This window comes from Pseudonocardia sp. TRM90224 (assembly GCF_021245725.1).
In the GTDB taxonomy this organism is placed as follows: domain Bacteria; phylum Actinomycetota; class Actinomycetes; order Mycobacteriales; family Pseudonocardiaceae; genus Pseudonocardia.
In genome coordinates this window covers 1-56,663 of record NZ_JAJGSX010000035.1, presented here as the reverse complement: position 1 = coordinate 56,663, position 56,663 = coordinate 1, and the positions used below count along the sequence as shown (strand labels likewise).

General features: G+C 72.6%; 54 protein-coding genes (1 of these 54 running past the window's edge). 26 read left to right on the top strand and 28 right to left on the bottom strand.

Going from position 1 to position 56,663, the window contains the following annotated elements; all coding sequences use genetic code 11:
- The 3 genes in view from LL648_RS33500 to LL648_RS33490 are tightly spaced (at most 15 nt apart) and all read left to right on the top strand, a layout consistent with a single transcriptional unit that may run on beyond the window.
- Positions 1-4,738, top strand: the end of a protein-coding gene (locus LL648_RS33500; protein WP_232666823.1) for a type I polyketide synthase. 4,823 nt of this gene lie to the left of the window's left edge; the window shows 4,738 of its 9,561 coding nt (coding positions 4,824-9,561); its start codon lies beyond the left edge, outside the window; the stop codon is at positions 4,736-4,738.
- 3 nt (positions 4,739-4,741) lie between these two features.
- Positions 4,742-9,490: a non-ribosomal peptide synthetase gene (locus tag LL648_RS33495; RefSeq protein ID WP_232666822.1), complete on the top strand. Its 4,749-nt coding sequence runs from the start codon at positions 4,742-4,744 to the stop codon at positions 9,488-9,490.
- A gap of 15 nt (positions 9,491-9,505) precedes the next feature.
- The gene (locus LL648_RS33490; RefSeq protein ID WP_232666821.1) at positions 9,506-9,754 is read left to right on the top strand and encodes a hypothetical protein; all 249 of its coding nucleotides are present in this window, start codon (positions 9,506-9,508) and stop codon (positions 9,752-9,754) included.
- A gap of 207 nt (positions 9,755-9,961) precedes the next feature.
- Here LL648_RS33490 and LL648_RS33485 read toward each other — a convergent pair whose 3' ends face one another.
- Positions 9,962-10,570: a TetR/AcrR family transcriptional regulator gene (locus LL648_RS33485; RefSeq protein WP_232666820.1), complete on the bottom strand. Its 609-nt coding sequence runs from the start codon at positions 10,568-10,570 to the stop codon at positions 9,962-9,964.
- Positions 10,571-10,622: 52 nt separating this feature from the next.
- Here LL648_RS33485 and LL648_RS33480 point away from each other — a divergent pair, with 52 nt between their 5' ends.
- A complete protein-coding gene (locus tag LL648_RS33480; protein WP_232666819.1) occupies positions 10,623-11,864 on the top strand; it encodes a macrolide family glycosyltransferase in 1,242 nt (413 codons plus the stop codon).
- 16 nt (positions 11,865-11,880) lie between these two features.
- A complete protein-coding gene (locus tag LL648_RS33475; protein WP_232666818.1) occupies positions 11,881-12,792 on the top strand; it encodes an aminoglycoside phosphotransferase family protein in 912 nt (303 codons plus the stop codon).
- On the opposite strand, the gene LL648_RS33470 is transcribed toward LL648_RS33475, so the two are convergent.
- Positions 12,793-13,443, bottom strand: a complete 651-nt coding sequence (locus LL648_RS33470; protein ID WP_232666817.1) for a molybdopterin-dependent oxidoreductase — start codon at positions 13,441-13,443, stop codon at positions 12,793-12,795.
- 40 nt (positions 13,444-13,483) lie between these two features.
- On the opposite strand from LL648_RS33470, the gene LL648_RS33465 reads away from it, so the two are divergent.
- A complete protein-coding gene (locus LL648_RS33465) occupies positions 13,484-14,083 on the top strand; it encodes a TetR/AcrR family transcriptional regulator (protein WP_232666816.1) in 600 nt (199 codons plus the stop codon).
- Positions 14,084-14,165: 82 nt separating this feature from the next.
- On the opposite strand, the gene LL648_RS33460 is transcribed toward LL648_RS33465, so the two are convergent.
- The 4 genes from LL648_RS33460 to LL648_RS33445 all read right to left on the bottom strand — a co-directional run bounded on the left by LL648_RS33460 (position 14,166) and on the right by LL648_RS33445 (position 18,460).
- Positions 14,166-14,372, bottom strand: a complete 207-nt coding sequence (locus LL648_RS33460) for a hypothetical protein (RefSeq protein ID WP_232666815.1) — start codon at positions 14,370-14,372, stop codon at positions 14,166-14,168.
- Positions 14,373-14,463: 91 nt separating this feature from the next.
- Positions 14,464-16,875 (bottom strand): ATP-binding protein, encoded by a 2,412-nt coding sequence (locus LL648_RS33455; RefSeq protein WP_232666814.1) that lies wholly within the window; start codon positions 16,873-16,875, stop codon positions 14,464-14,466.
- A gap of 90 nt (positions 16,876-16,965) precedes the next feature.
- A complete protein-coding gene (locus LL648_RS33450; RefSeq protein WP_232666813.1) occupies positions 16,966-17,241 on the bottom strand; it encodes a hypothetical protein in 276 nt (91 codons plus the stop codon).
- A gap of 232 nt (positions 17,242-17,473) precedes the next feature.
- Positions 17,474-18,460, bottom strand: a complete 987-nt coding sequence (locus tag LL648_RS33445) for a hypothetical protein (protein ID WP_232666812.1) — start codon at positions 18,458-18,460, stop codon at positions 17,474-17,476.
- 97 nt (positions 18,461-18,557) lie between these two features.
- Here LL648_RS33445 and LL648_RS33440 point away from each other — a divergent pair, with 97 nt between their 5' ends.
- Together LL648_RS33440 and LL648_RS33435 are read left to right on the top strand one after the other, a co-directional pair.
- On the top strand, positions 18,558-18,941 hold the full coding sequence (locus tag LL648_RS33440; RefSeq protein ID WP_232666811.1) for a hypothetical protein: 384 nt from the start codon (positions 18,558-18,560) through the stop codon (positions 18,939-18,941).
- Positions 18,942-18,973: 32 nt separating this feature from the next.
- A complete protein-coding gene (locus tag LL648_RS33435; RefSeq protein WP_232666810.1) occupies positions 18,974-19,321 on the top strand; it encodes a hypothetical protein in 348 nt (115 codons plus the stop codon).
- Here the strand turns inward: LL648_RS33435 and LL648_RS33430 are convergent.
- Positions 19,290-20,225, bottom strand: a complete 936-nt coding sequence (locus tag LL648_RS33430; protein ID WP_232666809.1) for a LysR family transcriptional regulator — start codon at positions 20,223-20,225, stop codon at positions 19,290-19,292. The two genes, LL648_RS33435 and LL648_RS33430, sit on opposite strands and share 32 nt — an antisense overlap.
- 73 nt (positions 20,226-20,298) lie before the next feature.
- Here LL648_RS33430 and LL648_RS33425 point away from each other — a divergent pair, with 73 nt between their 5' ends.
- Complete coding sequence (locus LL648_RS33425; protein WP_232666808.1) at positions 20,299-21,258, top strand: DMT family transporter; 960 nt, start codon at positions 20,299-20,301, stop codon at positions 21,256-21,258.
- On the opposite strand, the gene LL648_RS33420 is transcribed toward LL648_RS33425, so the two are convergent.
- Positions 21,221-21,955, bottom strand: a complete 735-nt coding sequence (locus LL648_RS33420; protein ID WP_232666807.1) for an SDR family NAD(P)-dependent oxidoreductase — start codon at positions 21,953-21,955, stop codon at positions 21,221-21,223. The genes LL648_RS33425 and LL648_RS33420 overlap by 38 nt on opposite strands.
- 147 nt (positions 21,956-22,102) lie before the next feature.
- Entirely contained in the window at positions 22,103-23,026 is a 924-nt protein-coding gene (locus LL648_RS33415; RefSeq protein WP_232666806.1) for a LysR family transcriptional regulator, read from the bottom strand.
- Positions 23,027-23,098: 72 nt separating this feature from the next.
- Here LL648_RS33415 and ilvE point away from each other — a divergent pair, with 72 nt between their 5' ends.
- Together ilvE and LL648_RS33405 are read left to right on the top strand one after the other, a co-directional pair.
- The gene (gene ilvE / locus LL648_RS33410; RefSeq protein WP_232666805.1) at positions 23,099-24,058 is read left to right on the top strand and encodes a branched-chain-amino-acid transaminase; all 960 of its coding nucleotides are present in this window, start codon (positions 23,099-23,101) and stop codon (positions 24,056-24,058) included.
- Complete coding sequence (locus LL648_RS33405) at positions 24,055-24,453, top strand: cupin domain-containing protein (RefSeq protein WP_232666804.1); 399 nt, start codon at positions 24,055-24,057, stop codon at positions 24,451-24,453. Before ilvE ends, LL648_RS33405 begins: the two co-directional genes overlap by 4 nt.
- 20 nt (positions 24,454-24,473) lie before the next feature.
- Here the strand turns inward: LL648_RS33405 and LL648_RS33400 are convergent, their stop codons facing one another.
- The 3 genes from LL648_RS33400 to LL648_RS33390 are packed head-to-tail and all read right to left on the bottom strand — an operon-like array spanning position 24,474 to position 25,904.
- Entirely contained in the window at positions 24,474-24,860 is a 387-nt protein-coding gene (locus LL648_RS33400; RefSeq protein WP_232666803.1) for a DUF6463 family protein, read from the bottom strand.
- A gap of 19 nt (positions 24,861-24,879) precedes the next feature.
- Positions 24,880-25,425 carry a TetR/AcrR family transcriptional regulator gene (locus LL648_RS33395; protein ID WP_232666802.1) on the bottom strand — a complete coding sequence of 182 codons (546 nt, stop codon included), beginning with the start codon at positions 25,423-25,425 and terminating at the stop codon, positions 24,880-24,882.
- A 32-nt stretch (positions 25,426-25,457) separates the two neighbouring features.
- Positions 25,458-25,904: a DUF3995 domain-containing protein gene (locus LL648_RS33390; protein ID WP_232666801.1), complete on the bottom strand. Its 447-nt coding sequence runs from the start codon at positions 25,902-25,904 to the stop codon at positions 25,458-25,460.
- Positions 25,905-25,948: 44 nt separating this feature from the next.
- Between LL648_RS33390 and LL648_RS33385 the strand changes: the two genes are divergently transcribed.
- The 8 genes from LL648_RS33385 to LL648_RS33350 all read left to right on the top strand — a co-directional run bounded on the left by LL648_RS33385 (position 25,949) and on the right by LL648_RS33350 (position 33,743).
- Entirely contained in the window at positions 25,949-26,782 is an 834-nt protein-coding gene (locus LL648_RS33385; protein ID WP_232666800.1) for an endonuclease/exonuclease/phosphatase family protein, read from the top strand.
- Between the two features lie 118 nt (positions 26,783-26,900).
- Positions 26,901-28,361, top strand: coding sequence for a fumarylacetoacetate hydrolase family protein (locus tag LL648_RS33380; protein WP_374112144.1), 1,461 nt, complete (start codon positions 26,901-26,903; stop codon positions 28,359-28,361).
- On the top strand, positions 28,358-29,017 hold the full coding sequence (locus LL648_RS33375; protein WP_232666798.1) for a GntR family transcriptional regulator: 660 nt from the start codon (positions 28,358-28,360) through the stop codon (positions 29,015-29,017). Before LL648_RS33380 ends, LL648_RS33375 begins: the two co-directional genes overlap by 4 nt.
- Entirely contained in the window at positions 29,014-29,946 is a 933-nt protein-coding gene (gene dapA, locus LL648_RS33370) for a 4-hydroxy-tetrahydrodipicolinate synthase (protein WP_232666797.1), read from the top strand. The genes LL648_RS33375 and dapA overlap by 4 nt, the downstream gene beginning before the upstream one ends.
- Positions 29,943-31,439, top strand: a complete 1,497-nt coding sequence (gene hpaE / locus LL648_RS33365) for a 5-carboxymethyl-2-hydroxymuconate semialdehyde dehydrogenase (RefSeq protein ID WP_232666796.1) — start codon at positions 29,943-29,945, stop codon at positions 31,437-31,439. Before dapA ends, hpaE begins: the two co-directional genes overlap by 4 nt.
- Before the next feature lie 17 nt (positions 31,440-31,456).
- Positions 31,457-32,503, top strand: coding sequence for a 3,4-dihydroxyphenylacetate 2,3-dioxygenase (gene hpaD / locus LL648_RS33360; RefSeq protein ID WP_232666795.1), 1,047 nt, complete (start codon positions 31,457-31,459; stop codon positions 32,501-32,503).
- Positions 32,504-32,547: 44 nt separating this feature from the next.
- Positions 32,548-33,156, top strand: a complete 609-nt coding sequence (locus LL648_RS33355) for a TetR/AcrR family transcriptional regulator (RefSeq protein WP_232666794.1) — start codon at positions 32,548-32,550, stop codon at positions 33,154-33,156.
- On the top strand, positions 33,153-33,743 hold the full coding sequence (locus LL648_RS33350) for a GNAT family N-acetyltransferase (protein WP_232666793.1): 591 nt from the start codon (positions 33,153-33,155) through the stop codon (positions 33,741-33,743). The genes LL648_RS33355 and LL648_RS33350 overlap by 4 nt, the downstream gene beginning before the upstream one ends.
- Positions 33,744-33,778: 35 nt before the next feature.
- Here LL648_RS33350 and LL648_RS33345 read toward each other — a convergent pair whose 3' ends face one another.
- The gene (locus LL648_RS33345; protein WP_232666792.1) at positions 33,779-34,462 is read right to left on the bottom strand and encodes a hypothetical protein; all 684 of its coding nucleotides are present in this window, start codon (positions 34,460-34,462) and stop codon (positions 33,779-33,781) included.
- Between LL648_RS33345 and LL648_RS33340 the strand changes: the two genes are divergently transcribed.
- Positions 34,420-35,775 carry an MFS transporter gene (locus tag LL648_RS33340; RefSeq protein ID WP_374112145.1) on the top strand — a complete coding sequence of 452 codons (1,356 nt, stop codon included), beginning with the start codon at positions 34,420-34,422 and terminating at the stop codon, positions 35,773-35,775. The genes LL648_RS33345 and LL648_RS33340 overlap by 43 nt on opposite strands.
- A 75-nt stretch (positions 35,776-35,850) precedes the next feature.
- On the opposite strand, the gene LL648_RS33335 is transcribed toward LL648_RS33340, so the two are convergent.
- Complete coding sequence (locus LL648_RS33335; RefSeq protein WP_232666790.1) at positions 35,851-36,237, bottom strand: Dabb family protein; 387 nt, start codon at positions 36,235-36,237, stop codon at positions 35,851-35,853.
- Positions 36,238-36,311: 74 nt separating this feature from the next.
- Between LL648_RS33335 and LL648_RS33330 the strand changes: the two genes are divergently transcribed.
- Positions 36,312-36,965: a TetR/AcrR family transcriptional regulator gene (locus tag LL648_RS33330; protein WP_232666789.1), complete on the top strand. Its 654-nt coding sequence runs from the start codon at positions 36,312-36,314 to the stop codon at positions 36,963-36,965.
- Positions 36,962-37,420: a GNAT family N-acetyltransferase gene (locus LL648_RS33325; protein WP_232666788.1), complete on the top strand. Its 459-nt coding sequence runs from the start codon at positions 36,962-36,964 to the stop codon at positions 37,418-37,420. Before LL648_RS33330 ends, LL648_RS33325 begins: the two co-directional genes overlap by 4 nt.
- A 171-nt stretch (positions 37,421-37,591) precedes the next feature.
- Here the strand turns inward: LL648_RS33325 and LL648_RS33320 are convergent, their stop codons facing one another.
- The 3 genes from LL648_RS33320 to LL648_RS33310 are packed head-to-tail and all read right to left on the bottom strand — an operon-like array spanning position 37,592 to position 41,580.
- A complete protein-coding gene (locus LL648_RS33320; protein ID WP_232666787.1) occupies positions 37,592-38,287 on the bottom strand; it encodes a hypothetical protein in 696 nt (231 codons plus the stop codon).
- Between the two features lie 45 nt (positions 38,288-38,332).
- Complete coding sequence (locus LL648_RS33315; protein ID WP_232666786.1) at positions 38,333-39,997, bottom strand: (2,3-dihydroxybenzoyl)adenylate synthase; 1,665 nt, start codon at positions 39,995-39,997, stop codon at positions 38,333-38,335.
- Positions 39,997-41,580, bottom strand: coding sequence for an FAD-dependent monooxygenase (locus tag LL648_RS33310; protein WP_232666785.1), 1,584 nt, complete (start codon positions 41,578-41,580; stop codon positions 39,997-39,999). The genes LL648_RS33315 and LL648_RS33310 overlap by 1 nt, the downstream gene beginning before the upstream one ends.
- A 62-nt stretch (positions 41,581-41,642) precedes the next feature.
- On the opposite strand from LL648_RS33310, the gene LL648_RS33305 reads away from it, so the two are divergent.
- From LL648_RS33305 to LL648_RS33295, 3 genes are all read left to right on the top strand, one after another.
- Positions 41,643-42,329, top strand: coding sequence for an HAD family hydrolase (locus LL648_RS33305; RefSeq protein WP_232666784.1), 687 nt, complete (start codon positions 41,643-41,645; stop codon positions 42,327-42,329).
- Between the two features lie 22 nt (positions 42,330-42,351).
- Positions 42,352-43,140, top strand: coding sequence for a class I SAM-dependent methyltransferase (locus tag LL648_RS33300; protein ID WP_232666783.1), 789 nt, complete (start codon positions 42,352-42,354; stop codon positions 43,138-43,140).
- Positions 43,141-43,203: 63 nt separating this feature from the next.
- Positions 43,204-43,575, top strand: a complete 372-nt coding sequence (locus LL648_RS33295; RefSeq protein ID WP_232666782.1) for a VOC family protein — start codon at positions 43,204-43,206, stop codon at positions 43,573-43,575.
- Between the two features lie 79 nt (positions 43,576-43,654).
- Here LL648_RS33295 and LL648_RS33290 read toward each other — a convergent pair whose 3' ends face one another.
- Genes LL648_RS33290 through LL648_RS33255 form a run of 8 tightly spaced genes read right to left on the bottom strand, consistent with a single transcriptional unit; the run spans position 43,655 to position 52,443 of the window.
- A complete protein-coding gene (locus tag LL648_RS33290) occupies positions 43,655-44,326 on the bottom strand; it encodes a substrate-binding domain-containing protein (RefSeq protein ID WP_232666781.1) in 672 nt (223 codons plus the stop codon).
- Complete coding sequence (otnK, locus tag LL648_RS45500; protein WP_232666780.1) at positions 44,323-45,552, bottom strand: 3-oxo-tetronate kinase; 1,230 nt, start codon at positions 45,550-45,552, stop codon at positions 44,323-44,325. Before otnK ends, LL648_RS33290 begins: the two co-directional genes overlap by 4 nt.
- A complete protein-coding gene (locus LL648_RS33280; RefSeq protein WP_232666779.1) occupies positions 45,549-46,208 on the bottom strand; it encodes an aspartate/glutamate racemase family protein in 660 nt (219 codons plus the stop codon). The genes otnK and LL648_RS33280 overlap by 4 nt, the downstream gene beginning before the upstream one ends.
- A gap of 11 nt (positions 46,209-46,219) precedes the next feature.
- Positions 46,220-47,005, bottom strand: coding sequence for a hydroxypyruvate isomerase family protein (locus LL648_RS33275; protein WP_232666778.1), 786 nt, complete (start codon positions 47,003-47,005; stop codon positions 46,220-46,222).
- Positions 47,002-49,809, bottom strand: a complete 2,808-nt coding sequence (locus tag LL648_RS33270; protein WP_232666777.1) for an FAD-binding and (Fe-S)-binding domain-containing protein — start codon at positions 49,807-49,809, stop codon at positions 47,002-47,004. The genes LL648_RS33275 and LL648_RS33270 overlap by 4 nt, the downstream gene beginning before the upstream one ends.
- Complete coding sequence (locus LL648_RS33265) at positions 49,806-50,816, bottom strand: zinc-binding dehydrogenase (protein WP_232666776.1); 1,011 nt, start codon at positions 50,814-50,816, stop codon at positions 49,806-49,808. Before LL648_RS33265 ends, LL648_RS33270 begins: the two co-directional genes overlap by 4 nt.
- Before the next feature lie 11 nt (positions 50,817-50,827).
- Positions 50,828-51,085: a hypothetical protein gene (locus LL648_RS33260; protein WP_232666775.1), complete on the bottom strand. Its 258-nt coding sequence runs from the start codon at positions 51,083-51,085 to the stop codon at positions 50,828-50,830.
- Positions 51,086-51,096: 11 nt separating this feature from the next.
- The gene (locus tag LL648_RS33255) at positions 51,097-52,443 is read right to left on the bottom strand and encodes a TRAP transporter large permease subunit (protein WP_232666774.1); all 1,347 of its coding nucleotides are present in this window, start codon (positions 52,441-52,443) and stop codon (positions 51,097-51,099) included.
- 160 nt (positions 52,444-52,603) lie between these two features.
- On the opposite strand from LL648_RS33255, the gene LL648_RS33250 reads away from it, so the two are divergent.
- Positions 52,604-53,284, top strand: a complete 681-nt coding sequence (locus LL648_RS33250; protein WP_232666773.1) for a GntR family transcriptional regulator — start codon at positions 52,604-52,606, stop codon at positions 53,282-53,284.
- A gap of 65 nt (positions 53,285-53,349) precedes the next feature.
- Here the strand turns inward: LL648_RS33250 and LL648_RS33245 are convergent, their stop codons facing one another.
- The 3 genes from LL648_RS33245 to LL648_RS33235 all read right to left on the bottom strand — a co-directional run bounded on the left by LL648_RS33245 (position 53,350) and on the right by LL648_RS33235 (position 56,524).
- Positions 53,350-54,480 (bottom strand): MFS transporter, encoded by a 1,131-nt coding sequence (locus tag LL648_RS33245; protein ID WP_232666772.1) that lies wholly within the window; start codon positions 54,478-54,480, stop codon positions 53,350-53,352.
- A gap of 160 nt (positions 54,481-54,640) precedes the next feature.
- Entirely contained in the window at positions 54,641-55,603 is a 963-nt protein-coding gene (locus LL648_RS33240) for an aldo/keto reductase (RefSeq protein ID WP_232666771.1), read from the bottom strand.
- Positions 55,604-55,675: 72 nt separating this feature from the next.
- Entirely contained in the window at positions 55,676-56,524 is an 849-nt protein-coding gene (locus LL648_RS33235; protein ID WP_232666770.1) for an aminodeoxychorismate lyase, read from the bottom strand.
- Positions 56,525-56,663: the final 139 nt, after the last annotated feature.

Sequence of the window (56,663 nt, the reverse complement as noted above, 5' to 3'; positions counted from 1 at the left end):
AAGTGGCTTTCCTGCCCTCCCCGGAGCGCGCCAGTACCCGGACGCGGCCGCGTTGCTCGCCGAGTTGGGGCGGGGTGCGTCGCTGCCGGATGTCGCCGTCGTGCCGTTCGAGAAGGCGGGCGGCTCCGACGTTGCCGCCGCCGCGCACCGGGCCACGGCCGAGGCGCTCGCCCTGCTGCAGGCGTGGCTCGCCGACCCGCGCACGACGTCGTCGCGGCTCGTCCTGCGCACGCGCGGCGCGGTCGCGACCGACGATCCCGATCTCGTGCACGCCCCGATCTGGGGTCTGGTCCGATCCGCCGTGCTCGAACACCCCGACCACCGAGTCACCTTGTGCGACACCGACGGCACCGACGCGCCCCTCGTCGACGCTCCCGAGCAAGCCATCAGGAACGGGCGGGTCCTCGTCCCACGGGTCGTCCGCCTCGACACCGGAGCCGGCATCGCCCGTCCGCTCGACCCGGCCGGGACCGTGCTCGTCACCGGGGGCACCGGGACGCTCGGCGCGTTGTTCGCCCGCCACCTCGTCCGGCGGCACGGCGCCAGGCACCTGCTGCTCATGTCGCGCCAGGGCCCGGCAGCCGACGGGGCCGAGGCGCTGGTGCGCGAGCTGGAGGCGGACGGTGCCGCGGTCACCGTGGCCGCCTGCAACACGGCCGATCGGGCCGCGCTCGCCGCGCTGCTCGCGGACGTCCCGGCCGAGCACCCCCTGACCGCCGTCGTGCACGCCGCCGGAGCGCTCGACGACGGTGTCCTCACCGCGATGGACCCCGACCGCATCCACGCCGTGTTTGCCCCCAAGGTCGACGCCGCGGTGCACCTCCACGAGCTGACCGCCGACCACGACCTCGCGGCGTTCGTCCTCTGCTCCTCCGTCGCGGGCACGCTCGGCAGCCCCGGCCAGAGCAACTACGCCGCCGCCAACGCCTTCCTCGACGCGCTCGCCCGGCACCGCCGGCAGCGTGGGCTGGCCGGCTGCTCGATCGCGTGGGGGTACTGGGCGCCGCGGAGCGGCCTAACCGGCCGCATGTCCGCCGCCGACACGCAACGCATGCGGGCCCGGGGCATCGGGGCGCTGTCCGCCGCCGAGGGCCTCGCGATGTTCGACGCCGCGCTGGGCCGTCCGGAGCCCGTGCTGGTCGCAGCGCGGTTCGAGCGGGTCGAGACCCAACGTGCGGTCGCCAGCAACACCGCGCCCCCGGCCGCACTCGCCCAGCGGCTGGAATCGCTCGCACCGGCAGACCGCGAGCGAACGGTTCGCGAGCTCGTCGATGCCGAGGCCGCGGCGGTGCTCCAGCTGCACTCCCCGGCGGACGTTCCCGCCGAGCGGCCGCTCAAGGAGCTGGGGCTCGACTCGCTCATGGCGGTGGAGCTGCGCAACCGGCTCGCCGCGGCAGCCGGCGTGCCGCTGCCCGCCACCTTCCTGTTCGAGCACCCCACGTCGACGGCGCTCACCCGGTTCCTGCTCGGCGCGCAACAGGACGAGCCGGAGCCGGCCCACCAGCGGATCGTCGCCCAGCAGATCGTCAACGACGACCCGATCGCGATCGTGTCCATGAGCTGCCGCTTCCCTGGCGGGGTGCGCTCGCCGGACGACCTGTGGGAGCTGCTGCTCGCCGGCGAGGACGTGATCACCGGCTTCCCGGAGAACCGCGGCTGGGACCTCGACGCGCTCTACGACCCCGACCCCGCCGCCACCGGCACGAGCTACACCCGCCACGGCGGGTTCCTGCACGACGCCGACCGGTTCGACCCGTCGTTCTTCGGGATCAACCCGACGGAGGCGCTGACGATCGACCCGCAGCAGCGACTGCTGCTGGAGATCACCTGGGAGGCGTTGGAGCGCGGCCGGATCGTGCCCGCCGCGCTCAAGGGCAGCCGGACCGGCGCCTTCGTCGGGGTCATGTACCAGGACTACGGCGCCCGCCTCGCCGGCACGCTCGACCGGCCCGATCTGGAAGCGGCCGTCGGGATCGGCAGCGCGGGCAGCGTCGCGTCGGGCCGGATCGCCTACACGTTCGGGCTGGAGGGGCCGGCCGTCACCGTCGACACCGCGTGCAGCTCGTCGCTCGTCGCGCTGCACCTGGCCTGCCAGTCCCTGCGGCAGGGCGAGTGCTCCCTCGCGCTCGCCGGCGGTGTGACCGTGATGGCCACGCCGGCCACGTTCATCGAGTTCAGCAGGCAGCGCGGCCTCTCGCCGGACGGGCGCTGCCGCAGCTTCTCCGCCGACGCCGACGGCACCGGTTGGTCGGAGGGCGCGGGTCTGGTCGTGCTCGAACGCCTCTCCGACGCCCGCCGAAACGGCCACCCGGTGCTGGCCGTCGTGCGCGGCTCCGCGGTGAACCAGGACGGCCGCAGCCAGGGCCTCACCGCACCGAACGGTCGCGCGCAGGAGCGGGTCATCCGTCAGGCGCTGGCGAGCGCGGGCCTGACGGCCGGCGACGTCGACGCGGTCGAGGCGCACGGCACCGCGACGACACTCGGCGACCCGATCGAGGCGCGGGCGCTGCTCGCCACCTACGGCCGGGCGCACTCGCCGGAGAACCCGCTGAGGCTGGGTGCGTTGAAGTCCGCCATCGGCCACACGCAGGCCGCCGCGGGGATCGCGGGGGTCATCAAGATGGTGCTCGCGATGCGGCACGGGCTGCTGCCCAAGACCCTGCACGCCGAGCACCCCTCCCCGCACGTCGACTGGTCGTCGGGCAGCGTCCGCCTCCTCACCGAGGCGACGGAGTGGGCGCCGGACGGCCACCCGCTCCGCGCCGGGGTGTCGTCGTTCGGGGTCAGCGGGACGAACGCGCACGTCGTCTTGGAGCAGGTCGCCGACACGCAGCCGCCCGAACATCCGCCCGCTCGGCTCGCGCACCTCTTCCCGATCTCGGGCGCCGACGAGAAGGCGCTGCGGGAGCAGGCCGCGGCGCTGCGCGGACACGCCGAGACGTCCGCTGCGGACCTGCCCGACCTCGCCCGCTCGCTCGCGCTGACCAGGACGCACTTCGACCACCGGGCCGCCGTGGTGGCCCGCGACCGCGGCGAGCTGGCCCGCGGGCTCGACGCCGTCGCACGCGGCCGGCTCGCACCGAACGCCGTCGCCGCGACGGCCGCGCCACCCGGCAAGGTCGCCTTCGTCTTCCCCGGCCAGGGCTCGCAGTGGCCCGAGATGGCGCGGGCGCTGCTGGCGAGCTCGGACGTCTTCCGCGAGCAGGTCGAGGCGTGCGACCGCGCGCTGTCGCCCCACCTCGACCGGTCGATGCTGGCGCTGCTCCGGGAGGGCGGCGAGTGGGATCGGGTCGACGTCGTGCAGCCCGCTTTGTTCACGATGATGGTGTCGCTCGCCGCGGTCTGGCGCTCGCTCGGTGTCGAGCCGGACGCCGTGGTCGGCCACAGCCAGGGCGAGATCGCCGCCGCGCACGTCGCGGGCGCGCTGTCGCTGGACGACGCCGCCCGGCTGGTCACGTTGCGCAGCCGCGCGCTGGCCGGCCTGGCCGGCGGGGGCGCGATGATGGCCGCCGAGCTGCCGGTCGGCGAGCTGGAGGGCCGGCTCGCGCGGTTCGGCGGCCGGCTCTGGGTCGCCGGGGTCAACGGCCCGCACTCGTGCCTCGTCGCCGGCGATCCGGCGGCGGTCGACGAGCTGGTCGGCGAACTGGCGGCCGGGTCCGTGTTCGCCCGCACGATCCGCGTCGACTACGCCTCGCACGGGCCTGCCGTCGACGCCGTCCGCGACGAGCTGCTCGCCGGGACGAGCGGGCTCGCACCGCGCGCGGGAACGCTGCCGATCTACTCCACGGTCACCGGGGAGCCGCTCGACGGCAGCTCGCTCGACGGCGGCTACTGGTTCCGCAACCTGCGCAGCCGGGTGCGCTTCGACGAGGCCACCAAGCGGCTGCTCGATGCCGGCCACCGGTTCTTCGTCGAGGTCAGCCCCCATCCGGTGCTCGGGCTCGTCCTCCGGGAAGCCGTCGACACCCGTGGGGTCGCCGGCGCCGTGGTCGGGTCGCTGCACCGCGACGGCGGGGGCATGGAGCGCCTGCTGCTCTCGCTCGGCGAGCTGCACGCGCACGGCCACCCGCTCGACTGGTCGACGGTCACGCCTGGCACGGGCGCCGTCGAGCTGCCCACCTACGCGTTCCAGCGCGAACGGTTCTGGCTCGACCCACCACGCCCTCGCACCGCACCCGCCGAGCGGACCTTCTGGGACGCGGTCGCGAACGCCGACCTCGGCGCGCTCGCCGCGGCGCTCGGCGTCGGCGACGACGAGCGCGAGGCGCTGGCCGGGGTGCTCCCCGCGCTCACCCGCTGGCGCAACGACCAGGCGCCGCGCCCGACCAGCACACAAGCCGACGAGCAGACCAGCACGATCGACGTCGCCGACCCTCAGCCGGCCGCCGAGGAGCTCCGGCCACGACCGCCGCTCGCCACCGCCTACGTCGCGCCCGACACCGACCTCGAACGCGTACTCGCCGACGCATGGCAACAGGTGCTCCGTGTCAACCAGATCGGGGTCCAAGACAACTTCTTCGAGCTGGGCGGCAGCTCGCTGCAGGCCGGCCAGGTGCTGACGCGCCTGAAAGCGCTCTTCCCCGTCGAGATCCGCTTCGACCTCTTCTTCGGCAGCCCGACGATCGCCGGGCTCGCACCGCTCGTCGAGGACCACCTGGTGGCGCACCTCGCGGAGCTGACCGACGACGAGGCGGAGCGGCTGCTCGCCGGCCTGACCGAGCACGAACCCGGGAGTTGACGGATGACAGAGCTGTCGGCGGCGAAGCGCGCCGTGCTGGATCGCTGGAAGCGCGGCCAGGCGAAGCCACCGGCGGCCACGATCACCCGCCGGGAGGAGCGCGGCGAGGCGCCGCTGTCGTCGACGCAGGAGCGCGTCTGGTACCTCGACCAGCTCGTCCCCGGCTCGGCCGCCTACAACTTCTCGGTCGTGTTCCACCTGGACGGCCCGCTCGACGAGCCGGCGCTGCGGCGGGCGCTCACCGAGATCGTCCGGCGCCACGACAGCCTCCGCGCAACCTTCCCGAGCACGGACGGGCGCGCCAGGCAGCTCATCGCCGAGCCGTTCGAGCCCGAGTTCAGCGTCGAGGACCTGACCGGCGAGACGCCGGACCGGGTGCGGGAGCGGATGGCGGCGGAGGCCGGGCGGATCCTCTCCCTGGAGAAGGGTCCGCTGATCGCGGCGCTGCTGCTGCTCGCCCCCGACCGGCACGCCCTGCAGCTCACGCTGCACCACATCGCCTGCGACGGCTGGTCGCTCGGCGTGCTGAACCGCGAGCTGGTGACGCTCTACCGCGCGTACACGAACGGCGAGCCGAGCCCGTTGCCCGAGCTGCCGATCCAGTACGGCGACTTCGCGGCCTGGCAGCAGGAGCAGCGGGCGCAGGGTGCCTTCCGCGCCGATCTCGACTTCTGGACGCGGGAGCTGGCCGAGCTCCCCACGCTCGCGCTCCCGACCGACCACCCGCGTCCCGCCGTCCAGCGCTTCCAGGGCGCGCGCCTCGAACTGGAGCTGCCGCAAGCGGCCGGTGCGGCGATCCGGGACATCTGCAAGGCCGCCGATGTCACGCCGTACATGCTCTTCCTCGGCGCGTTCACGGCGCTGCTCTCGCGCTACAGCGGGCAGGACGACATCGCCGTCGGCTCCCCCATCGCCAACCGGACGCCCGTCGAGACCGAGGCGCTCATCGGCTACTTCTCGAACACGATCGTCCTGCGCACCGACCTGGCGGGCGATCCGTCGTTCCGCGACCTGCTCGGCCGCATCCGGCAGCGCACGCTCGCGGCCTACGCCCACCAGGGGGTGCCGTTCGAGGAGCTCGTGAACGAGCTGGCGCCCGAGCGGGACACCAGCCGCAACCCGCTCTTCCAGGTGATGATGGTCGTGCAGAACGCCCCGCTGGAGCGGGTGCCGTTCGCGGGCCTCGACACCAGGCTCGACGAGGTCCACACCGGCACGTCGAAGTTCGACCTCTGGCTGCAGTTCATGGCGGTCGACGACACCTGGACAGTGACGTTCGAGTACAACACCGACCTCTGGGACGCCCCGACGATCTCGCGCATGGCCGAGCACCTGACCAGGGTGCTCACGGCCGCCACGGCGGATCCCACGCTCGCAGTCTCGGAGATCCCGCTGCTCGGCGACGCCGAGCGCCACCAGGTGCTTGCCGGGTTCAACGACACCGCTGTCGACCTCGGCCCACAGCGCCTCCTGCACGAGCACATCGAGGAGCAGGCCGGGCGCACACCGGACAGCGTTGCGGTGGCCTTCGACGGCGCCGAGCAGACCTACCGCGAGCTGACCTACCGCGAGCTGGACGGGCGGGCCAACGCGCTGGCCCGCGAGCTGATCGAGGCGGGCGTCGGGCCGGACACGCTGGTCGGGGTGCACGCCGAGCGGTCGGCGGAGCTGGTCGTCGCGCTGCTCGCAGTGCTGAAGAGCGGCGGCGCCTACGTCCCGCTGGAGCCGTCCTACCCGGAGGACCGGCTCCGCCACATGATCCGTGACACCGCTCCGCAGGTGCTGCTCACCGATCGGGAGCTGCCGGCCAGGCTGGCCGACCTCGGGCCGCACGTTGTCCGGCTCGGGGGCCCGGCGACCTCGACCGCGGACTCCCCCGCTGTCCCGATGTCGACGGAGCAGCCGGCCTACGTCATCTACACCTCGGGCTCCACGGGGCTGCCGAAGGGCGCGATCAACAGCCACCGCGGCATCGGGAACCGGCTGCTCTGGATGCAGGACGCGTTCGGGTTGACGGCCGCCGACAAGGTGCTGCAGAAGACCCCGTTCAGCTTCGACGTCTCGGTGTGGGAGTTCTTCTGGCCGTTGATGACCGGCGCGACGCTGGTGGTCGCCAGGCCCGACGAGCACAAGGACCCGACCGCGCTGCTCGACACGATCCGGCGCGAGGGGATCACCACCGTCCACTTCGTGCCGTCGATGCTGCGGGTGGTGCTCGACCACCCGGCGCTGAGCGACTGCACGTCGCTCGTGCGGGTCGTCTGCAGCGGCGAGGCGCTGCCGGCGGAGTTCCGCGACCGCTTCTTCGAGCGCCTGCCCGGCGTCGAGCTGCACAACCTGTACGGGCCGACGGAAGCGGCCGTCGACGTGACCGCGTACCGGTGCCGGGAGCAGGACACCTCGCCGGTCGTGCCGATCGGCAAGCCGATCGCGAACACGGAGATCTACATCCTCGACCGCACCGGGCAGCCGGCGCCCATCGGGATCCCGGGCGAGCTGCACATCGGCGGTGTGAACGTCGGGCTCGGGTACCTGCGCCGGCCGGAGCTCGACGCCGAGCGGTTCGTCCCGGATCCGTTCGGCGCTCCCGGAGCGCGCATGTACCGGACGGGCGACCTGGCCCGCTGGCTGCCGAGCGGCGACGTCGAGTTCCTCGGCAGGCTCGACTCCCAGGTGAAGGTCCGCGGCATGCGGATCGAGCTCGGGGAGATCGAGTCGACGCTGCGGGCGCATCCCGGGGTGGCCGATGCCGCTGTGGTCGTGCGCTCCGAGGGCGACGATCGCAAGCAGCTCGTCGCGTACGCGGTGCCGGCCGGGGGCGACGCCGCCGCTGCACCGGCGCAGCCGACGTCCCGCAGGCAGGGGCTCTTCGACGAGTACATGAAGAAGTCGGCCACGGCGGTCGGCGGTCCTGAGCAGCTCACCACGCCGTCGGCGCGGGCGCTGGTCGGCGAGCTGCGCGAGCACCTGCACACGACGCTGCCGGACTTCATGATCCCGCACGCGTTCGTCGTGCTCGCCCGGCTGCCGGTCACGACCAGCGGCAAGCTGGACCGCCGCGCGCTGCCCGCACCCGTCCGGCTCTCCGGAGCCGAGGGCGAGCCGGCGGGCGAGGCTCCGAGCACCCCGACCGAACGGACCCTGGCCGCGATCTGGGCGGACGTCCTCGGGATCGAGCACGTTGCCGTCGACGGCAACTTCTTCGAGCTCGGCGGCGACTCGATCGACAGCATCCAGGTGGTCGCCCGGGCCACCGAGGCGGGCCTGCGGGTGACGCCGGCCGACATCGTGCGGCACCCGTCCGTCCGGCGGCTGGCCACGGCGATCGGCGAGGTGGCCGAGCCGGCCGCGGCGGCGCCATCGTCGAGCCTGCCGAGCGAGATCAACCGGCTCATCGCGCTGGGGCTCGACGTCGATGACGTCCACCCGCTCTCGCGATACCAGACGGAGATGCTGCGCCGGAAGCTGACGGACGGCCCGGCGTCGCTCTACGTGCAGAGCATCGAGACCAGGGTGCGCTCGACGACGGGCCGACCGATCGACCTCGACGCGCTGGAGGCCGCGTGGCGGGCGGTCGCCGACCGGCACTCGGTCCTGCGCAGCTCGTTCCGGTGGGCCGACGTCGACGAGCCGGAGCTGGTCGTCCACCGCTCGGCGGAGATCGTGGTCGAACGCCACGACCTGTCCGCGGTGGCGAAGGACGAGCGCGCGGCCGAGATCCACCGCTGGGTGGAGTCGGTGCGGGCGGGCGGCTTCGCGCTGGACCGCCCCGGGCACCTGCGGGTCGCGCTGTTCCCCGGCGAACGACCCGACGAGATCGGGATGGCCTTCCTCTACAACTACATGTTCTCCGACGGCTGGAGCCTGTCGTTCGTGCTGGCCGACCTGCTGGTGCTGCTCGGCGACCCGGACGCGGAGCTGGCACCCGTTGTGCCCTACCGGCACTACATCGATCACCAGCGCGCGCGGGACGACGGCGCGGTGGCGGCGTTCTGGCGCCGCAGCATGGCGGCGTTCGAGGTGACGCCGCTGGTCGCGACGCTGGGCGGCACGCCGAGAACGCCAGTCGAGGGTGGCCGGTACCTGCGCTCGGACGCGTCGGTCTCGGCCGAGGCCACCGGCGCGCTGCGCGAGCTCGCCCGCGGCGCCGGCCTCACCCTGAGCAACGTCGTGCTCGCCGCGTGGGCGCTGGTACTGGCCCGTTGGACAGGGCGGTCGCGGGTGTCGTTCGGGAACATGATGACGGGCCGCTCGGCCGACGTCGCAGGCTACGAGCGCATGGTCGGGATCTTCACCAGCGTGCTGCCGATGCAGCTCGACGTCCCGCCTTCGCTGACGTTCCTGCAGTGGGTGGAGCAGGCCCAACGGCTCCAGCTCGACCTCGACGCGCACCACCACGTCGCGCTGGAGGAGATCCGCGGCTGGGCGGGCCGGCCCGCAGGCTCCGACCTGTACGAATCGTGCTTCGTCTTCCTGAACTTCCCGTTCAGCAGCGACGGCGAGGAGGCCAGGCGGCGGACGGAGCTGCGGATCGTCGAGGGTCAGACCCAGACCGAGCACCCGCTGCGCGTCGCCGTCTTCGCCTTCGGGGAGGCGCTGGACCTGCAGTTCTTCCACTACGAAAAACAGCTGCCGGCGTCGGCCGTCGAGGAGGTCAAGGCCGCGCTCTGCGAGCTGCTGGAACGGCTGGCCGGTTGCGCGTCGGAGCCGGTGGGCGAACTGCTCGCGACCGTCCGAAGGGACGTGAGCTGACGCATACTCACCCCCGTGGCGACGACATGGGTGGCCGATGTCGGCCCCGAGAACGCGCACTGGCTCGCAACCGAGAGCCGCACGGCCCGGCTCGCCCGCGAGTACCGCCCGATGGACATCGGCGACGGCCGGATCTCCCTCAGCGCCCTGGCCCTCGGCGCCTCCCGCGAGCTGGGTGAGGAGGAGGACGGCTACATCACCGACGACGGCGAAGGCCTGCGGATCTGGATCGGCGACGACGCGTACGAGCTGGAGCTCGTGTAGAGGCGGGACGCCGCGGTTGGAAATGGTCTGCGCAGTGATCTGCGCGGTCACGCCCGATCACACGCAACCCGGGGCCGGGGGTGGCCAGGGGTGCCAGGAAGCCACTTTCCTGTCCTGTGGTGCCAGGAAAGTGGCTTTCCTGGCAACGTGTGCGTCCCGCACCCATCCCGCGCATGCCCGGGGCGTGCGGGAGGGAGACCGGCTCACCTACTCGCCCGGCGCCCCGTCCAGCCCGATCCGGATCCCGCGCCGCAGGGCGTCCCAGAACTCCTGCTCCGTCTTCCCCAGCCGCATGCTCATCAACGCGGCGCCCTGCGCCGCCCCGGAGAACGCGCCGACGACGGCGGCCGCGCTGATCTCGTCCAGCTCGCCGGGATAGACCTTCGCCAGCGCGAGCGCCATCTCGTGCTGGATCTCGACGTTGCGGTTCAGCGCGCGGGCGAGCAGCTCGGGCACGCTCATGATGAGCCTGCTGTAGGTCGCCATCAGCTCCGGGTTGCTCGCGGCGCTGCCTTCGCGGAACTCGGCGAGCAACGCGTCGTACACCCGCATCAGCAGGTCCGCGACGCTCTCGCCCTCGCGGCGGTCGGCGATGACGTCGAGCGGGGTCGTCTCGCCGCCGGCGGTGGCCCCGAACAGGACGTCCTCCTTGCTCGGGAAGTAGTTGAAGAACGTCTTGGTGGAGACGTCGGCGGCTTCGGCGATCTGGGCGACCGTCGTCCCGTCGTAGCCGTGCTCGCCGAACAGCCGCAACGCGCACTCCACGAGCAGCTCCCTGGTCTGCCGCTTCTTGCGCTCACGTCGGGTCTCCACCACATGGCCGAGCTTACATCAAGCGAATTCTTACATCGAGTGTAAGCTCGGCTGCATGAGTCGGATCGTCATGGCGGGGATGCCGGCCGCCGGCCACCTGAATCCCAGCCTTCCGCTGGTCAGCGAGCTCGTGCGGCGCGGCGACGAGGTCACCTATTACTCCGGGGTGGAGTTCCGCGAGCCGATCGAGCGCACCGGCGCGCGCTTCCGCGCCTACCCGGAGGGCACGATCTCGTCGCGAGCCATCGCCGAGGCGACACGGGTCAGCAGCGTCGAGGTCGTCCACCGGATCCTCGACGCGACCCGCACCCTGCTGCCGTTCCTGCTGGACGACCAGCGCGCCGAGCCGCCCGCGGCCGTCATGTTCGACTCCAACGCGATCTGGGGCCGCATGGCCGCCGCCGAGCTCGACCGGCCGGGGATCTCGTTCATGACGACGTTCCTGCTCGGCAACACCGAGCTCAAGGCCTTGACCGCGCGGGAATGGCTGACGTTCGCGCGCTCCACGCTGGCGGGTGTGCCTGCAGTGGTGGCGGCGAAGCGGCGGGTGGTGCGGCAGTTCGGCAAGAAGCTGTACCCGCCGGCCCCGACGCTGCCGATGCGCGGCGACCTGACGATCTTCCCCGTCCCGCGCTGGATCCAGTCGCCCGACCCGCGCCTCGACGAACGCTGCCACTTCGTCGGGCCGACCATCGACACGGCGCTCCACGACGACCGGCTCGACGGCGAGCTCGCAGCGCACATCACCGGGCCGGACCCGGTGGTGCTGGTGTCGCTCGGCACGCTGCACTCCGGCAGCACCGACTTCTTCCGCACCTGTTTCGACGTGCTCGGCGACCTGGAGGCGCGAGTGCTGCTCGCCGTCGGATCGCACGTCGACCTCGCGCGGCTCGGCACGCCGCCGGCGAACACCATGGCGCGCCCGTCCGTTCCGCAGGTCGCGGTGTTGCCGCACACGTCGGTCTTCGTCACGCACGGCGGCATGAACAGCGCGATGGAAGGGTTGGCGAACGGCGTGCCGCTGGTGGTCGTCCCGCAGCAGGTCGAGCAGCTGGTCATCGGGCTGCGGGTACAGGAACGGCGGGCCGGCATCGTCCTGCGGCACAACCTCTCGCAGCGGCCGGTGCCGCCCGCCGGGCTGCGGGCCGCCGTGCAGCAGGCGCTCACCGACCCGGAGCTGACGGCGTCGGCGCAGGGGCTGGCGAGAACCCTCACCGAAGGCGGCGGCGCCATCGAAGGCGCCGACGCGATCCACGGGCTGCTGAAGGAAATCGGTTGCCGGCACCAGCCCGGGTGAAGCCACAATCCGTGCCGTGGGAGTAGATCTTCATGCGGACGGCCGGGCCGGCATCGACGCGGGCCTGGTCCGCAGGTTGATCGCCGAGCAGTTCCCGCACTGGAGCGAGCTCCCGATCACCCCGGTCGCCGTCGACGGCTGGGACAACCGCACCTACCGGCTCGGCGACGAGCTGACGGTGCGGCTGCCCACCTACGCTGCGTACGCGGAGGCCGTCGCCAAGGAGGACCACTGGTTGCCGCTGCTCGCGCCGGCGCTGCCGGTGCCGATCCCCGAACCGGTCGGGTTCGGCGCACCGGGCCACGACTACCCGCACCACTGGTCCGTCCGGCGGTGGATCGACGGCGAGACCGCCGGCCCCACCACCGTCACCGACATGACGCGGTTCGCGCGGGAGATCGCCGGGTTCATCACGGCGCTGCAGGCGATCGACCCGACCGGCGGCCCGACGCCGGGCCAGCACTGCTTCCACCGAGGCGGCCCGCCCGCGTTCTACGACGGGCAGACCCGCACCGCGCTGGCCGCGCTGCGAGGCCGGATCGACACCGAGCGGGCGCAGGAGGTCTGGGAGGCCGCGCTGGCCGCACCGATCGACGCGCCACCGGTGTGGTTCCACGGCGACATCGCGAGCGGGAACCTACTGGTCAGGGACGGACGGTTAGCTGCGGTCATCGACTTCGGCACGTCCGGCGTCGGCGACCCCGCCTGCGACCTCGTGATCTCCTGGACGATGTTCGCCGGCGAGAGCCGCCGGGCCTTCCGCGATGCCGTCCGGCACGACGACGGCCAGTGGGCGCGAGCGCGCGGATGGGCCATCTGGAAGGCGCTCATAGTGCTGGCGGACACGATCGACTCCGACGCCACGACGGCGGCGACGAGCCGCGCGGTCATCGACGAGGTGATCGCCGACCACCTCGCTGCGCGCTGATCATCCGTCGTACCGCTGCCGGACGGCAGGCAGGAGCGGACGCCAGAGCCTGCGCCACGCCCATCCCGGGAGGTAGCGACTGCGCTCCTCGTGGGCGACCCGCCCGCGCGGGTGGGCCTTCCACCGTGCGGAGCCGGGGTCGTACGTGCGGCGGTACTCGATCGCGCAGAGGTGCTTGACGCTCTTGTAGCCGTAGTGGCCGGGCGCGACCAGCCGCAGGGGCGCGCCGTGCTCGGCCCCGAGCCGACGGCCGTCGAGGCTGTCGGCGAGCAGCACGTCGTCGGCGAGCGCGTCGTCGAGCCGCAGGCAGGCGCGGTACCCGTCCAGCCCGGCGAACGTGACCCACCTGGCCGCGCCCGCCACGCCGACCTGCCCGGCCACGCGCTCGTGCACGTCCCGGAAGCGCATCCCCGACCAGCGCAGATCGCGGGCGCTCCAGGTCGTCACGCAGTGCAGGTCGCTGCACTGCTCCTGACGCGCCGCCAGGTCGAGCAGGTCGGCCACAGCGACCTGGGTGGGACGCCGGACCGCCCCCGTGACCGTCACGGTCGGCCGCGCGCCGACCAGCGGGCGGATCCGCGCGAACTCGGGGAGCCCGAAGCGACGCAGCTCGGCGGGTACCTGACCTGGCGGGAGCACGGCCACCTCCATCTAGAATCCTCGCTCTAAAATGAGCATTCTAGAATGGTTCGTGGCCCGACGACAGCTGCACAGCGACGACGCCATCCTCGATGCCGCCCGGGACCTGCTCGCGAGCGGCGGATCGCGCGCGGCCACGACCGCCGCGATCAGCGACGCGAGCGGTGCCCCCGTCGGGTCGCTCTACCACCGCTACGGATCACGCGGGCAGCTGTTCGCGCAGGTGTGGCTGCGTACGGTCCGGCGGTTCCAGGACGGCCTGCTGGCCGCGGCGGGCCGCGGCGAGCCGGTGGAGCGGGCCGTCGCCGCGGCCGCCTGGACCGTCGAGTTCGCCGCACGGCACCCCCAAGACGCGCGGCTGCTGCTGCGAGCCGGCCGTGACGAGCTGCCCGACCCGGTCCGCAGCGAGCTCGCGACGCTGAACCAGCCGGTGGCCGACCTGCTGCACCGGCTCGCCACCGACGTGTTCGGCTCGTCGACCCCCGACCGCATCGAGCTGATGACCGTCGCCGTGGTCGACATGCCTTACGCCTTCGCCCGCCGCCACCTGGCCGCGGGTACTCCGCTCGAGCCGCACCGCGCGGTCCTCGAACGCGCGGTGCGGGCCCTGCTGCACCAGGGCACGGGTGAGTCGACACCTCCAGCACGGTGAGTCGACACCTCCAGCACGGTGAGTCGACACCTCCAGCACGGCGAGTCGACACCTCCAGCACGGCGAGTCGCCGCTCAGGGCGTCAGGTCACCCTGGTGCCGTCGGTGCCGATGCCCGCCTCGCGGTCGTCGGGGCTGACCCCCGTGACACGCGTGCCGGCGACGCTGGTCACGCGCGTGCCGTCGGTCCCGGCGTCCGGCGCGCCCGCGATCGCCACGAGCGCGCCTGTGGCGAGCCCGCCGCCGACCACGAGCGCCATGGCCGCGATCCGGATCGATGTCCTGTTCATACGTCCTCCCCGACGTGTCTCCGAGCAGAGCTACCAGGACACCGGATCCCGCTGACATCTCGGTAACCCGCTGCTCACTCCGGCCCGATGATCACTGCTCGGCGAGGCGCTCCGCGGCGGGGACCCATCGCGCGATGTCGCCGCGGGACCGGACCAGCAGCTTCCGCCGCACGTGTTCCAGGTGCTTCTCGACGGTGCGCACCGAGCAGATCCGCCGGCGGGCGATCTGCTGGTCGGTCAGCCCGCTCGCGGCGAGCACGGCGATCTCCTTCTCGGTCCCGGTGAGCTGATTCCAGCCCGAAACCACAGCTCCGACCGGCGCGAGGACGGCCGGGGCCGGCTCGGCACCGCCGAAGGCGAGCGTCACGATCTGCTCGTAGCGCAGGCCGTGGCCTTCGGCGTAGGCGGCGGTGAAGGAGTCGGACCCGAGCACGGACGTCGCCACCGCCTCGGCGCGTGCGTTCGCGCTCTCGAAGGGCACCAGCCCGCGGATCGACACGCCGTACCGCTCGCGGAGGCGGCTCGCCCCGCCGAGGATGCGGGCGACGCGCTCGGCGTCGCACGGGTCGCCGGTGCCGCTGACCAGCTCCGCCGTCGCCCACGCCGCCATGTGGGTGCCGTACATCGTGCCCCAGTGGTCGCCCATGAAGCGTTGCGGCCGTTCCGCTCTCAGCGCGGCGTGCGGGTCGGCGTTCCAGATGTGCGCGATCCCCTGCACCAGCCCCGCCCACGAGATCGCCCACTTGGCGTCCGCCTCGACGGCATCGGCGACACAGCGACCGGTGATCGCGAGTGCGGCCGCGCGGTCGGCGTACCAGGCCGACGCCATCGCCGAGAACAGCAGCGCCATGTGCCGCTCGCCGGCGTACTCGGCGCCCGCCTCCTCGAAGGCCGCGCTCGCCCGCTCGAGCATCGCGGCCGATCGCGGGTCGCCCTCGGAGTAGAACGCGTGCAGCCCTTCGAGCAGCATCCGTGCAGGTGACGTCTCGGCGACCTCGGCCCGGCACCGAGCGAGCATCGTGTTGGCGACGTCGAGGCTGCCCTGGCAGAGCGCCGTGATCCCGGCCTGCGCCATCGCCATCGCCCTGATCTCGGACGGTCCGCCGGCCGCGGTCGCCGTGAGGCCCGTCTGCAACCACCCGAGCATCTCGCCGGAGTTGCCCTGGAAGAACTGCAGTCGCAGGCGGGCCAGCTGCACGGCCAGCTCGAGCCCGCTGCTGCTCTCGCCGCGGGTGGTGTGGCTCCACGCCCACGCGGCGCGCAGGTTGGGCAGCTCGGTCCGCGCCCACTCGAGCCAGTCCAGCTCGTCCTTGCCGAACCAGCCCTGCGCTGCCTCCGCCGCTACCGCGAGGTGGTGGTCGCGGTGACGGCGCCGGACGTCGTCGAAGCCCGCGCCGTCGGGTACGCGGGTGCGCCCGTACTGCCGCAGCGTCTCCAGCAGCCGGTACCGCGTGCGCTGACCGGTCGTGTCGGCGGTGACGACCGACTTGCCCACGAGGCTCGTGAGCAGGCGCAACACGTCCTCGCGACGGATGGTGTCGCCCGTGCAGACCGCCTCGGCGGCCGCGAGACCCCAACCGTCCTCGAACACGGACAGGCGCGACCACATCGTGCGCTCCGCGTCCGTGCAGAGCTCGTAGCTCCAGTCCATCGTCGCGCGCAGGCTGTGGTGCATCGGGTGCGTGCCGTGCCGCGGGCCGCCGCTCAGCAGCTCGAAGCGTTCCTCGCCCGATCCGTCGCGCAGGCGCCGGACGATCTCGGTGACGGACTGGCTGCGCAGCCCGGCGGCGGCGAGCTCGATCGCGAGCGGGACCCCGTCGAGCAGCCGGCAGAGCTCCGCGGCAACTGTCCCGTCCGGTCCGGTGCCGACGTGGACCGCGACCCCGACTGCGGCGGCGCGCTCGAGCAGGAGGTCCATCGCCTCGTTCGGCTGCTCGGGCGTTGCGGTGGTCTCGGCATCGACGTCGGGTGGGGTGGTCAGCGGCGGCACCACGAGCAGCTGCTCACCCGCGCACGCCAGTGGGTGGCGGCTCGTCGCCACGATCCGGACGCGCGGCGCGGCGACGAGCATGGCGCTGACCAGCGCGCCGACCTGCTCGATCACGTGCTCGCAGTTGTCCAGCACGAGCAACAGCCCGATCCGGCCGCCGGGATGGGCGCCGGCCAGCTCGTCGACGTTGTCGAGCAGCACGTCCCACATCGACCGCTCGGTGATCACTTCGGCACCGAGGCTCTCGGCGACGGTCCGTTCGACGGACGTCTGATCGGCCGCCCGGTCGAGGCTCGTCAAGCTCACCCACCGCACCTCTGCGCTCGGGTCGGTCTGCCGCAGCGCCCGCACGAGCCGCTGCGCGAGGCGGGTCTTGCCGACACCGCCCGGACCGACCAACGTCAACGGGTTGGCGGTCTCGATGAGCGCGAGCGCGCGCCTGATCTGCGCCTCGCGTCCGACGAACGACGTCAGCTCGGCGGGGACCATGCCGGCCCGCGACCCGCTCCGCATTCCCCCGCCGGCACCTTTCGTCTTGCTCACAGTTCTGCCCCCCGGCTGAGGATAGCGCCGCCGTCCGCGCAGGTCGCAGCGCCGGAGGTGTCAGCGACAGGACAGGACGACTTCAGCGGCGACCGATTTCATGCGATCCGCCCGGCACATCCCGATACCGGACGAACACTCGCGAAAGGCCATTTGATGACGAACGCCGCGGAACCGGCCGTGCGGCTCGATTCGGTCCGCAAGGTGCACTGCGCGGCCGGGCTCGACCGGCCGACGTCGGGCTCGGTCGTGCCCGACGACTCGGAGCTCGTCGATCTCGAAGAGACCCGCTTGGTTCATCGGAATCGTCATCGGCTCGCTCGTCGCGCCGCTCACGCTGATCCCGTTCAGCCTCGCCAGAGCGGGCACCGTCACACCCGCCGGCTCGCCGTGGATCTATCTGGCGCTCGTCACCTTCGCGGCGGCGATCGCGATCGGCGGCACCCTGCTGCCGGCCTGGCTGGCGCTGCGCCGCCCACCCCTCGAGGCCCAGTAACCGTCGACAACGACGGTTTGGCTGTTGTGAGCGCTAACAAACAGCCAGAACGTCGTTGTCGACGGGCAGGGGTCAGGAGGGCTGGGGCAGCCGTGGCCCGATCTTCTCGATGAGCTCCGTCGTGGCCTGACACCCGCTCGCCTGGTTGCGCCCGGTGCCGGTGAAGACGCGCACCAACAGCGACTCCGTCCGCTCCCAACCATCCGCGCTGGAGTAGTCCCGCTGGATGACCCGCATCGAGCAGTCGTTGACCGCCCCCTCGTCGAGCTTGATCACCGTCCGGCCGGCGATCGACTGCGTCGGGTCCCCTTCGCGCGATCCCGAGAACTGGACCTCGAGATACACCCAGGGCCCGGTCGTGCTGGGAGCGCCGAACGTGCACGCCCATCCGCCGTAACCGGGTTCGATCTTGCTGAGGTCCAGGCCCGGCACGGTGCTGTCGCCCCGCTCGACCAGCGTGCACACGTCGACGTCGAGCAGCGAGTTCGGCGCCGGCTTGATCTCGCGCTTGCCGACCTGCCCCGCGGCGAGCTTCGGCACCGCGCTGTCGACGACGTCGTCGGCGAACCCGCAGATGTTGGTCGTCGCGGAGACCGCGGCCCGGGCGGTCACCTGCACCCGAGAGCCGTCGGGGGTCTTGATGGTGTGCCCGCAGACGTACGACGTGGTCCACACCCGTCGCAGGACGGTCAGGTCGCCGACGGTCGTGAGTTCGCCGGCACCCGTGAACGCCGTCGGGGTCGCGAACGCGACCTCGACCTCCACGAGCGAGCCGCCACCGACGTCGATCTGGGCGGTGCAGCCCGACGCGGGACCGATGTCCGGGTACAGGACGACCTGGCCGAACTGCTGCAGCTCGCCCGTGTCGATCAACGAGCACGGATCGGCCGCACGCAGGTCGCCGAACGGGCCCGGGGCCGCGGCAGGGCGGCCGATCACGCCTCTGGCCGTCACCGCCACGATCGTGATCGCCGAGCCCGCGAAGAGCGCAATCACGATCAGGATCACCCACGGCCACACCGACCGGCGGCGCGGCGGCGGCGGCGGCGCATACGGCATCGGGTACACGCTGAATTCGTACCCCATCCCCGCGGGACCCGTCCCGGAGGCCACGGCCGGGTGGTCTTCGCCGCCGGCAAGCCGTACTTGATCTACCGTGGCCCGCGAGGAGGACGACATGCACCTCGCCACGTTCACAATGGCAGCCGGATGGGCGCTGAGCGCCGTACTCGTCGCAGGTCAGGCGCCCGCGCCCAGCGCGGACCTCGGTTCCTGCACCGATGGCACCTGCACCGTGACCGTCTCCGCACCGACCGACATCCCGCTCGACACCACCGGCGCGTCCGTCCTCTCGGTCACCGCCGTGGACAGCCAGCTCGTCCGGATGGTCCTGCGCTCGACCGACGGCGTCAGCATGTTCATCACCAGCGAAGGCGGCCGGATCGAGGCCGGATCGCTGGAACGCGTCGTGCGGATCCGCGTGCTCTCGCTCTCGGACGGGAGCGCGGTGCTCGACATCGCCACACAACCGCGCACCTGAGGCCCTGACTGGGCAACCGGCATGATTCGCGGGTGAGCGACTCCTTCGATCTCGACGGGCGCCGGTTCGGCATGGTGTCCTCGACCTCCAGCACCGTCGACCCGGACTCGCCCACGGTGTTCGACTACCACGAGCGCGACGGCATGGTGTGGGGCGAGTACGAGGGCGACACGGTCCGCATCGGCCGGTTCGTCGGGAGCCGCGAGGGCGAGCGGCTCTCGGTCCGCTTCACGCACGTCGTCGACGCGACCGGCGAGGTCGTCGGCGGTGCGGCGGAGAGCCGGATCGAACGTCACGACGGCGGGCTGCGGCTCGTCGAGACCTTCCACACCGCCGACGGTGAGCAGGTCAGCGTGTGTGCGGAGCTGCCCGCGCAGTAGTCCTTGCATGCTGGGCCGCGGCCGTGTGCAGCGCGGCGACCGTCGCCCGGATCGCCGGCCGGCTCTGCACGTTCCCCCTGGTCAGGATGTGCACCTCACGCCCGAACGCAGGGCGCAGCGGCAGCATCCGGACCCCGTCGGGCACCGGTCCGAGCCCGAGCGTCGGGATGATCGCGATCCCGAGGCCGGCCGCGACGAGCGCGAGCTGCGTCTCGTGCTCACGCGCGGCGTGGGTGACGTCGAGGTCGCCGCCGTGCGTGCGCAGCGTGTGCGCGAGCCAGTCGCGGCAGATCGAGCCCCGCTGCCAGGTGATCCAGGCCTCGGCGCGCAACGTGGCGACGTCGACGAACTCGTTCGCGGCAAGCCGGTGGTCGGCGGGCACCGCGAGCATCGCGGGGTCGTGCAGCAGCGGGGTCGGCACCAGGCCCGACGGCACGGCGAGCGGGGCGTTGGACCAGTCGAGCGCGACGACCAGGTCGAGATCGCCGCGCACGACGAGCGGCACCGACTCGTCGGGCTCCATCTCGACCAGTTCCAGCCGCAGCCGGGGATGCTCGGCACGCAGCGCGACGAACGCCGGCGGCACCAGCCCGCGCGCCGCCGTCGCGAACGCACCGATGGTGAGGCGGCCCTCGACGGACCCGCGGCGGGCTTGCAGGTCGGCCTCCGCGCGCTCGACGACGGCGAGGATCTCGGCGGCGTGGTCGACCATCCGCAGCGCGAAGTCGGTCAGCACAACGCCGCGGCCACGCTTGTCGAGCAGCGGCTGACCGACCTCCCGCTCCAGCTTCGCGACCTGCTGCGACACCGCCGACGTCGTCAGGTGCAGCACGTCGGCCGCGGCCGTCACCGAGCCGTAGGCGGAGATGGCGTGCAGCGTGCGCAGCCGGTCGAGGTTCAACACCGTAGTGATGCTACGAGATCAGGTGAAGTTCTGCGTGATTGTGCTTAACCACCGGCTCGCTCAGAGTGAGCGCATGGCCCTCACCACAACCGCCCCGACGACCCGACTGTGGTGGCTGCGACTACTGGCGCTGGCGACGATCTGGGGCACGAGCTTCCTGTTGATCAAGGTGGCACTGGACGGGTTCGGGCCGCTGCAGATCGCGTTCGGTCGCGTCGTGATCGGCGCACTCGTGCTCATCCTCGTTGTGGTGGCCGGGCGCGACGCGCTGCCGCGCGACCCGCGGATGTGGTGGCACCTCGGGGTCGCCGGTCTGCTGCTCAACTCCGTGCCGTTCGTCCTGTTCGGGCTCGCGGAGCAGCGCATCTCCTCGTCGCTCGCCGGAATCTGCAACGCCGCAACACCCCTGTTCACGGTGCTGCTCACGCTCGCCGCGCTGCGCCAGGAGCGGCCGGCGCCCCGGCGGATCGTCGGACTCCTGCTGGGATTCGGTGGCGTGCTCGTCGTGCTGGACGTCGGCAACACCGCCGGCGCCGCTGCGGTGGACCCTGCTGCGGTCGACCCTGCTGCGGTGGATGCTGTGGGCGTCGGCATGGTCCTCGGTGCCGCGCTCTGCTACGCGCTCGGCTGGGTGTACCTGCGGCGGTACGTCACGGGTTCGCCCTACTCGGGTGTTGCGCTCTCCGCGGGCCAGCTCGCCACATCGACGGTCCAGCTCGCCGCTGTCATGCTCGTCGCAACCGAACTGCCCGCAGCGTTCCCGCTCGCCCCGGTGCTGGCCGTGGTGGCGTTGGGCGCGCTCGGCACCGGGTTCGCGTACGTCCTGCAATACCGGCTGATCCGCGACGTCGGGGTGACCGTGGCGGCCACCGTCACCTACGTGATCCCGGTGGTGGCGGTGGCCGCCGGCATCGCCGTGCTGGGCGAGCACCTGCACCCGCACCAGCTGGTCGGCGCTGCCGTCATCCTCGGCGGTGCGTACCTCAGCCGACCCCTCAGCGACCGAGGTGCATCCCACCGCTCACGTGCATGACCTGGCCCGTGATGTGCGACGCCTCCGCCGATGCCAGGAACGCCACGAGCGCGGCGACCTCGTCGACCTGGCCGAGGCGGTGCTGCGCCGTGTGCGCCTCGACATAGGCGCGGCGGGCTGCCGGGAAGTCGGCCCCGCCGAGGAAGCCGGTGCCCTCGGTCGGGCCGGGTGAGACGACGTTGGCCGTGATGCCGCGGTCGCCGAGCTGGAACGCGAGCTCGGAGGTCCACGGCTCGACGGCCGCCTTCACCGCGCCGTAGCTGCCCTGGCCGGACCGCGCCGTGACCGAGCCGAGGTTCACGATGCGTGCGCCCTCGGCGAGCCGCGGCAACAGGGCGTTCGTCATCAGGACGGCCGTGAGGACGTTGGCCGAGAAGTTCGCGAGGTAGGACGACCGGATCGCGTCGAGGTCGCCCGCGGCGGGCGGGCCCTGCACCAGGTCGACGTTCGCCCCGGCGGCGTTGACCAGCACGTCCACCCGTTCCGGCAGCTCCCGCAACGCCGCCTGGAGCGCCGCGGGGTCGGCGGCGTCGACCGCGACGGCACGCGCCGGCGCGCCGAGCTCCGCAACCGCCTCGGCCAGGACGTCGGCCCGCCTTCCGACGATCACGACCTCGTCGCCCGACTTCGCCAAGCGTGCGGCGACCGCCCTCCCGATGCCGGTGCCGCCTCCGGTGACCACTGCTGTCCGCTGCATCTCTCCTCCTCAGATCTTAAGGTCTTAACATCACCGTACAAGATCTTCATGCCTTAAGAAACCCGAAGGCTGTGGCACCGAACACCCGTCAACGGGTGAGTCGCGCGTTCCAGCACGGTGAGTCGACACTTTCAGCACGGCGAGTCGTCACCTCGGACGCGGCGAGTCCTGCATCTCGGTTGCGGCGTTGCGGAGGTGGTCGATCATCGCGTCGGCCGCCGGGAGCCGGTACGGACCCGACGACGTCGCCGCGAACACGGTGCGGGTGAGCGTCGGCTCGTCGAGCCGGACGACGACGAGGTCGGGCGGTGTTGCTGCCATCGCCAACCACGGCGTCAGCGCGATCCCGACGCCGGCGGCGACGAGGCCGCGCACCGTCATCTGGTCGTCCGTGCGGAACGCGACCCGCGGCTCGAAGCCGGCGCGCAGGCATGCCTGCGGCAGCACCTCGGCGGTGGAGCCGCTGCGCACGCCTTGCACCCAGATCTCCCCCGCCAGCTCGGCCAGCCGCACCCGCGCCCGGCCGGCGAGCGGATGACCCGCCGGCACCACGATGGAAAGCGCGTCCTGCAGCAACGGGCTGGTCGTGACACCGGCCGGGACGATCATCGGCACGAGCGGGAACTCGTAGACGAGCGCGAGGTCGAGGTGGTGCTCGGCGACCTGCGCGAGGCCCTCGTCGCTGTCGGCCTCCAGCAACGTCAGCTCGACCTGCGGAAACGCGCTGCGGAACGCGGCGACGGCCTTCGGCATCAGCGCCGCGTTGGCGGTGGTGAACGACCCGAAGCGCAGCCGCCCGCCCTCGCCGCTCCCGACCGCCGCGAGCGCGTCGTCGGCTGCCCGCAGCTCGGCGAGCAGGTTCTCGGCGTGCCGCGCGAGCACCCGTCCCGGCTCGGTCAGTCGAACGCCCCGCGCGTGCCGTTCCACGAGCTGGGCGCCTGCTTCCCGTTCCAGCAACGCGATCTGCTGCGAGACCGCCGACGTCGTCAGCCGCAGGACCTCTGCCGCGCCGGTGAACGAGCCGTGCCGGGACACCTCGTACAAGGCCCGCAGCCGGGGCACGTTCAGCATTCAGTGATTTTAAAGCCAGCTTCCAAAAGGTTTCAATTGTCCTAATACCATACTGGTGCGAGTGTCGTTGGCATGACCACCCAACCCTTCGCGCCCCCGTGCGACATCGTCTTCGTGGACGGCGGGTTCGTTGCTGCGGACGAGGCGGCGGTGAGCGTCCACGCGAATGCCCTGTCGTACGGCACCGGCACGTTCGAGGGCATCCGCGCGTGCTGGAACGCCGAACACGAGCAGCTGTACCTGCTCGAAGCCCTCGATCACTTCCGTCGACTGGCCCGCTCCGCCCGCATCCTCGGGCTGGCGCTGCCGTTCACGCCGGAGCGGCTCGTGACGGCGTCGGTCGAGCTGCTCCGCCGCAACGACGTGCGCGCCGACGCCTACCTGCGGCCGCTGCTGATCCAGTCGGGTGCGGTGCTGCCCGTACGCATGCACGACGTGCCGACGCGACTGTCGATCGCGGCCACCCCGATGCCCGGCGACTACATCGACCCGCGTGGCGTGCGGTGCATGGTCTCCACCTGGCGGCGTGCCCCCGACGTGGCCGCGGCGAACCGGGCGAAGGTGACCGGCGGCTACCCCGGCCCGGCGCTGGCCAAGACCGAAGCGGCGCGGCGCGGCTACGACGAGGCGATCATGCTGACGCTCGACGGCTTCGTCGCCGAGGCCACTACGTCGAACGTGCTGGTCCGGATCGGCGACGGCTGGGTGACCCCGCCCGGGACGGACGACATCCTCGAAGGCATCACCCGGCGGCAGGTGATGAAGCTCATCGAGGAGCTGACGGGCCGCACCGTGGTCGAACGGCGGGTGCAGCGCACCGAGCTCTACACCGCCGACGAGGTGCTGCTGTGCGGCACCGCCGCCGGCGTCGTCCCGGTCGTGGAGATCGACGAGCGGCTGGTCGGGTCGGGCCGCCCCGGCGAGCTGACCGGCCGGCTCGCCGCATTGCTGCGAGCCATCGCCAGCCGCACCGACGACCGTCACCCTGAATGGACCGTGCCCGTCCACGCCACCGAGAGGCAGATGCAGTGACCGATACCCACAAGAGCACGTTCCACGAGCTGGCCGAGGTCCCACCGACCAGGATCTGGGACGGCGTACTGGCCCGCATGATCCACAGCGAGCTGATCACCATGGCGATCGTCGAGCTGGGCCCCGACACCCCCGTCCCGCTGCACCAGCACCACAACGAGCAGCTCGGCTTCGTGATCACGGGCTCGGTCCGCTTCACCGTCGACGGCGAGACCCGCACCCTCGGCCCCGGCGGCAACTGGCGGATCTTCGCCGACGTGCCCCACCAGGCCGAGTCGGGGCCGGACGGGGCCGTCGTCGCCGAGGTCTACTCGCCGGTCCGGCAGGACTGGGTCGGCCTCCCAACCGCCGCACCGAGCACGCCGGGGTGGCCCGCACCAGCCGATCAGGGCTGATCAGTACTGATCAGTACTGATCAGTACTGATCAGCAGCGGCACGGCGGCGGTTGCGACGCAGGTCGAACACGGCCAGCAACCCGAGCGCGAGCATGATCCAGCCGCCGCCGTCCGGCTCCAGCGCTGTGTCGAACGCGCCGATCCCGAGCAGCCACCAGCCGACGTGCGCGGGCAGCTCGCCACGGTTCCGAACGTGCCACTGTGCCGTCATCCCGAAGAACAGCAAGGCAAGCCCGCCGATGAAGAACCAGGTGACGAAGTCGCGCTCGACTGTGTTCGACGCACCGGCGAGCCCGTCGGCGATGATCGCGCCGACGATGCCGGGCGACTCCGCCACGACGTAGCCGAGGTGGAACACCCCCAACCCGATGATCATCCACGGGAGCGCCCGGGTCAGCCTCGACACAGCGCACCCCCGACCGGGGTCAGGGCCGGCCCAGCGGCTCCAGCAACAGGTCCCAGATCCGCTCGATCTCCTCGATCGGCGCCCGGGGCACGACGTGCCCACCGCCGACCAGCGTCAGGTAGACGGCCTGCGCGAGAACACGAGCTCGTCCCGACGGCAGGTCGTGGCGCGCGAACAGCTCCTCCAGGAACCGGACGCGCCGCTCGTCGATCCGCTCCTGCACCGTGCGCACCACCGCGTCCTGCTGCGCCCAGGCGCGGAACGCCACCTCCAGCTCGGCCTCCGCACCCTTCTCCGCGGCCACGAGCGAGCGCAGCGTCCGGAGCTGCCCGGCGGGATCCTCGAACCGTTCGGTCGCGACGTCGATGTAGCGGGTCGTGTACCGCTCCTCGAAGTACGCAGCGAGCTCCGCGCGGTAGTCCGGCATCCCGTCGAAGTGGTGGTAGAACGACCCCTTCGTCAGCCCGATCGTCGCGAGCAACCGGTCGAGTCGCAGCGCCTGCGCGCCCTGCTCGGCGAGGATCCCGAGCCCGCAGTCGAGCCAGTCGCCCTTGGTCGTGGGCACGGCCCACCTCTCTCGTGTCGCGCCGGAGCGGATCAGCCAACCACACGGTGGCCCCCGCTCCGCAGCACCGCCGCGATCCCCGCCGCGAGCGCTAAGCACAGCGGTGAGTAGACGGCCCGGTCGAGCCGGTTGAACGGGTCGCGGGCGCGACCGCGAACCTCGGCGAGCACCCCCGCGCCGCCGCGCCCGGCCAGCACGACGGCCCCGGCGGCGGCGAGCCACCGCGACGAGCGGGTGGGACGGGTCCCCGACCGCGCCACCACCGTCGCGCCGACGGCACACGCTCCCGCGACGGACCACGACATCCAAGGGGGCGGCATCTCGGGATAGCGAGCGCGCTCTGCGGCGCCGAGCACGTGCTCGGCCAGTACCCGGAGGTCGGGCGCCGGCCAGGGCGACCCGAGCGCCCATGCGGCGTGCAAAGCGGAGATCGAAGCGAGCGACGCGGTGACGGCGACGGTCGCTGGCGACGGTTTCACGAGTTGCTTCACAAGGCGAACATACCAAACAGTATGGTAGGTCCGTGAAGCGAAATCCTGTGCGCGTCGCCACGTGGAACCTGTGGTGGCGCTTCGGCGACTGGCGCCTGCGCAACGAAGCGATCGCGGCGACGCTCGCGAAGCTGTCCGCCGACGTGATCGGCCTGCAAGAGGTGTGGGCCGATGGGCCGCACGAGCAGGCCGGGATGCTCGCCGAACGCCTCGGGCTCCAGCACGCGTGGTGCCCGGCGCCGTCGACGCGACGGTGGCGCGACCGGCTCCCCGGGTCCGAGGGCATCACCGTCGGGAACGCCGTGCTGAGCAGGTGGCCGATCACCCGCGTGCGCGGGCTCCACCTGTCGGATCCGGGCGCACCCGACGGCCGCGTCGCGCTGCTGACCACGGTCGCGACCCCGGCCGGCCGGATCGACGTCTGCAGCACGCAGCTCACGAGCGTCGTGCCCGACGGATCAGCGCGGCGCACCCGCCAGCTCGCTCGCCTCGTCCGATGGCTGGCACGCACGCGAACCGGCGGACACGTCCCGCTCGCGCTGGTCGGGGACCTCAATGCCGAACCCGATGCCGACGAGATCCGACGGCTCCGCGGCACGGGAACCACTCCGTTCGTTCCCGGCGCCGTGTTCGTCGACGCGTGGAGCTACCGGGGCGACTCCGATCCCGGGTACACCTGGCGGCGGGACAACCCGCACGCCGCCACCGCCGGCGAGCCGTGGGCCCGCATCGACTACGTGCTCCTTGCGCCCTCGGCGACCGGACTCGCGGCCGCCACCACGGTCGGCCTGTTCGGCACCGGCCCCGTCGGGGCCGTCCAGCCGTCCGACCACGCCGGCGTGTACGCCGACCTGACACTCCCGTGACCCGACCGAACTTCCCCACCGTTTTGCCAACCTGCACGCCGTTTTGCGTGTGCAGGTTGGCAAAACGGTGGGGAACTTCTGGCCCGAGGCGGCCGGAAGATATACGATCTCGTACACAATGTCTCCAGCATCAGAAGCAACACCCGTGACCGCCGACGCCGTGACGAGCGCGCTGGGCAGGCGGCCCGGCAAGGTGATCGCCGTCCACCTCAACTACGCGTCGCGAGCCGCCCAACGCGGGCGGACGCCTGCCGCGGCCTCCTACTTCCTCAAACCGGCCAGCTCGCTGACCGGCAGCGGCACCGTCGAACGTCCCGCGGGCACCGAACTGCTCGGCTTCGAGGGCGAGATCGCGCTGGTGATCGGACGCGCCGCGCGGCACGTCCGCCCCGATGACGGCTGGGGGCACGTCGGCTGGGTGACGGCGGCGAACGACCTCGGCCTGCACGACCTGCGGGCCGCCGACCGCGGCAGCAACGTGCGCTCCAAGGGCGGCGACGGCTACACCCCGCTCGGCCCGGAACTGCTGCCGGCCGCCGAGCTGGACCCCGCGGCGCTGCGCGTCCGGACCTGGCTCGACGGCGAGCTCGTCCAGGACGACACCAGCGCCACGCTGCTGTTCGACTTCGGCCACCTCGTCGCCGACCTCTCCCGCATGCTCACGCTCGAGGAGGGCGACGTGATCCTGACCGGCACCCCGGCCGGCGCGTCCGTCGCCGTGCCGGGCCAGGTCGTCGAGGTCGAGGTCGGCACCGTCGACGGCAGCCGCGGCACCGGCCGGCTGCGCACCGAGGTCGTCGACGGGCCACCGCTGGCGCCGTGGGGCGCGGCCGGCGAGGTCGACGACGCGACGCGGTCCGATGCCTGGGGCACGCCCCCGCCACGGCTACCGGACGCGGTGCGCGAGCGGCTGGCGAACGTCGCCGTCGCGACGCTCTCGGTGCAGCTGCGGCAACGCGGCTTCGACAGCGCCGTGATCGACGGCGTCCGGGCGCTCGCTCCCGGCCGCCGCATCGTCGGCACCGCGCGCACGCTGCGGTTCGTGCCGTTCCGGCCCGACCTGTTCGCCGAACGCGGCGGCGGGTTCAACGCGCAGAAGCGGGCGATCGAGTCGGTGCTGCCCGGCGAGGTGCTGGTCATGGAGGCCCGTCGCGATCCGACCGCGGGCACGCTGGGCGACATCCTTGCGCTGCGCGCGCGGGTCCGCGGAGCTGCTGGGATCGTCACCGACGGCGCCGTCCGCGACGCCGCGGCGGTCGCGGCGACCGGCCTGTCCGTCTTCAGCGCCGGGACGCACCCCGCTGTGCTCGGCCGCCGGCATGTGCCGTGGGAGACCGACGTGACCATCGCCTGCGGCGGGGCGACGGTGCAGGTCGGTGATGTGATCGTGGGCGACGACGACGGTGTGGTGGTCATCCCGCCCGGTCTCGTCGACGAGGTGCTCGCCGCCGCCGAAGAGCAGGAGCGCGAGGAGCACTGGATCGCCGCGCAGGTCGGCGCCGGCGCCGGCATCGACGGGCTCTACCCGCTCGGCGGGCGGTGGCGCGAGCGGTACGAGGCCGAGCAGGAGCAGCCATGACGGCGCCGTCCGCGTCGAAGGTCGACATGGCCTACGACCTCATCCGGCGCCGCATCCAGGACGGCGCGTACACCCCCGGCTACCGGCTCGTGCTGGGCCCGCTGGCCAAGGAGCTCGGTGTCTCGACCGTCCCGGTGCGCGAGGCGGTGCGCCGGCTGGAGGCCGAGGGGCACGTCGAGGTGGTCCGCAACGTCGGCGCGACCGTGCGCGGCCTCGACCCCGTCGAGTACCGGTGGACGTTCGAGACGCTCGCCGTCGTCGAGGCGGCGGCGACGGGGATGGCCGCCCCGCACCTCTCGCGCACCGAGCTCACCGAGGCGGCACGGCTCAACGACGCCATGCGCGCCGGGCTCGCGGACCTCGACCCGATCCGCCACACCCGGCTCAACCAGCGGTTCCACGAGGTGCTCACCGGTCCGTGCCCGAACCCGCAGCTGCGCGACCTCATCGCGCACGGCTGGACCCGCATGGCCGCGCTGCGCTCCTCGATCTTCTCGTTCGTCCCCGAACGGGCCGTCGAGTCGGTCCACGAGCACGACGCGCTGCTGCGGCTCATCGAGCGCGGCGCACCGCCCGCGGAGGTCGAGGCCGCCGCCCGCGCCCACCGTGAGACGACCCTGCAGACGGTCCTGAACAGCCAGAAGGGATCCGCATGAGGTTCCGGTCCGACCCCGCTTCGATCCGCGGCTCGATCGCGCCGCTGGTCACCCCGTTCTCCCCCGACGACGACGTCGACCACGAGGGCCTGCGCCGGCTGGTGCGCTGGCAGCTCGACGCCGGGACGCACGGGATCTCGCTCGGGGGCTCGACCGGCGAGCCGTCGGCGCAGTCGACGGCCGAGCGCGCCGAGGCGATCCGCACCGTCGCCGCCGAGGTCGGCGACCGCGTGCCGTTCCTGCCGGGCACCGGATCGGCCAAGCTCTCCGAGACGCTGGAGCTGACCGCCGCGGCGCGCGACGCCGGCGCCGACGCCGTGCTCGTGATCACCCCGTACTACGCGCGGCCGACACAGGAGGCGCTGTACCGCTGGTACTCGACGGTGGCGCTGGAGTTCCCCGACCTGCCGATCGTCGCCTACAACGTGCCCTCACGAACGGCCGTGGAGATCACCCCGGAGACGGTGGCCCGACTCTTCCGCGACCACGACAACTTCGTAGGGGTCAAGGAGACGACCAAGGACTTCGAGCACCTCTCCCGGATGCTGCATGCGGCCGGCCCTGAGCTGCTCGTCTGGTCGGGGATCGAGCTGCTCTGCCTCCCGGCCCTCGCGCTGGGTGCCGCCGGCTTCGTCTCGGCGCTCGCGAACATCGCACCCGCTGCCGTCGCCAAGCTGTACGAGGCCGGTGTCGCCGGCGACCTCGCCCGGGGCCGGGAGATCCACTACGGCGTGCACCCGCTGGTCGACCTGCTGTTCGTCGAGACGAACCCGGCGCCGGCGAAGTGGCTGATGAAGGAGCGGGGGCTGATCGGGAGCGACCACGTGCGGCCGCCGCTCATCCCGCTGACCGAGCAGGGGCAGCAGACCGTGCGGGCGCTCGCGGAGGCCGGCGCGCAGCACCTCACGCCCGTCGAGGTTTCCGCATGACGCGGCACGTGCCGGGCGGGCTGCCCACGCACCTCCGCCACCACATCGACGGCGAGCCCCGCGACTCCGCGAGCGGGGCGACGTTCGAGGTGCTCGACCCGGTCTCCGACCAGCCGTACGCGACAGCGGCTGCCGGTCAGGCCGAGGACGTCGACGCCGCGGTCACGGCTGCGCAGCGCGCCTTCGCCGAGGGCCCATGGCCGACGATGGCCCCGCGGGCGCGGGCCAGGGTGCTCACCCGGATCGCGGACCTCGTCGAGGCGAGCGACGAGCGGCTCGCCGAGCTGGAGACGTTCGACACCGGCCTGCCGATCACGCAGGCGCTCGGCCAGGCGCAACGCGCCGCGGAGAACTTCCGGTTCTTCGCCGACCTGATCGTCGGCCAGGCCGACCACGCCTACCAGGTGCCGGGCCGGCAGATCAACTACGTCAACCGCAAGCCGGTCGGCGTCGCCGGGCTGATCACACCCTGGAACACGCCGTTCATGCTGGAATCCTGGAAGCTCGCCCCGGCGATCGCGGCCGGCTGCACGGTGGTGCTCAAGCCCGCGGAGTTCACCCCGCTCTCGGCGAGCCTGTGGGCGGAGATCTTCGCGGAGGCCGAGCTGCCCCGCGGTGTGTTCAACCTGGTCAACGGCATCGGCGAGGAGGCGGGCGCGGCGCTCGTCGCGCACCCCGGCACGCGGTTGATCTCCTTCACCGGCGAGACCACCACCGGGCAGACGATCTTCCGGGCGGCCGCGTCGCACCTCAAGGGCCTGTCGATGGAGTTGGGCGGCAAGTCGCCCGTCGTGATCTTCGAAGACGCCGACCTCGACGCCGCGCTCGACTCGGCGCTCTTCGGCGTGTTCTCGCTCAACGGCGAGCGCTGCACCGCGGGGTCGCGCATCCTCGTGCAGCGCGGCGTCTACGACGGGTTCGTCGAGGGGTTCGCCGCGCGTGCGCGCCGGATCGTCGTCGGCGACCCGCACGACCCCGGCACCGAGGTCGGCGCGCTCGTGCACCCCGAGCACTACGAGCGGGTGCTCGGCTACGTGGAGATCGGGAAGGCCGAGGCGCGGCTCGTGGCCGGCGGCGGCCGCCCCGAGCACCTGCCGGCGGGCAACTACCTCGCGCCGACCGTCTTCGCCGACGTCCCGCCGACCGCACGGATCTTCCAGGAGGAGATCTTCGGGCCGGTCGTCGCGATCACCCCGTTCGACGGGGAGGCCGACGCCGTGGCGCTCGCCAACGACGTGAAGTACGGGCTCGCGGGATACGTCTGGACCCGCGACCTCACCCGCGGCCACCGCGTCGCGCAGGCGATCGAGGCCGGCATGGTCTGGCTGAACTCGCACAACGTGCGCGACTTGCGCACCCCGTTCGGCGGCGTCAAGGCCTCCGGGCTGGGCCACGAGGGCGGGCACCGCTCGATCGACTTCTACACCGAGGAACAGGCCGTGCACGTGACGCTCGGCGACGTGCACACGCCACGCTTCGGCGCGTCCGGCTGAGCCCGAGGAGGAGCTGCATGACCCCCGTCCCGCCCGACGTGATCCGCGCCGCTTACGCCGAGCTCGTCGTCAGCGACCTCGCCGCCGCGCGGTGGTTCTACGTCGACGTGCTCGGACTCGTCGTCACGGCGGAGGACGACGACGCCATCCACCTGCGGGCGTTCGAGGAGTACCTGCACCATTCGCTCGTGCTGCGCCGCGGGCCGGTGCCGGCGTGCGCGCGGCTGGCGTACCGCGTGCGCTCCCCCGCCGACGTCGACCACGCCGAGATCTGGTTCCGGGAGCTCGGCGTGCGCGTCGAGCGGGTGCCGGCGGGGACGTCGCTCGGCATCGGCGAGGCCGTCCGCATCGAGGACCCGCTCGGCTTCCCCGTCGAGTTCTTCCACGACGCCACCCACGTCGAGCGCTTCACCCGGCGCTACGACCTGCACGGCGCGGGAGCGATCAGCAGGCTCGACCACTTCAACGTCGTCACACCCGACGTCCCTGCCGCGCAGCGCTACTACGAGGACCTCGGGTTCGCGCTCTCCGAGGACATCGAGGACGCCGACGGCACGGTCTACGCCGCGTGGCTCCACCGGAAGCCGACCGTGCACGACGTCGCGCTGACCGGCGGTGACGGGCCGCGGCTGCACCACATCGCGTTCGCCACGCACGAGCGCGGCCAGATCCTGCACCTGTGCGACCACCTCGGCGCCGCCCGCCGCTCCGACATGATCGAGCGCGGGCCCGGGCGCCACGGCGTCTCCAACGCGTTCTACCTCTACCTCCGCGACCCCGACGGGCACCGGATCGAGATCTACACCCACGACTACTACACGGGCGACCCGGACAACCCCGTGGTGCGCTGGGACGTCCACGACAACCAGCGCCGCGACTGGTGGGGCAACCCCGTCGTCCCGTCCTGGTACGCGGAGGCCTCGCCGGTGCTCGACCTCGACGGCCGGCCACGTGAGCTGCACGAACGCACCGAGGCGCGGGAGGCGGACGTGACGATCGGGGCGGACGGGTTCTCCTACACCCGCGCGGAGGAGCGCGGCTTCAAGCTGGGCAACCAGGTCTGATCGACGCGCGGTACGATGAACATCTGTTCATCGGAAGGATCGCCGTGCCCCGCAGCAGCGCCCAGAACGAGGCTTTGCGTGCCGCGACGCTGGAGAAGGTGGAGGCGGCCGCGGTCGCGCTCTTCGCCCACCGCGGGTACGCCGCGACGAGCATGCGCGACATCGCCGCCGAGGCGGGGATCTCGACCGGACTGATCTACCGCCACTACGCGACGAAGGACGAGCTGTTCGGCGCGCTGGTCGGGCAGGCGGCGGACGGGCTGCGCGCCGTCGCGGAGCAGCTGCGCGCGCAACCGTCGCCGTCCACCTTCGTCACGGCCTTCGCGCGCACGTTCCTCGCCGACATCGCGGCCGGGGCCGGGTTCGCGGAGTTCTACATGATCATGAACCAGGCGTTCACGACGCCGGACGCCGCGCCACAGGTGCGGGAGCTCGTCCAGCACCACGAGGAGTTCGTAGACGGTTTCGTGGCACTGGTGGCGCGCGGCCAGCGGCTCGGCGAGTGCCGCCCGGGCGACCCGGCCGACCTGGTCATCGTCTTCCTCGCCGCGCTGAGCGGGATCGCGATGCTCGCGTTCTCGCTCGGCGCCCGCGCGGTGCTGCCCGGCCCGCAGGCCTTGACCGGCATCGTGCTCCAGAGGGAATCCGGATGATCGAGTTCAGGACCGCGGCCGAGCTCGGCGAGAGCTTCCGGCGACCCATCACGGAAGTGTTCGTCGACGCGTTCGGCCACGACTTCGCCTACTTCAGCACCGATCCGGCCCGGCTCACCGATGCCTTCGAACACATGCTCGCGCTGGAGCACTTCCACGTGGCGCTCGTCGACGGCGAGCCGGCCGGCATCACGGCGCTCACCGACGGCCGGCAACGCTCCGCCGTGCCGCATGGCGGGCCGCTACGCCGGCACCTCGGCCTGGTCAAGGGCACGATCGGCGCCGTCGTACTCGGCCGCGAGTGGTCACACGAGGTCGAAGGTCTCACGACGGGCGGCGCGTCATTGGAGTTCGTCGGCACCGCCAGCGCGCACCAGGGCAAGGGCGTCGCCACCGCACTGCTCACGCACCTGCTCGCGCTGCCGCAGTACCGCGAGTACGTGCTCGAGGAGATCGCCGATACGAACGCCGCAGCGCTGCACCTGTACCGCAAGCTCGGGTTCACCGAGTACCGGCGGAAGAAGGTGAACCACACCAAGCGGACCGGGATCAGCTACTACATCTCGATGAAGCTCGTGCAGTACTAAGCAGTACTAAGCAGTACTAGGCAGGACTGAGCGGGTCAGCCCTGCGCGGCGTCGACGATCCGCCCGTCGTGCACGAGGAACCGGATGCGGTTCGGGCGCAGGTCGGCAGTGGCGCCGCCGTGGCGGTCGGGGTCGAGGACCTGCACCTGGAACCCCTCGCGGCGGTAGAGCTCCGCGACCGCGCCGACGTCCCGGCCGATCTGGTCGGTGATCGGGACGCTGGGCCGCGGCCAGTCGTCCGCGGGCTCCGGGTGGAACGGCAGCTTCGAGAACGCGTTGCGGTCGATCTCGATGATCGTGACGGCCGGCCCGTACCGGGCGGCGCAGACCGCTCGGGCGCGGTCGATCCAGCGTGTTGCGACGTGGACCTCGACCGACCCGCTCACGACGTCGACGCCCGTCCCGACGGCGACGACGTCCGCCTCGGCGAGCACGGCCCCGACCTCGCTCATGATCGCGTCGAGCAACTTCGAGGACCTGACACCTTGCGTGACCACGAGGTCGATGCCCGCACCGCCGGCTTCGTCGACCAGCGCGACGAACCGGGGTTGCTGCGTCGCGGCCGGATCGACGACGTACACCGTCGCGTGCCCCGAGCCGTTCGTGACCAGGCCCGTGAACCGGTCCGGCTGCTCGTCGATCATGTCCCGGATCCGGTTGATCACAACGAGCTGGGATTGCTGGCGGGCCCAGAACTCAGGTCCGGGATCCGCGGTCACGAACACATCGTCCTACCGCCCGGCGGAGCTACCAAGTAAGGTCACCCTCAATAAAAGCGTACTTATCACGCATGGAGGTTCAGGTGACGGATCGGCGCAGGTTGCCGGTGTTGCTCGTGGCGGTGCTGTCGACGTTCACGGCACAGCAGGTGCTCACCCCGGTGCTCGCCCCACTGGCGCGGGAGATCGGGCTGACCGAGGTGGCGCTGGGTTCGGTCGTGACGGTCGCGGCGGTCGTCTTCGCAGGCACGGCACTCCTGTGGGGCAAGGCCGTCGACCGGTTCGGGCGGCGGCCCGTGCTCCTCCTCGGCATGGCGCTCGCGCTCATCGGCCTGAGCGGCTTCGCCGTGGTTTCGCAGCTCACCATCGTCGAGGCGCTCGACACGACGTCCGCGTACGTGCTGATCCTGGCGACCCGCAGCATCCTGTTCGGGGCAGGTCTCGGCGCCGTGCCGGTCGCCGCGATCGCACTGATCGCCGCCTCCACGGAGGGCGACGCCGACCGCACCCGCGGGATCGGGCAGATCGGCGCGGCGCAAGGCCTGGCGCTGGTGCTCGGCCCCGCGCTGGGCGGACTGCTCTCCGTCGCGGGACTCCTCGGCCCGATCTGGCTGGCACCGGCACTGCTGCTGGTGATGCTCGTGGTGGTTGCGGTGCTGCTGCCGCGCGAACCGGCCCGCGCCGCGGCCCCGGACACCGAGCGCCCGCCCGCGCTGCGCCCGTGGGACGGCAGGCTGTGGCCGGTGCTGGCCGCCGGATTCCTGCTCTACCTGGCGCTGGCGCTGCTGCAGATCGTGCTCGGCTTCCTCCTCCAGGATCGGCTGGAGCTCGACTCCGCCAGCACGGTCGCCGCCACCGGCACCGTGTTCGTGGTCTGCGGTGTGGTGCTGATCCTCGTGCAGGGCGTCGTGGTGCCACGGCTGCGCTGGCCGGCCGCGCGACTGCTGCGCGTCGGCGCCCCCATCGCACTGGCGGGAACCCTCGCCCTGCTGCCGGCGAACGCCCTGTGGGCGGTCGTCGCCGCGATGGGCCTGCTCGCCGTCGGCCTCGGCCTCGCGATGCCGGGCTTCGCGACGGCCCCCACCCTGCTCGTCGGCCCCGAAGAGCAGGGTGGGGTCGCCGGCCTGGTCCAGGCCGTCACCGGCCTGACCTTCGTGATCGGCCCGATCGCCGGTACGGGCCTCTACGAGCTGCTCCACCAGGCACCCGTGGTGGCGGCGGCGATCGCGTGCGCGGCGGCGACGGTGTTCGTCCTGCTCCACCCCGCGCTGCGGGCGGCGCCCCGGAGGGCCGTGACCACGGTCGGCAGCTGACCGCGCCCCCTGGACCGCAATGCGTGCGCGACGCACACGTTGCCTCGACCCCGCTGGACCGCCGGCGGTCGCGGCCTAGCTGAACAGCTTCTCGATCGTCCTCCCCCAATCCGGGTACTTGGCGGCCTTAGCCGCGTGCAGCGCCCCGACCTTCGCGGCGATCTCGGGGTCCCCGTCGTCCGAGCTGCGCACGGCGGCCGCGCTCGCGACGTGCGGCAGGATCACGTCGTCGCCCGCCAGGTGCACGGGATCGTGCATGTACCGCTCCAGCGCCTCCAGGTCGGGGATCCCGACGACGTAGGTGAGCGCGTACCCCTCGTCCGGGATCGACAGGTCGCGCCCGACGGAACCGAAGGCGACCGAGTCGAGCGCCGCCGTCCGCCGCATTGCGCTCACCACCTCGGCCTCCTGATCCGGCGTGATGCCGTCGCGCAGCCGGAAGCGCAGGACGTTGACGATCATTCGTTCCACCAACTTGAACTCATGGGTTCAATTTAGTGTTCATCTGAAGCCAGATGTCAAGGTAGGCTGCGGCTGTGACAGGGACGGCGGCGCGGGGTCGCATGGACAAGCGGCAGGCGATACTCGACGCCGCGTTCGAGGTGTTCGCCCGCTGCGGGTACGGGCAGGCGTGCGTGAAGGAGGTGGCCGAGGTCGCCGGCGTCGCCAAGCCGACCGTCTACAACCACCTCCACGACAAGGAGACGCTCTTCCGCCACGCCGTGACCGCCGCGGCGGAAGGCATCGCCGAGCGCACGATCTCGGCGCTCGACGCCCTGCGTGACCCCGCCGGTGACCTCCGCGAGACGCTGGGACAGGTCACCCGGGAGCTCGCGGCGAGCTGCTGCGACGAGCGCGCGCAGGCGCTGCGCCGGCTCACCTACGGGGAGACCGCGCAGTTCCCCGACGTGCTGGAGAGCGTCCACGCGCGCACCGCGCTCGACCTGCGAGAGGTGCTGGCCGACCGGCTCGCCCGCCTCGTCGTGGCCGGCCGGCTGCGCCCGTGCGAGCCGGGCGAGGCAGCGGGCCACCTGCTCGCGCTGATCACCGGCCCGCTCGACGCCCGCTCGCGGATGGGCACGCGGGCGGTCCCGCCGGCCGAGGTGGAGCGGGTCGCGGAGTCGGCCGCCGACGTCTGGTGGCGCGCGTATGGCGCGCCGGCCGGGCCGGCAGCACGATGGGGTTCGTGATCGACACCAGCACCCTCGACATCCGCCCGGCCGAGCCTGCCGACGTGCCCGCGCTCACCAGGTTGACCCACGAGCTCGGGTACCCGTCGAGCACCGAAGACGAAGTGACCGGGCGGCTGACGACCTGGACCGGGCGGGACGACCTGCTGGTCCTGGTCGCCGCGAGCGGCGAGCAGGTCGTCGGCGTCGCCGCACTCGCCGTGATCCCCTACTTCGAGCGGCCGGGGTCGTGGGGCCGGGTCGTGGCGCTCGTGGTGGACGCCCGCACCCGGGGGCTGGGCGTCGGTCGCACGCTGCTGGCCGCGACCGAGCAGGCGGCGCTGGCCAGGGGCTGCACGAACATGGAGATCAGCAGCGCCCGCCGCCGCGTCGACGCCCACGCCTTCTACCGGTCGGTGGGCTACGTGGACCGGTGCGACTATTCGGCCAAGTTCTTCAAGGAGCTGACGACCTAGGAACTCCCCTCGGGAGCCAGCCCTCCCACGTACAACCAGGGGTGGTCACGGCAGTGCCAGGAAAGTGGCTTTCCTGGCACCACAGGACAGGAAAGTGGCTTTCCTGGCACCCAACGGGCCGCATCCGTGTGGCGGGCGGGATGCGTGCACCCCCGGGTGGGCTGCCCGTCGCTAGTCGAGCGTGCTCCGCAGCTGCGCGGCGCGCGCGGCGTCGTCACCCGAGAGCTCCAGGCGCGCGAGCAGGTCGATCGCGCCGGGCCGGTCGATGTCGCCGTAGACGTCCCACTGGCTTCCCCACAGCCCCTGCAGGAGCGCGGAGTGCAGCCTGCGCGCGCCGAGCGCCGCCTCGTAGGTGGAGTGCTTGGCCGGCCACAGGACGGGGCCCGAGTGCCGCAGCACGCGGTCGGCCCGGCGCAGCAGCGGCGCTTCCGTCGACGCACCGAGCGCGCCGGCGTCGTTGCCCAGCAGCTCCGAGAACGCGATCGCCGAGGTCGAGCGGTCCTCGAACCAGTCGACCCAGAGCGAGTAGGTGACGACGTCGGCGCTCGCCTCCCGCTCCAGCCTGGTCCGGTAGCCGGCCCACAGCGCCTGCATCAGCTCGGGTTCGGCCGAGCCGGCGAGGTCGAGCCTGATGTACATCGACACGGCGTACTCGCCGAGCAGGTCGATCAGCCCGAGCGCCAGCTGGAGCCGCCGCCGCGGTTCGAGGCCCGTGTCGTTGAGCAGCGGGCTCGTCCACTCGTGCGCGACGTGGTTGGCCGTGCGCTCGACGGATTCACCGGACGGGAGCAGCTCCCACCAGGAGGTGCCCTTGGCCGTCACCCCGCGGGCGTCGAGCCAACGTCGCGCCTCGTCGGCGTCGTTCATCTCACGAAGTGGAGCTTGAGCAGCAGACATTGATCAGAAACCGTATCACTCGGGCCCGCGGCCGAGTCGACCGGTGATGTCCGCGCGCAAAGCCTTCTTGTCGATCTTGCCAACCTTAGTGGCAGCCAGCTCGTCGACGAGCACCAGGTGCTCGGGCAGCTTGAAGCAGGCCACGCCGGTGCGCTCCATCGAGGCGCGGATGCCGTCGAGCGTGACCGCCGCGCCGGGCCGCGGCACCACGTACACGCAGACACGCTCCCCCAGCTCCCCGTCGGGCATCGCAACCGCCGCGACCTGCGCGACCCCCGGCAGCAACCGGTAGACGAGGTTCTCGACCTCCTCCGCCGAGATCTTCTCGCCACCGCGGTTGATCATGTCCTTGTCGCGGCCCTCGACGACGAGGTTGCCGCCCTCCACCAGCCGGCAGATGTCCCCGGAGCGGTACCAGCCGTCGGAGGTGAACGCGCGGGCGTTCTGCTCGGCGGCCTTGTAGTAGCCGCGCGGTGTGTAGGGGCCGCGGGTGAGCAGCGCGCCCGGCTCGCCCGCCGGGACGTCCGCGTCGAGCTCGTCGACCAGCCGCACCTCGTCGTCGGGGCACATCGGCCGGCCCTGCGTGGTGCAGATGACGTCGTCCGGGTCGTCCAGCCGGGTGTAGTTGAGCAGGCCTTCGGCCATCCCGAACACCTGCTGGAGCGTCGCGCCGAGCGTCGGACGCACCCGCCGGGCGAGCTCGTCGGCCAGCCGCGCGCCGCCGACCTGCAGCACCCGCAGCGGCGCGACCTGCTCGGCGCCGTGCTCCTCGGCGTGGTCCAGCCACCGACCGGCGACGGCGGGAACAACCGCGGTGTGCGTGACGTGCTCGGCCGCGATCGTGGCGAACGCCCGCGCCGGCTCGGGCGAGGGCAGCACGACGACCCGGCCGCCCGCGAGGAGCGTGCCGAGGATGCCGGGGCAGGCGAGCGGGAAGTTGTGCCCGGCCGGCAGGCTCACCAGGTAGCACGCACCGGCGTCGATCCCGGCCAGCTCGGCACTGCGACGCGCGTTGTAGGCGTAGTCGTCGTGCGTGCGCGCGATCAGCTTCGGCAGGCCGGTCGTGCCGCCGGAGAGCAGGAAGACGGCGACGTCGCGGCTGCCGACGGCCGCCGCGTCGAGGCGGGCGCGGTCGGACGCGGGGTCCGGGCTCGCCGCGCAGACCGCGTGCAGGTCGACGCTGCCGGGTTCGATGTCCGTGCCGGCGACGAGCACGTGCCAGCCGCCGTCGATCTCGTGGGCGAGGCGCTGGTGGTCGAAGTCGCGCATCCGGTCGGGAACGGCGATCGCCGCCGCCTCGGAGTGCGCCGCGAGGTAGGCCAGCTCGGTGCGGCGGTGCGCCGGCAGCGCCATCACCGGCACGATCCCGGCGCGCAGGCAGGCGATCGTCAGCACGACGAACTCCCAACCGTTGCCCAGCTGCACCACGATCCGGTCGCCGGTGGCCAGGCCGAGATCGAGCAGCCGGCCGGCCACCGCGTCGGCGCGGTTGGCCAGCTCGCGGTGGCTCAGCCGGACACCGGCGTCGGGGTCCACCAGCGCGAGCGCGTCAGGCGTGGCATCGGCGACGGCACGCAGCAACGTGCCCAGCGGCACTCCCGCCCAGTACCCCTTGGCGACGTACTCGGCGGCGACGGCGTCGGGCCACGACACGGTGTGCTCACTGATCGGGCTGGGCATCAGCGCTCCGCTTCGACGCCGACGAGATCCGCCCGCCCGGAGAGCACGGCGGTCAGCGCGCGGTCGTGGTCGAGGTCCGGCTCGACGTGCAGCGCGGCGACGCGGTGGCGCATGCGTGCCTCCTCGCAGATCAGCATGCGGGTCAGCGGGGTGCCGCCGTGCACGGCGACGAGCACGGGTTCACCCGCGGCGAGCTCGGCCAACCGGCGCAGCGCGGCCGGCATGCCGGCCTCGGAGTCCGGCGCAGCGAGCCGGACGCCGCCCGGGCCCGGTTCGGACAGCAGCGGCAGTGCCGGGTCGCGCACCGCCTGCGGGACGCCGTCGGCGGAGGTCTCGACCGTCACGAACCGCTCCGGCGCCGACCACCTCGCCGTCTCGAAGGGCGTCGCGAGCGGTTCGGCGCCGTGCCGCTCGACCCACGCCCGGTGGCTCGCCTCGACGAACCCCGGATCACGCCTGGCGAGCCGCGCGTCGGTGATCGACCGCGAGAGGAAGTGGTAGGCGAACTGCCACGGCTCGAACTCGTCGTGGTAGCGCCCGAAGTGCTCCCACCACGCGAGGCTCGGCCGGGCCGAGTCCTGGATCTTGCGGACCGATTGCTGCGCGGCCCGCTCGTACGCGCCGAGCGCCGCGGGGAGGTCGCCGGGCTGCTCGACGAGCGCGGCGGCCAGCGCGACAGCGTCCTCCATCGCCATCTTGGTGCCCGACCCGACCGAGAAGTGCGCCGTGTGCACGGCATCGCCGAGGAAGGCGACCGGCGCCGCACCCGGCCGCAGCGCATGCCAACGCCGGGTGCGGCGGGTGCGGAAGTTGCCCCACCGCGAGTTGTTGACCAGCAACGACCTGCCATCGATCTGCTCGGCGAAGAGCTTCTCCAGGTAGTCCTTGCTGGCCGGGTCGCTGACGCCGGGCGGCTGGCTCACGTCGAACTCGTCGAGGCCGGCACGGCGCCACGACTCCTCATCGGTCTCCACGATGAACGTCGAGACGGTGTCGGAGATCGGATAGCCGTGCACCGCGAAGACGCCGTCGGCGCCGCGCTCGTGCACGAACGTCAGCCCGTCGAACATGTAGTCGGTGCCGAACCAGATGAACTTCGCCGTTGCCGTCTCCAGCTCGACACCCAGATCGACCCCGAGGTCGGCGCCCAGCTGCTCACGGATCCGCGAGCCGGTGCCGTCCGCCGCGACGACGAGGTCGTAGCCGTCGAGATCGGCGAGCGTCGCCTCGGCAGCGAAGCGCAGCTGCGCGCCGACCTCGCGGGCGCGTTCCTGCATCACCGCGAGCAGCGTGCGGCGCGCGACCGCCGCCATGCCGTTGCCGCCACAGCGGACGCGCTCACCCTTGAGCCGCACCTCGATCGTGTCCCAGTGCCGGCCGTGCTCGGCCAGCGCCTCGCGGAGCACCGGGTCGGCGTCGTGGATGCCGGCGAGCGTCCGGTCGGAGAAGACGACCCCGAAGCCGAAGGTGTCGTCCGCCCGGTTCCGCTCGAACACCGTGACCTCGACGGACGGGTCCGCGCGCCGGACCAAGGTGGCGAAGAACAGCCCGCCCGGCCCGCCACCGACGACGGCAACACGCATGGCCCGGATGATCCCACCGGCCATCGGCACCTGCCGATCCGACCGGCTGGGAGACTGCCCGCATGGGGGGAACAGCAGATGTGGACCTGTACGGATGGCGACCGGAGGCGGTGGTCTTCGACTGCGACGGGTTGTTGGTGGACACCGAGCCGTGCTGGTCGGTTGCAGAGGCCGAGCTCTTCGCGCGGCGCGGGCTCCCCTTCGGGATCGAGGAGAAGGCGCTGGTCATCGGGAAGTCACTGCCCGGTGCCGCGGCCGTCCTCGTCGGTGTCTTCGACGAGCCGGGGCGTGCGGTCGAGATCGCCGACGAGCTGCTGACGCTGGTCGCCGAGGTCGTGGCGGCGGAGGCGGAGGCCAAGCCGGGCGCCGGCGCGCTCGTCGAGCTCGTCGCGGCGGCGGGCCTGCCGTTCGGTGTGGCCAGCAACTCGCCCCGCGCGCTGCTGGAGTCGGCGTTGCAGCGCGGCGGGTTCGCGGGCGCGTTCCCCTACAGCGTCGCGGCCGACGAGGTGGAGCACCCGAAGCCGGCGCCGGACATGTACGAGATCGCGTGCGCTGCGCTCGGTGTCGCGCCCGCCGACACGCTGGCGTTCGAGGACTCGCTCACCGGCCTGGCGTCCGCGCAGGCCGCCGGCGTCCGGGTGGTCGGTGTGCCCACGTTGCGCGGCCAGGCCTTCCCGGCCGACCACGTGGTGGCATCGCTGCTGGACACCGACCTGGTGGCGTGGGTGAGGGGCTGGAAACCCGTTTGATCCCATTGGGATTCTGAACCGCGTGTCAGAGATCAATGCCGACCTGTTCGACCGCGTCGCCGCCGGCTACGACGAGGCCGTCCCGTTCTTCGAGACGTTCGGCCGGTTGCTGGTGGATTGGGTTGCCCCGCCCGCCGGTGCGCGGGTGCTGGACCTCGGGGCGGGCCGTGGCGCGATCACGCGCGCGGTCGCGGAACGCGGGATCGAGCGCGTCGTGGCCGGCGACATCTCACCCGAGATGGTCGAGCGGCTCGCCGTGCTGCCTGGCGTGGACGGCCGCTTGCTCGACGCACAGGCGCTCGACCTGCCCGACGGCGCGTTCGACGTCGTGTTCGCGGGGTTCGTCTTCTCGATCCTGCCCCAGCCTGAGCTCGCGGCCAGTGAGGTCGCACGGGTGCTGCGGCCGGGCGGGACGCTGGCGCTCTCCGTGCCGGGGCCGAGCACCGACGGCGGCTGGTGGGAGCGCTACGGGGAGATCGTCGCCGAGTTCACGGATCGTCTCGACGGCGGGGCGGCGGCCGGGCTGGACCCTGCGGAAGCGGTCACCGAATGGGACGCCGTGCTCGCCAGGGCCGGGCTCGTGGTCGTCGACGTGCACACGACGGAGGTCGACCTGCCGCTCGACGGCCCCGACGCGCACTGGGAGTGGCTCATGTCGCACGGCAACCGGTGGCTCCACGACGCGCTCGGCGAGACCGACCGGGCCGAGTTCAGGAACCGCGTCCTGCGGAGCCTCGACGAGGACCACCCGGCGCGCGGCACCCGCCTGATCGCGGGTGCCGACTTCTTCCGGATCGAGCGCGCCGACTGATCCGTTCGATCCTGCGTTCCGCGGGTACTTCATGATCACGACCTGAGGACCCGTGGAGGCCTGATGCCGAACCTTTCGTTGACCGCTGCCGTGCTCGACGCGCCCGACGCCCGCGAGCTCGCAGGGTTCTACCGGCGGCTGTTCCCCGACTGGGAGGTCGTGCAGGACGACCCGGACTGGGTGACGCTCCGCCCGGCTGGCGGCGGTGCGGGGCTGTCGTTCCAGAGCGAGGAGTTCTACGTGCCACCGGTGTGGCCCTCGACCCGCGAGCGCCCGCAGATGATGGTGCACCTGGACATCGAGGTCGACGACCTGGAGGCGGCCATCGAGCACGCCGTCGCGGCCGGCGCGACCGTCTCCCACTTCCAGCCGCAGGAACACGTGCGCGTCCTGCTCGACCCGGCCGGCCACCCCTTCTGCCTCTACCTGCCGTAGGAGGTCCCCACCGTTTTGCCAACCTGCACACCCGCCAGGGTCTGCAGGTTGGCAAAACGGTGGGGAAGTTTGCGGCCCGTCAGGCCGGGTCGAGGCCTGCCCGCGCGTAGCTCGACGCCGCAGCGGGGGCCGCGAGGTGTCGCACCAGCTCGCCTGCCAGCGGCGACGTGCTAGTCGTTCCGATCGCGGCGGCGAAGCGGGTGTGGTGTTGCACCTCGTCGGGCAGCGGGCCGAGGATGTCCGCGTCCCGGACGAACCGCAGCTCGCTGACCTGCTGGATGGCGAGGTCGGCCCGGCCGTCGACGACGGCGAGCGCGGTGAAGCCCTTCTCGATGACGGTCGCCCGCGCGTTGACCTCCTCGGCGATGCCGAGCTTCTCCAGGAGACCCGCGAAGTAGATGCCGCTCGCCCCCGAGCGCGAGTACGCCACGGAACGTGCGGCGAGCAGCGCGGCGACGAGCTCGTCCACGGTCCCGATCGGCGGGCGGGCCGCACCCGGCGCGACGGCCACGCCGACCCCGGTGCTGGCGATCGGCGTGACGCTCCCTGCCACGACGTGCGGCGACGAGCCGAGCGACTCGACGGTCGCGATGACGACGTCCGGCCGCGCACCGTCGTCGATGCGCCGCATCAGCACGGTCGTCGGGTCGTACGTTGCCTCGACGACGGCACCGTGCTGCGCCTCGAACGCCGGCAGGATCTCCGCGCTGACGGCGGCCTGCACCGCGAGCGTGCTGAACAGGTTGATCATGTTGCCCTCACCAGCAGGTCGGCCTCGCCGAAGTTGCCCGATTTCAACAGCAGCGCGAGCGGGTCGCCCGACGTCGGGTAGATCCACGGCACGCCACGCGCCGCCTCCGGCCCGATCTCGACCGCCTCGACGCCGAGCGCCGCGACAACGGCCCCGGACGTCTCGCCACCTGCTGCGACGATCCGCCGGACGCCCCGCGCCACCAGCCCGGCCGCGATCTCGCCCATCGCCTGCTCGATCAGGTCCGCGGCGCGCTGCGCGCCGAGCGCCGCCTGGATGGCCGCGAGCCGCGCCGGCGGCACCGATGAGTAGACGAGCGGGGCCGGCCCACCGAGACCACCGAGGCCGTCGAACCAGTCGAGCGCACGGGCGGCGAGCCGGCCCGCGTCCGGTTCGGCGACCACGTCCAGCAGGTGCGTCGGACGGCCGGCCGCGCGCATCGCCTCGACCTGTTCGAGCGTCCGTGCCGAGCAGCTGCCAGCGAGGACGGCGGCAGGCGCGGCGCCGACCGGGTCGTCCGCGGCGCCGACCCCGGTGACCCGCCTCGCGGCAGCCAGCCCGGCCGCGAGCCCGGACGCGCCCGCGACCAGCGGGAACTCCGCGACGGCCGCGCCGATCTCCCGCAGGTCGGCGTCGGAGACGGCGTCGACGAGCAGGTAATGCTCCCGCGCGGCAGCGGCGGCCGCGCGGATCTCGGTCCGCCCCGCCCGCACGACCGCGTGCGGGATCAGCCCGACGGGCCGTTCGGTCTGCCGCTGCAGCACCCGCGCCAGGACCGGGTCGGTCATCGGCGTGAGCGGGTGGTGCCGCATGTGCGAGTCCGAGATCAGGACGTCCCCGACGAACAGGTGCCCGAGGTACTGGGTGCGCGCGTGTTCCGGCGAGCTGGGCGTCAGCACGACGGTCGGCGCCGCCATCTCGTCGGCGAGCGCGTCGAGCACCGGCCCGATGTTGCCGGCGGGCGTCGAGTCGAACGTCGAGCAGAACTTGAAGTAGGTGCTCTCCGCGCCGTGCTCCTGGAGCCAGCCGAGCGCGCGGCACGACTGCTCCACCGCGTCGGCGGCCGGGATCGTCCGGCTCTTCAGCGCGACGACAACCGCATCGTGCCCGGCCGGCGCAGGCTTGCTCGGCACGCCGAAGACCAGCAGCGTGCGCAGCCCTTCCCTGCGCATCGCGACGGCGACGTCGGTCGCCCCGGTGACGTCGTCGGCGATCGCGCCGATCACGATTTGCCCGCCACGAGCCCCCGCAACGTCCGCGCTGCGCTGTCGGGCCCGGAAACGACCGGGACGAACAGCGCGTCCGCGAGCCTCGACGCGACCGGAGCCAGCGAGTACTGGGCCAGTAGCACGGCATCGAAGGGCCTCAGGAACTCCCGGCACGCGGCCACCAGCGCGGTGAGCAGCGCCTCCTCGTCCCCGGCCGTCGTGGCGTCGAACGCGGCGGGGACTGCGATACCGAGCACCTGGGTGCTGCTCCCCCGCTCCGCACACGCGGCGCCGAACCGGCGCACGGAGTCGTCGAGCGCCGACCGGACCGACGCCACGACGAGCACGCGGGAGTACCCGCCGTCGATCGCGGCGGCGAACGCCGCCTCGTCGGGCGCCAGCACCGGCACCGCCGCGCTCGTCGACTGCGCGACGCTGCCGTAGAGCGAGCACGTGAGCAGCACGCCGTCGGCGCCCTCGGCGAGCGCGTGCTCGATGAGCCTGCCCATCCGCGCCGCGAGCGGCGGGGTCAGCCCGCCGGCAGCGTTCGCGTCGGCGAGCAGCCGGTCGTCGAGGATGTTCCAGACGGTGGCGTCGGGGAACTCGCGGCCGAGCCCGGCCGTCGCCGGGCCGATCGCGGCCGGGGTGGCGCTGATCAGCGCGATCCGGGTCATTGGTCCGTCCTTCACGTGTAGTCGGCCAGCCAGCTCAGGCCGGCGAGCGTGCCGTTCGCCGGCCGGTACTCGCAGCCGATCCAGCCGGCGTAGTCGAGCGCTCGGATCCGGTCGAACACGAACCGCCAGTTCAGCTCGCCGGTGCCCGGCTCCGTCCTGGTCGGCGCGTCGGCGACCTGGATGTGCCCGACGAGCGGCCACAGCTCCTGCATGCGTGTCGTGACGCTGCCCTGCTGCACCTGGCAGTGGTAGACGTCGAAGAGCAGCCGGACGTGATCGACGCCGACGGCGCGCACGACGCCGGCCGCCTGCTCGATCGACGTCAGCACGAACCCCGGCGCGTCGCGCTGGTTGAGCGCCTCCAGCACCAGCCGCACCCCGGAACCCGCCGCACGTTCCGCCGCCCACCCGATGTTGGTGACGTAGGTGGCGAATGCGTCCGCAGCCGGGACTCCCTCGGGGCGGATGCCGCCGGTGACGTGCACCAGCCCGCTGCCGAGCACACCGGCGTACTCCAGCGCGAGGTCCAGCTCGCGACGGAACTGGGGCACCAGGTCGGGGATGCACGCCGAGCCGTTGCGGGTCGGTGTGCCGGGTTGCCCGCCCGGCGTGTTGATCAGCACCTGGCGCAGCCCGGCGCCGTCCAGCCTGCGGCGCAGTTCCGCCGCCGGGAACCCGTACGGCGAGGAGTACTCGACGGCGGTGAAGCCCGCGGCGGCGGCCGCGTCGAACCGCTCCTCGAACGGCAGCTCGGTGAACAGCCACTTGAGGTTGGCGGCGAACCGCAACGCCGTCATGACGCCCGCCAGGCGCGGTCGCCGTCGAGCAGCTCGGCGAGCGTGCGGGACGGGAGGTGCGCGAGGTCGGCGATCTGGGTGCGGCAGGAGAACCCGTCCGCCAGCACGACAGCGCCCTCGGAGCGCTCCCGCAGGGCCGGGAGCAGTGCGTTCTCCGCTACGGCCACAGACATCTCGTAGTGTCCTCTCTCCATCCCGAAGTTGCCGGCGAGCCCGCAGCAGCCGGCCAGCGCCGTCACCGTCGCGCCGCAGCGCTCCAGCAGCGCGCGGTCGGTCGCGAAGCCCATCACCGCGTGGTGGTGGCAGTGCGGCTGCACGATCAGCTCGACACCCCACAGGTTCGGCGGCTGCCACGACGGGCTCTCGGCCAGCTGTTCCGCGAGCGTGCGGGTCGCCCCTGCGACGGCTGCGGCCCGCGGGTCGTCGCCGAGCAGCTCGACGAGGTCGGAGCGCAGCACCGCGGTGCACGAAGGCTCCAGCCCGACGATCGGCACACCCCGCTCCGCGTAGGGCGCGAGCACGTCGAGCAGGCGGCGCAACCGGCCCTTCGCCTCGTCGAGCTGGCCGGTGCTGATCCACGTCAGACCGCAGCACGCCGAGCGCTCCGGCACGACCACCTCGTACCCGGCGTCGGCGAGCACCCGCGCGGCGGCGTGCGCCCCGGAGGGATGCATGGCGTCGGAGAACGTGTCGGCCCAGAGCACCACCTGGCCGTTGCCGGCGGAGCCCGCGGCCGGCCGCCACGACCTGCGGAACGGCACGGCGGCCAGCGGCGGCGCCGAGCGGCGGTCGTCCAGCCCGCCCATCCGGAACAGCAGCCGCTTGAGCGGCGACCGCAGCAGGGCGTTCGCCGGCGCCGTCGCGAACGGCAGCCGCTGCAGGACCGCGAGCCAGCGCGGCAACCAGCCCACCGAGTAGTGGCTCGCCGGCCGCAGCTTCCCGCGGTACGCGCGGTGCAGCGCCTCCGACTTGTACTGCGACATGTCGACCCCCGCCGGGCAGTCGCTCGCGCACGCCTTGCACGAAAGGCACAGGTCGAGCGACTCCGCCACCTCCGGTGCCGACCATTGCGTGATCATCGAGCCGGTGGTCAGCTCCTGCAGCACCCGAGCGCGGCCCCGCGTGCTGTCCTTCTCGTCCTTCGACGCGAGGAAGGACGGGCACATGAAGCCGCCCGCGCCGCGGTTGTCGGCGCGGCACTTGCCCACCCCGACGCAGCGGTGCACCGCTTTCGTGAAGTCGCCGTCGTCGTGCCGGAAGCCGAACCCGCTCTCCGCCAGCACCGGCAACGCCCGCGGACGGCGCAGATCGGCGTCGATCGCGGCGGGCCGCACCAGCACGCCGGGGTTGAGCCGATCGTGCGGGTCGAAGAACCGCTTGACCTGCGCGAACAGCTCGATCACCCGCGGGCTGTATATGATCGGCAGCAGCTCGCTGCGGGCCCGTCCGTCGCCGTGCTCCCCCGACGCCGAGCCGCCGTGGCGCACGACGAGGTGCGCGGCATCGAGGATGAAGGCACGCAGCGCCGACCCGTCGCGCTCCAGCGGGACGTCCACGCGTACGTGCACGCACCCGTCGCCGAAGTGCCCGTACGGCAGGCCGGTCACGCCGTGCGCCGCCATCAGCTCCTCGAACTCGCGCAGGTACGCGCCGAGCCGGTCCGGCGGGACGGCCGCGTCCTCCCAGCCCGGCCACGCCTGCCGACCGTCCGGCGTGCGTCCGGCGAGGCCTGCGCCGTCCTCCCGGATCCGCCACATCGCGGCCGCCTCGCTGCCCGACGGCATGATCCGCGACCCCAGCGCGTCGGCGTCGCCGACCAGGAGCTGCGCGGCCGTCACGGCATCCGCGGTGGACGGCCCACCGATCTCGATCATCAACCAGCCGCCGCCCGCCGGCAGCTCGGGCACCGCGCCGCGGTGCGCCCGCACGACGTCGACCAGCCGGGCATCGAGCCCTTCCACCGCGAGCGGCGAGTGCTTGAGCAGCGCCGGCACGGCGTCGGCCGCCGCAGCCATGTCCGGGTAGCCGAGCACGACCAGCACGCGGGCGGGGCTGACCGGCACCAGCGCCACGGTCGCGGAGAGCACCACGCCGAGCGTGCCCTCGCTGCCGACCAGCGCTTTTGCCAGGTCCCGGCCGCGCTCGGGCAGCAGGTGCTCCAACGAGTAGCCCGAGACCTGGCGCGGGAACGTGCCCAGCTCGGTCCGCAGCACGTCGAGGTTGGTCTCCACCAGTCCGACCAACCGGTCCGGCAACGTCCCACGGCCTGCGGTGAACCGGTTGCCCGCTCCGTCCACGACGTCCAGCGCCAGGACGTTGTCGGCGGTGCGCCCGTAGGCGACGGCGTGCGGCCCGCAGGCGTTGTTGCCGATCATGCCGCCGAGCGTCGCCCTGGCCTGCGTCGACGGGTCGGGCCCGAACCGCAGGCCGTGCGGCGCCGCCGCCCGCTGCAGGTCGGCGAGCACAACACCGGGGTCGACCACGGCGGTGCGGGCATCGGGATCGATCGTGACGGCCCGGTTCAGGTGCCGGGAGAGGTCCATGACGATCCCGGTGCCAACGGCGTTGCCGGCCACCGACGTGCCGCCGCCGCGGCTGGTCAGCGGCGTACCCGTGCGCCGGCTCACCTCCAGCACGGCGAGCACGTCGTCCGCGTCGAGCGGCTCGACGACCACGCTGGGCACGACCCGGTAGTTCGACGCGTCGCTCGCGTACTCGGCCCGGCGGCGCACGCCGTCCGACACGCTGCCCCGGACGGCTCGGCGCAGCTCGCCCACCAGCGACGTCACGGCGAGATCGGTCACTCCGCGGCACCCGGCATGACGATCCCGACCTTGGCCGCGCCGTGCCCGTGCGCCCGCGCGGCGGCGAGCGCCTCCGGTGCGTCGTCGAGCGCGTACATTTTCTCCAGGCAGTGGTCGACCTCGATCTCCCCGGCCGTGATCGCCGCGATCGCCGCCCGGAACGACGCGAGGCCGTGTTCCTGCTGGGTGCCGTTCACCCACTCCATGGTGAGCGACTTGCGGAACGACCGCTCCACGGGGAACGGCGCCAGGCCCTTGAGCTCCGGGTAGCCGAAGAACCCGACCGTGCCGCGGACTCGGGCCGCCTCGACGGCCGCAGCGCGGGCGACGTCGTAGCCGGCGGCCTCGATCACGACGTCCGCCCCGACCCCGTCGGTGGCGGCCAGCACCGCGGCGACGATCGACTCCGCCGGCTCGTGCACGATCTGCGCCGCGCCGAGCCGCTTGGCGACGGCGAGCCGGCCCTCGTCGAGGTCGGAGACGAGCACGTCGAACCCGCGGCGCACCAGGTGCTGCAGGTAGAACAGCCCCGCCGAGCCGGAGCCGATCACCGCGGCCGTGCCCGGCTCGACCGGCCCCGGCTCGGTTGGCACAGGGAGGAACTTCTTCATCCCGAAGATCGTCGTGCCGAGCTGCTGGGCCAGCAGCGTGCGCCGCAGGTCCGCACCCTCCGGCAGCGGGATCACGTGCGTCGCCTCGACGGCCTGGAGCTCGGCGAAGCAGGCGCCGAGCTGCCCGTGCGGGACGGTCAGCACGGGCGTCCCCGCCGTGAGGCCGCCCCCGTCGCGCTCGACGACCCCGACGCCCTCGTGGCCGGGGTAGCCGGGGCGACCCAGCTGGTCCTCGCGGTGGAAACCGTCGAAGACGATGTGCACGTCCGAGCCGCAGATCGAGGCGTAGTGCATGCGCACCAGCACCTGGTCGGCACGGGGTTGCGGGACGGGGAACTCGCGCACCTCCACCAGGCCGGAGGCGACGAGGCAAGCAGCTCGCATGCTCGCGGTCATCGCTGCGCCGATCATCGTTGGGCGTCGACGTCGACGTGTTCCTCGACGGCCGCAGCACGCCCGTCCGCGGTGTAGAGCCGCAGGAAGGCGAGGATGCCGGCGAGCCCGGCGATCGTCGAGACGATGCCGACGACGTCGTTGCCGAAGAGCTCCACGGTCGCGGCGCTGCCGACGGCTATGCCCACCACCTGGCCGAACGCGACGAGCGCTCCGCCGAGCAGCAGCAGGACGATGCACACGCGCGACGCGTGTGAGAGGGCTGGGGACACGAGGCCTCCGATCACTGGGGGATCCACGCGATCCCGACGGCCATGAGCACGCCGAGCAGGAACGTCGGGATCAGGTAGTAGAGGATCACCGGTTGGAAGATCCGCACCGGGTTGATGTTGGCGATGGCCGCGGCGACGTAGAGCGGCGCGGCGCCGGGCGGTGAGGCCGACTCCGACGCCGCGAAGACGATCGCGGCGGCGAACGCCCAGACCGGTGGCACGCCGGCCGCGGTCATCGCCGCGAAGGCGACCGCGCCGACGGCCGCGAGCGTCGCCGTCGTGCTCAGCGGGCCGGCGATGATGATCACGACGATGCCGACCACGGCCGCCACGAGGATCCCCGGCACGCCGTGCAGCTGCTCCACGACCGGTGCGAGCTGCTCGCCGAGCCCGAGGTTCGAGAGCACCTCCGACGCCGAGAACGACGAGATCATCGTCGCCGCGACGATCGCCAGCTTCGGGCTGGTGTGGCCGAACATCCCCCACCAGCCCGCGGCCGTCGTCGGCAGCAGCTTGCGCCCGACGATCAAGCCGGGGACCAGCATCGCGACCGGCAGCCAGACGAGCAGCGGGATCGTGTCGGCGGCGTCCTCACCGACCTGCGCGATCACCCACGCCCCGGTGCTGCCGGCAGTCGCGAGGATCGGCACGGCGATGGCGGCGAGCACGATCAGCGACGACCAGCCGACGCGGAACGTGCGGCTGATCGGCTGCACGTCGGCTTCCGCCATTGCGCCGACCCCCCGGCGGCGCACCAGTACGTACCCGACCGCGAGCCGCACCAGCACCATCCAGATCCCGGCGAGGAACATCGCGACGATCACGTCGTCGGCGGTGAGCACACCGACGACCGTCGGTGCGGCGAGCATGAGGAAGAACGCGCCGCTGAACGGGAAGACCGCGCCGACACCGGCGTTCCCGCTGATCACGAGCGCGGACGTCTCGCCGCTGGCGCCGGAGCGCTGCATCCACGGGATCGTGATCGAGCCGATGGTCGCGGCGGTCGCCGAGCCGTTGTGCGCGACGGCGCCGAACAGGCCCGAGCCGATGGTGGCCGCGTGGATGGAGCCGCCGCGGAAGCGGCCGACCAGCGAGCTGAGCATGTCGACGATCCGTTGGATCACCCCGGCCCTGGTCAGGATGTCGCCGACGACGACGAACGCGATCGCGGCGTAGGTGACGTCGTTCTGCAGGCCCGACAGCAGGCCTTCCCAGAGCGCGGCCGGGAAGCCGGTGCCGGCGAACAGCGCCGTCGCGACGAACCCGACGAACATGGACTCGCCGATGTTGCGTTTCAGCCCCACGTTCCACACCACGATCACGGCGATGAAGGCGACCAGCGCCCAGATGGCGTTCACGACGGCCTCCCCGTTGAAACCCCGGCGATCGTATAGCGTTGAGTGGACTGCTATACGATTCGATGTGATGCGAGACCGTATAGCGCGTTGGCCGTGAGCACAAGGGCCGGCCGGCAGTAGGCTTCGCCGACCCGGGTGCGGGTGGATCGGGGGAAGGTGAGTGGGCTCGGCGCAGAGACCCGCGGCGTACGAGCCGCTGGCCGACCAGATGTACGAGGTACTGCTGGACCAGTTCATGGACGGCACCCGCGCGGCGGGCGAGCCGTTGAGCATCGGCGCGCTCGCCCGTGAGCTCAACGTCAGCCAGACCCCGCTGCGCGAGGCGCTCGCCCGGCTGGAGACCACCGGGCTCGTTCGGCGCGAGGCGCTGAAGGGCTATCGGGTGGCGCCGCTGCTTAGCCGCAAAGAGGTCAGCAAGCTGTTCGACGCGCGTCTGCTGCTCGAGCCGGCGCTCGCGCGCGAGACCGGCCTGCGCACGACACCGGAGTTCCTCGACGAGCTCCGGGAGGCCGTCGAGGATCTCGAACGGTCCGTCGAGCACGCCGACAGCTCACCGGAGGGCTTCCGCCTCTACTGGACCTCCGACGCCCGGCTGCACGCGCTGATCGCCGAGCAGTGCGACAACCCGTTCCTGGAGATGATCTACCGGACGCTCAGCGTGCAGGCGCAGCGGTTCCGGCTCTTCTCGAAGCTGGGCCGCACCGGCGCGGCGTTCGCGGCCGTCGAACACCGCGCGATCTACGAGGCGCTGGCCGCCCGCGACGCCGACGGGGCGGCGGAGAAGATGCGCGAGCACCTGACCAACTCCCGCCAGCGCAACGTCCTCACCCGCGACCCGTAACCGTCGACAACGACGTTCCGGTCATTTGTGAGCGCTAACAACAGCCAAAACGTCGTTGTCGACGGTCAACGCGGGCGGGCTGTTGCGCCCAGTGCAGCCACCGCGGCTGCGGCGACGAAGGCCGTCGGTGCGCCGGCGACGTCGATGAGCAGCCCGACGAGCGGGGCGCCGACGACCTGGCCGATGGCGATGAGGAGGAACGCGGCGCCGACGCCGAAGGCCGGCCGGTCGGGGAACACGCGCGTGCCCCAGACCAGCAGCACGCCGGTGAGCGCGATGTAGACCGCGCCGAACACGCCCGCGGTCACGAACATCACCGGCGCGACGGCCGAGCCGAGCGCGAGGCCCGCGGTCGCGGCCGCCAGCAGGAGCATCCCCACGACCCACGCCGCGGCGAGCCCGATGCGGCCGATGAGCGCGCCCGCGAACGCGCCGAGCAGCCCCGCGGCGCCGAGCCCGATCCACATGAGCGTCGACGCGAACTCGCTCGCCCCGCCGACCGTGACGACGACGTCGCGGCCGAACGTCCACACCGCGGCGCTCGCCATGCCCAGCGCGGCCGCCGCGACGAGCAGGCGGACGGCACCGGGCGGCCAGGCCGCCCGGCCGGACTCCTCGGCCGAGCGCTCCCCCGCCCCGCCGGGCACGGCGAGCGCCGTCCATACCGTCACGGCAACGGCGGCGAGCGCGAAGCCCCACCACGCCAACCGCCAGTTGTCGCTGGTCAGCAGCGCGATCGGGCCCGAGACCGCGACCCCGAGCCCGGTGCCGGCGTTGATCACCGTCTGGACGCGGTCGGCACGGTCGTTCGCGACCCACCGCGCGACCGCGGCGGCGAGCGGGGGCGACGCGAGCCCCGTGCTCGACCCCGCGACGACCACCCCGACGGCCAGCACCCCGGCGCTGCCGGCGGCAGCGATCAGCGCCGTGCCGGCGGCCGCGGTCACCCCCGCCGCGACCGCGACCGAACGCGCGCCCCACCGCTGGGTGGCGAGCGTGGCCAGCACGATCGCCACGCAGTACCCGGCGTAGCTGCAGGAGGCGATGACCCCGGCCAGCGCACCATCCAGCGCGAACTCCTCGCGCAGGACGGGCACGAACAGCCCGTACGCGAACCGGGCCAGCCCGTAGCAGACGGCGATCAGCGAGAGCCCCGCCGCCGCGAGCCCGACACCGGACCGCCCCGTCACGACCATGACCGGAGGCTAACGGCGGGGCAGCGACACCGCCGGACGGCGAGACGTCCGGACCACGAGAGGGCCGGGGTGGTGCCAGGAAAGCCACTTTCCTGGCACCACAGGACAGGAAAGCCACTTTCCTGGCAACGCGTGCGGAACGCACGCATCGTGGTGACAGCTACGCGTCGATGCGGTCGTGCGCGTCGCCGAACACGAACGGGCTCTGCTCGCACTCCTCGATGAAGTCGGCGGGGAACCCGCGCTCGAACGGCGCCGCGGCCTCCAGGGCCGCGACGGCGTCGGCGGGCAGCACGACGTCGACGGCCGCGACGCCGTCGAGCACCTGCTCCACACTGCTCACGCCGACGATCGGCAGGACCGCGGCCGACCGGTGCCGCGTCCACGCGATCGCCACCTGCGCGGCACTGACCCCGAGCTCCCCCGCCAGGTCGCGCACGGCGGCGGCCGCGGCCCGTTCCCGCGGGGTCAGCTTCTCCGGATCGACCCTGTTCCGGCTGCCCGCGAGTACCCCGCCGCCCATCGGCGCCCACGCCGTGACGGTCAGCCCGAGCGCCTCGGCCATCGGGATCAGCTCGCGCTCGGCGTCGCGGGTCAGCAGGTTGTAGGGCACCTGGATCGCGGAGAAGGGCGTCCAGTCGCGCCATTCGGCCAGCGTGTTGGCCCGGCTGACGACCCAGGCCGGTGCGTCCGAGACCGCCACGTGCAGCACCTTGCCGGCCCGCACCAGGTCGTCGAGCGCACGCATGGTCGCCTCCAGCGGCGTGTGCCGGTCCCAGATGTGCACCCAGAGGATGTCGACGTGGTCGGTGCGCAGCCGGCGGAGGCTGCGCTCCAGCGAACCGACGAGGTTCTTCCGGTGGTTCCCCGCCGTGTTCGGGTCGGTCCGGTCGCGCGCGAGCGTGTACTTCGTGCCGATCACGAACCGGTCGCGCTGCCGCACGACCGCGCCGAGGATCTCCTCGCTCTCGCCGTACGCCGAGGCGGTGTCGAGCACGTTGCCGCCCGCATCCGCGTAGGCGTCGACGATGCGCCGCGCCTCGTCCTTGTCGTGGAAGGTCATCGTGCCGAGCACGAGCTCCGAGACGCGCAGCCCCGTCCGTCCGAGAAGTCGGTACCTCATCGGCCGATCATGCATGTGGGACGGCGTCCGGATCCTGGCCGCGGTGGGGCCAGGATCCGGGGGCGCGGACGCCTACGCCCGAAACGGTCCGCTGAGCGCGGCGATCTCGTCGTGCGGGGCGACGCAGGTCAGCGCCTTGCCGTCGAGCGTGTGCACCCTCGACGCGAGCCGGATGCTGGAGACGAGCCACACGCCGTCGGCCGTGTGCAGGTCGTCCAGCACGAACGGTTCGAGCCGCGTCTCCCAGCCCGCTCCCGAGGCCGCGCGGAAGAGCCGCCCGAGCGTGATGCTGGGCAGGATGCCGACGGACGGGGGCGGGCTCAGCAGCGTGCGCCCGCGCGCGATCACAACGGCCGACGTCGGCGCTTCGAGCACCTGGCCGTCGGGCGCGACGAAGATCGCGTCGTCGGCGTCGTGCTCGCGGGCCCAGCGCTGCGCGGCCATGTTGACCGCGTACGAGAGCGTCTTCGCGCCCATCAGCAGCCAGGGCGCGCGCTCGGTGAGCTCCGGGTCGAGTCCGCGGTCGAGCGTGACGGCCGCGATCCCCTCGGTGCGCTTGGCCAGCACCGCGGGGCTGACCTGGTCGACGAGGACGTACCAGCTCGGCTCGTCGCCCGACTCGTCCACGCCACGCGTGACGATCATGCGGAGCGACATGTTCTCGAGACCGCGCACCTCGTCGCAGGCGATCGCGATCGCCTTCCGCCAGCTCTCGGGCGGCGGCAACCGGAGCCCGGTCATCACGGCCGAGCGCTCCAGCCGCTGCAGGTGCTCATCGAACAGGTCGGGCTCGCCGTCGACGATCAGCAACCGCTCGAACACGCCGTCGCCACGCAGCACACCGAGATCGTCGGCGCGCAGCAGCGGCTGCGCCCGGTCGACGATGCCGGAAGCGGTGACGAGCAGACCAGCGAACTCCACAACGGCACCCTAGATGACTCGTGAGGCATCGCCGGCCGCGCGCCGGCCCGCGGCCGTGGCGAGATGCGTGCGTTCCGCACGCGAGGGCAGGAAAGCCACTTTCCGGCCCTCACAGGGCAGGAAAGTGGCTTTCCTGCCC

What these genes read in the sequence shown, in the direction of transcription:
- LL648_RS33495 (WP_232666822.1), top strand. Translation starts at nt 4,742, where the DNA reads ATGACAGAGCTGTCGGCGGCGAAGCGCGCCGTGCTGGATCGCTGGAAG.
- LL648_RS33480 (WP_232666819.1), top strand. Translation starts at nt 10,623, where the DNA reads ATGAGTCGGATCGTCATGGCGGGGATGCCGGCCGCCGGCCACCTGAAT.
- LL648_RS33470 (WP_232666817.1), bottom strand. Translation starts at nt 13,443, where the DNA reads ATGGAGGTGGCCGTGCTCCCGCCAGGTCAGGTACCCGCCGAGCTGCGT.
- LL648_RS33460 (WP_232666815.1), bottom strand. Translation starts at nt 14,372, where the DNA reads ATGAACAGGACATCGATCCGGATCGCGGCCATGGCGCTCGTGGTCGGC.
- LL648_RS33455 (WP_232666814.1), bottom strand. Translation starts at nt 16,875, where the DNA reads ATGCGGAGCGGGTCGCGGGCCGGCATGGTCCCCGCCGAGCTGACGTCG.
- LL648_RS33445 (WP_232666812.1), bottom strand. Translation starts at nt 18,460, where the DNA reads ATGCCGTATGCGCCGCCGCCGCCGCCGCGCCGCCGGTCGGTGTGGCCG.
- LL648_RS33425 (WP_232666808.1), top strand. Translation starts at nt 20,299, where the DNA reads ATGGCCCTCACCACAACCGCCCCGACGACCCGACTGTGGTGGCTGCGA.
- LL648_RS33420 (WP_232666807.1), bottom strand. Translation starts at nt 21,955, where the DNA reads ATGCAGCGGACAGCAGTGGTCACCGGAGGCGGCACCGGCATCGGGAGG.
- LL648_RS33415 (WP_232666806.1), bottom strand. Translation starts at nt 23,026, where the DNA reads ATGCTGAACGTGCCCCGGCTGCGGGCCTTGTACGAGGTGTCCCGGCAC.
- ilvE (WP_232666805.1), top strand. Translation starts at nt 23,099, where the DNA reads ATGACCACCCAACCCTTCGCGCCCCCGTGCGACATCGTCTTCGTGGAC.
- LL648_RS33380 (WP_374112144.1), top strand. Translation starts at nt 26,901, where the DNA reads ATGTCTCCAGCATCAGAAGCAACACCCGTGACCGCCGACGCCGTGACG.
- LL648_RS33375 (WP_232666798.1), top strand. Translation starts at nt 28,358, where the DNA reads ATGACGGCGCCGTCCGCGTCGAAGGTCGACATGGCCTACGACCTCATC.
- dapA (WP_232666797.1), top strand. Translation starts at nt 29,014, where the DNA reads ATGAGGTTCCGGTCCGACCCCGCTTCGATCCGCGGCTCGATCGCGCCG.
- hpaE (WP_232666796.1), top strand. Translation starts at nt 29,943, where the DNA reads ATGACGCGGCACGTGCCGGGCGGGCTGCCCACGCACCTCCGCCACCAC.
- hpaD (WP_232666795.1), top strand. Translation starts at nt 31,457, where the DNA reads ATGACCCCCGTCCCGCCCGACGTGATCCGCGCCGCTTACGCCGAGCTC.
- LL648_RS33350 (WP_232666793.1), top strand. Translation starts at nt 33,153, where the DNA reads ATGATCGAGTTCAGGACCGCGGCCGAGCTCGGCGAGAGCTTCCGGCGA.
- LL648_RS33335 (WP_232666790.1), bottom strand. Translation starts at nt 36,237, where the DNA reads ATGATCGTCAACGTCCTGCGCTTCCGGCTGCGCGACGGCATCACGCCG.
- LL648_RS33320 (WP_232666787.1), bottom strand. Translation starts at nt 38,287, where the DNA reads ATGAACGACGCCGACGAGGCGCGACGTTGGCTCGACGCCCGCGGGGTG.
- LL648_RS33315 (WP_232666786.1), bottom strand. Translation starts at nt 39,997, where the DNA reads ATGCCCAGCCCGATCAGTGAGCACACCGTGTCGTGGCCCGACGCCGTC.
- LL648_RS33310 (WP_232666785.1), bottom strand. Translation starts at nt 41,580, where the DNA reads ATGCGTGTTGCCGTCGTCGGTGGCGGGCCGGGCGGGCTGTTCTTCGCC.
- LL648_RS33305 (WP_232666784.1), top strand. Translation starts at nt 41,643, where the DNA reads ATGGGGGGAACAGCAGATGTGGACCTGTACGGATGGCGACCGGAGGCG.
- LL648_RS33295 (WP_232666782.1), top strand. Translation starts at nt 43,204, where the DNA reads ATGCCGAACCTTTCGTTGACCGCTGCCGTGCTCGACGCGCCCGACGCC.
- LL648_RS33290 (WP_232666781.1), bottom strand. Translation starts at nt 44,326, where the DNA reads ATGATCAACCTGTTCAGCACGCTCGCGGTGCAGGCCGCCGTCAGCGCG.
- LL648_RS33280 (WP_232666779.1), bottom strand. Translation starts at nt 46,208, where the DNA reads ATGACCCGGATCGCGCTGATCAGCGCCACCCCGGCCGCGATCGGCCCG.
- LL648_RS33275 (WP_232666778.1), bottom strand. Translation starts at nt 47,005, where the DNA reads ATGACGGCGTTGCGGTTCGCCGCCAACCTCAAGTGGCTGTTCACCGAG.
- LL648_RS33265 (WP_232666776.1), bottom strand. Translation starts at nt 50,816, where the DNA reads ATGACCGCGAGCATGCGAGCTGCTTGCCTCGTCGCCTCCGGCCTGGTG.
- LL648_RS33245 (WP_232666772.1), bottom strand. Translation starts at nt 54,480, where the DNA reads ATGGTCGTGACGGGGCGGTCCGGTGTCGGGCTCGCGGCGGCGGGGCTC.
- LL648_RS33240 (WP_232666771.1), bottom strand. Translation starts at nt 55,603, where the DNA reads ATGAGGTACCGACTTCTCGGACGGACGGGGCTGCGCGTCTCGGAGCTC.